Source organism: Leifsonia psychrotolerans (genome assembly GCF_013410665.1).
Taxonomy (GTDB): Bacteria; Actinomycetota; Actinomycetes; order Actinomycetales; family Microbacteriaceae; genus Cryobacterium; species Cryobacterium psychrotolerans_A.
In genome coordinates this window covers 2,357,090-2,414,760 of the sequence record NZ_JACCFM010000001.1, presented here as the reverse complement: position 1 = coordinate 2,414,760, position 57,671 = coordinate 2,357,090, and the positions used below count along the sequence as shown (strand labels likewise).

Genomic DNA, 57,671 nt, shown 5'->3' with positions numbered 1-57,671 from the left:
CTACTTCACTGCGACCTGGGCGATCTTCGCCCCCGGCGCCGGCGGCTACGGCGGGGAGCGCGGGCCGCGGGCCGCATCCGCCGAACGGGCCGGTGAACCGCGGCGACTCTCGCTGCAGACCGTGCCGACTCAGGCCGCGCTGTACCGGCTGACGGGTGACCGCCACCACATTCACATTGACCCCGAAGCTTCGGCGCTCATCGGCCAGCCCATCCCCATTCTTCAGGGACTCTGCACGATCTCGGCGACCACGCTACCGATCGCCGCAGCGCTCGGGGCGCACCCGGCGGATCTGACACACCTTGCCGGCCGTTTTGCCGGACCAGTCGTTCCCGGCGACACGCTTGACGTCGATCTCTGGGAGGGCGGCGCGTTCGAGGCGAAGCACGGGGACGACATTGTGATTTCTGCAGGAGAGGTGGTATTCGAATGAGTGAAAAGATTTTGGTCGTCGGCGGCACAGGGATGATCGGCAGCCACATTGCCGAGCGGCTCGCCGCCCGTGGTGACCAGGTGACGGTCATGAGTCGGGGGTCTGCATCCGATCGGGATCCGGCGATGATCGCGGGACTACCGCGGATTTCCGGCGACTACACCTCGGCCGAGTTCCCCACCGCGCAGCTCGACGGCTTTGACTCTGTCGTCTTCTCGGCGGGCAACGATATTCGCCACGTGGCCGAGGGCGACGACGACGCCGAATTCTGGCGGACTGTACAGACCGAGGGGGTGCCGGCCTTCGCCGCCCGGGTCAAGCAAGCCGGCGTCGGCCGTTTCGTGCAGATCGGCAGCTACTACCATCAGCTGCACCCCGAGTGGGCGGCGACGAATCCGTATGTCGCCGCGCGCAAGGGGGGCGATGACGGGGCTCGGGAACTTGCCGGCGACGGATTCGTTCCGATCACGATTAACCCGCCGTCGATCGTCGGGGTCATCCCGGAACGGGCGCCTCGACACTTGCGCAAGATGCTGGCTTGGGTGCGTGGTGAACTGGAAGCTCCCGAGCTGTTCGGGCCGAAAGGCGGAACGAACTACATGTCGGTTCGCTCGCTCGCCGAGGCTGTGGAGGGCGCGCTCGCACGCGGTGAGGCGGGCCGCGCCTACCTTGTCGGTGACGCAAACCTGCGCTACCACGAGTACTTCCAGCTGGTCGCGGATGCGGCGGGAAGTAATCGGGTGATTGACGAGCGCGACGAACCGCATCCCTTCCAGCCCGATCGGTTCATCGTGCAGGGGCGCGGGAACGCGATCGCCTACGAGCCTGACGCCGCCGAAACCGCGCTGCTCGGCTACCAGCGCGGCGACGTGCAGCGGGCGATTGAAGAGCTCGTCATGCTCGCGTCGAAGTGATTTGAGGTTGCAGTCACCGGCTCCGAACTCGAGCCGCACTGCGACCTCTGAACCCCTCGATGACGAAGACGACGCAACTTCTGTGTGAAAGTGGTTATGCACGCTAGTGGGCTAGACCTGGATACGTCGGGACCCAGCCGTTTGGCCGGGTCCCTCATCTGCCGGGCGCAAAGGAGCAATCATGGCGACGAAGGAAAATGAGCACGGCCTGCCGGGTGCGGCCGACGAACCCATCCTGCTTGAGATCAGCGACGGCCTCGCCCGAATCACGCTGAACCGGCCGGCAAAATTGAACGCCTTCGACGTGCCTATGGCCAACGCGTGGGCCGACGTCGTCACGGAGGCCGTTCGGCATCCCGACGTGCGGGCGATCCTCATTGCGGGCAACGGCCGCGCTTTTTGCGCCGGGGGTGACGTGCAATCGATTGCGAGTATGCCTGATGGCGGGGCCGGGGTCACCTTTCTCGCCGAGCGCATCAATGTGGGAGCCCGGGCGCTCCTCGAATCCGCGATCCCTGTTGTGCTTGCGGCCCAGGGGGCCACGGCCGGTGGCGGCCTCGGGATCCTGCTGAGCAGTGACTACGTGGTCCTCGGTGAGCGATCTCGGGTCGGCAGTCGCTACGCGAACATCGGCCTCACACCTGACCTCGCGGTCACAGCGCTGCTGGCCGCAGCGGTGGGCGAGCGCCGTGCGTTGCAACTCGTGCTCCAGGACCGTCTCCTCTCCGCGCAGGAGGCACAGGAATGGGGGCTCGCCGCCGAAGTGGTGCCCGACGAGAGTGTGGCAGAGCGCGCAGAGGCGATCGCGCGGTCGTGGATCGACGGTGCAGCCGGCGCCTACGGGCAGGCGAAGCGGCTGATCCGCTCGCGACCCGAGCGCTCGCTGGCCGAGCAACTTGCAGAGGAGGCACGCACAATCGGTGCCGCTTTCGAGGGGCCTGAGGCGGCCGAACGGATTGCCGCGTTCCTGGGGGGTGCCCGTGCGACTTGACTCCATGCCTCTGCTCGGAATCACCGTCCACAACTTTGACGCCGAGGTGGAACGCTACACCGCCCTCTTCGGGGTGACGTTCCACGTGTTCCGCGCGGGGATCGACTACGAGCTGCGTTACGCCGCCGACCCGGGGACGGACACGTCGCCCCCGCTTTCGGACGGCCTCCGTATCGCGGTGGACACCTCGGACCGCTTCGAACTTGTTGAGCTGCCCGGCGCCCCCGAAGGATTCCGCAATGTGCATTTCCGGGTCGATGACATCGACGCCGCAACCGCACACTTCCGCCAGTTGGGCCTCGTGCTCGCGCAGGAAATCTGGGCGGGTACCGCCCGGGAGGTCGTGTTCGACGCGAGCAGTCTCAACGGGATTCGACTGTGCCTGCTGCAGTTCGAGGGTGAATCATTTGCCGAGGCGCTTGCCGCCTCACCGCGGTCCTGACCGGGGGCGGCGACGGAGCGCCCGAGCTTCGTGCCGAGCATTCAGCGTGCCGTGGCCGCGGCGCTTGACTGAGTTCCGAAATACACCCTATGGTGTAACTACCAAGCAAAGATTTGGTTGGTCTTGTGGAAAAAAAACCAATGGAGGTTTGTCACATGAAGTCTTGGACACAGATCCTGACTCTCGTAACTTGTGCATCGTTACTCGCCGGCGTCGCCGGATGCAGCTCAAATCCGGCGGCAGGTGATGGGTCAAAGACCCAGGTCTTCGAAAAATCAGAGCCGATCATCATCGGCCTGGATGAGGACAGCACCGGCCCGGGTGCCGCATACATGACCATCACGGGTGCAACCATCCGGATGGCCGTTGATGAAATCAACGCCGACGGCGGCGTGCTCGGCCAGGAACTCAAGCTTGTTGTCGGAAACGACGAGTCTGACCCGACCAAGACGCCGACTGTTCTGCGCAAGCTCGTCGATGACGGTGCAAAGGCAGTCTTCATTGCGACCGGTGGTGGCTCTGCGCTGCAGGCAAAATCGGTCATGAAGCAGGCCGGCGTTTTGGCAATCGCGCCCATCACGATCACCTCGTCGGTGGGCCTGCCGCCGGACAACGAGTTCATGTACACCCTGGCGAACAGCCTCGACGACTTCGCCGCGGTCTACTGTGGCGCGTTCAAGGCCGAGGGCTACAAGACCCTCGGAATGATCTCCGACACCACGCCGGCTGTCGACGCAATCTCATCCGGGCTGGTACCGGGACTCGAGAAGTGCATCGACGTCGTTGCCGACGAAAAGGCTCCTTTGGATGCCGCAGACTTGAGCGCTCAGGTTGCGCGAATCAAGAAGGCTGACCCGGATGTCGTCCTGGTCATGAGCGTCGGTGGCAACTTCGAGGTACTCGCTCACAACACCCTCGCTCCTCAGCTGCCGGGTGTGAAGCGTTTCTCGCTGGCCTCAATCGGCAACCAGCCTGACACCTGGAAGCTCGCCCAGCCGGGCGTTCTCGCCGATGTCGTCTACATGGGCTCAATCGACCCCGCGAACCCCCGTACGGCTGCGCTCGATGCAAAGCTGAAGAAGGCACACGGCGATAGCTACCGTCTGACGGCGTATGACGCCCAGGCTTACGACGCCGTGCACCTGCTGAAGGCTGCGATTGAGGCGGCCGGAGGCGCAACGGACTCTGCGGCGATCAAGAAGGCCTATGAGAACCTCAGCGGTTATGAGACCACATTCGGTCAGGACGGTCTGACCGTTTCCTACTCGGCCGATAAGCACATCGGTGCTGACGCACTGTGCGGACTCGTTCTCTCAACCTTTGACGAGAAGAATGAGCCCATCGGCGCATGGCCGAACTTCCAGGTTAGCTGCGCGGAATAGAACATGGGAGACGTACAGCTGTGGCTGTCAGCCCTTGAGATCGGCGCATTCTTCGGCCTGATCGCACTGGGGTATCAGCTAGCCCTCATCGGTGCGGGGTTCTTCAACTTTGCAATTGGCCCCTACGCGATGACTGCGGCGCTTTCCACTACCTGGTTTGTGATCGAATTCGATTGGCCAATCTGGCTTGCGGCGATCGTTGGACTGGTCATCGCAATGCTGTTGAGTGGGCTCACTGAGCTGCTCGTGGTGCGACCGGTTCAGAAGCGTTCCGGCAAGGGGGAGCTCCCCGCTCTCGTGGCAGTCACAGCTGTGCTCTTCATCGTTCAGCAGGGCGCGGGAACGGTCTTCGACCGCCGCGCCCTGCCGGGCCAGCAACTCGTCGCGATGGGGCCTTGGCAATTCGGTGAGGTGCACGTTACCGGCACCTCGGTCATGCTCATCTCTGCCACCGCACTCATTTTCATCGCCGTTTCGCTCTGGATGCAGCTGACCAGCACAGGCCGGCTTCTGAGAGCAGTGGGAGACAACCGCGATGCCGCGACATTGCTCGGATTGCCCGTGCGCAGAATTCGGCTCATCGCCTTCCTGCTTGCCGGAGCGATCGCCGGCATCGCTGGCATCCTTTACGCACCCAAGAGCGGCATCGTGTTCACCTCGGGCCTCGGCTGGAGCCTCGTCGGCTTCATCGCGCTGGTGATCGGTGGCACGGGGCGCACCTGGGCTCCGCTCGTCGGCGGCCTGGTCTTGGGCATTATTCAGGTGTTTGCGCCCTACTACTTCGGAAACCTGGGCCCGACAACCATGGTGTTGCTCATTACCCTCGTCTTCTTCGCCTTCCGCCCGCAGGGCATTTTTGTTGCAAAGGTACGCACATGAGCCCGACACGTATCGACTACACGGCGCGACCCGCGGCCGGTCAGTTCAAGAGGTTTTTGGTTCCCGCGGGTGCGGTGCTCGTAGCCGGGTTGCTGCTCACCTGGGCAAGCGGCAGCGGCTACCGCCAGGATCTCATCGTCATGGTGGCTGTCTACGCACTCATCGCGCTCGGCATGTACGTGCCGTTCGTCCTCGCCGGATCAATGTCAATGGCATATGGGGCGTACGCGGCGGTCGGCGGATACTCGCTCGCCATCATCCTCACGAAAACAGATCTTCCCGCGATTGTGGGCTGGATCGTGGGACCGATCATTGCGGCGATCATCGCCGTTGTTCTCGGCTTGCTCACCCGCAGGCTCAGCGGCTTCTTCTTAGCCGCCGCCACCTTGCTGTTCAGCATGGCGTTCGAGCCGTGGCTGATTGAGGCACGGGATCTGACTGGTGGATCGGTCGGCATCGGCGGAATCCCACTGATCAACATTTTCGGCTGGTCGCCCCCGCGACTGATGCAGGTTGCCGGAGCGCTGCTGCTCTTGATCGTCGCAACGCTGCTGGTCGAACGCATCCGCAAGGGAAGCTGGGGTGTGACGGCTCGCGCAATGCGCGACGTTCCCGCGGCTGTGGAGGCCATGGGTGTTCGCACCGCGACGCTGACCACCGTTGCCCAGGCCGTGGGTGCCCTCGTTGCCGCGCTCGGCGGAGCAGTCTTCGTCACCTTCATGATGAGCATCACTCCCGAAACATTCACTCTCCACATTGTCTTCCTTGCGCTCTTCATGCCGATCATCGGCGGACAGGTCAGTGCCTGGGGGGCTGCAATTGGCGCGATGATCGTCGTGCAGTTGACTCTCAACATGCCCGGCTTTGGTGCATCCGGTCAGCTGATCCTCGCCATCGCCGTGCTGCTCATCCTGCTGATCGCCCCGGGTGGCGTCATCGGATACGTGCAGAAACTCGTTCAATTCGTGGGGAACAAACGGAAGGCGGTTCAGCACCATGCAGAATGACGCATTGCTTGAAGCCACCGGAATCTCCAAGTCGTACGGCGGAATCCAAGCCCTGCAAGACGTGAGTATTCGCGTCGGAGCGGGCGAAATCCTGGGCCTTGTGGGGCCAAATGGCGCCGGCAAGACCACCCTGGTCGACATGATCACGGGGCATCAGATCATGGATCGCGGCACCTTGAAGCTTCGCGGCGAGCCGCTCAGCGGACTCCCCGCGGTTCGAGCGCGACGCGGGCTGGGGCGTACGTTCCAGCATCCGCAGCTGGCGCTGGAGCTCACCGTCGAGGAAAACCTTCTCGTCGGAGCAGCGGCCTATCGGTTCAAGAGCGCCTGGCGGATGGCCCTCGGTGTGATCACCGATGGGATCATGCATCGCAAGCAGGAACTCGACGCGGTTCGAGAGGTCGCCCGAGAGCTGGGCGTGCCCGACCTGAACGAACTCACTGCGAATCTTTCCCTGGGGGAGCAGCGTCTGACCGAAGTTGCCCGTGCACTCGTGCAGAACCCCACGGTCATGCTTCTCGATGAACCGTTTGCCGGCGCTGACGCGCACTCGATCGAGGGCATCGTCGAGGCCATTCAGAAGGTGCGGGCGCGCGGACACGGAGTCGTGTTGGTTGACCACAACGTCGACCTCTTGACGTCGTTGGCCGATCGGGTGGTTCTTCTCGCCCAGGGCAAGGTGGTGTTCGAAGGCACTCCGGCGCAGTGTCTTGCGAGCGAAGAGATGCAACAGGTGTATTTCGGCGTGGGAGGCGAAGCATGAGCGATCTAAGAATTGAAAACCTCTCGGTGCGCTACGGAAAGGCAACAGCGGTTGAGAAGGTCTCTCTGACGGTTCCAGCCGGATCGGTGACGGCGGTCGTGGGGCCAAACGGAGCCGGGAAGTCAAGCATGGCCCTCGGGATCTACGGGTCGACGGACGCGCAAGGCACGATCAAGCTCGGTGAGACCGATCTCAGCCAGATGGCGCCGATTTCTCGTGCACGCGCGGGAATGGCGCTTGTCCCGCAGGGCAGGCAGCTGTTTCCTCGTCTGACCGTACGAGAGAACTTGCAGGTGCTCGCTGAAATCTTGAAGCTCTCGTCGGCAGACGTTGATCTGGCGCTTGACCGGTTTCCGATCCTGCGTGAGCGGGAATCACGGCTCGCCGGGGTGCTCTCCGGTGGGGAGCAGCAGATGCTCGTCGTGAGTCGGGCACTCATGGGCAAGCCGAAAGTACTCATTCTCGACGAAATGATGACGGGCCTCGCCCCCAAGATCGTGGCGGAACTACTCGACACGATCATCCAATGTGCCCGTGATGGCGCTGCCGTGCTCATTCTCGATCCCGCGCTCGGACCGCTCAAGCGCGGAGTAGATCGGGGCTATGTGCTCTTGCGTGCGCAACTGGGTGCAGTGCATCAGGGCCCGGTCGCGCTCGACGCGGCCTATCAGCAGGCAATGGGTGTTATCCACGAGGAAGTTGTAGCCGAATGAACACGATCTTGCAGGCAGAACCAGAGACCGCGGCGCGCTATCACGCGCTCGGCTTGTGGGGCACGCTCGGCGTCGCCGACTACGTCCGACGCAACGCAGAGAACTTTCCGGAGTGTGATGCGATCATCACAGAGCACGCACGGGTGAGCTGGGCCGACTACGACCGCGAAGTTGATCGGATCGCCGGAATTCTGGGAACCATCCTCGACCGCAACGAGCGGTTCGGGGTGTACCTGCCCGACTGCCCTGAGTTTCACTACGCACTGTGTGCGGCCGAGCGCAGCGGAACGATTGCGGTCGGCGCCGGTGCGCGCTCCGATAAGGCGGAGCTGCTGTACCTGCTGACGAAGTCTGACGCCCGGGTGCTCGTGATGCGCGCGGAGCACCGCGGCGAGTCAGCTCAATCGATCGCACAGTCGCTCAGTGACGGTGGTCACGCCCTCGAGACCTTGATCCTCTGCGGTGCCGGCGGCGAGGTGCGCGTTGTGCAGTGGCAGCACGGCGAGTTCAGCGAGGTCACTATCGAACCTGCCCCGGCCGAGGTGCTTGCGGCGCGGGCATTTTCACCCGACGAGGTTTCGATGTTGAACTCAACGTCGGGAACCACGGGGCGCCCCAAGCTGGTCACACAGACGGCCAACCGCTGGATCAATTTCACTCAGATCGCCATCGAAGACGGCGAATTCACCGACCGTGACGTGATCCTCGGCGCCGTTCCCGGACCCTTTGGATTCGGTCTGTGGACCGCGCACTACGCTCCGGCGATGCTCGGCGTTCCGGTTGTCTTGATGGAATCATTCAGCGTGCAGCGCATGATCGATTTCATCGAGGATGAGCGGGTCACGGTGCTGGCCTGCGTGAGCACTCAGTTCAAGATGATGCTCGACGCGCCGGAACTCGCGACGGCCGACGTGCAGTCGCTCCGTGTCATGTACACCGGTGGAGAGGCTGTGCCGTACGAGCGGGCACGCGAGTTTGAAGAGCGTGTCGATGCGCGGGTCCTACAGTTCTACGGCTCGAATGAGGGGGGCGCTGTGACGAACACCACCCTGCGTGATACTGCCGAGCAGAGACTGCGCACGGCGGGCAGAGTATCGCCCGGCGCGACGATTCGGCTGCTCGATTCGGCTGGGAACGACGTGACCGAGACCGGAGGACCCGGTCAGCCCGCCGTCACCGGTCCGTCGACGACCTACGGGTATTTCAACGACGACGCCGCAAACGCGGAACTCTTCAAAAACGGGCAGCTGCTGATGCCCGATATCGTCACGGTTGATGCCGACGGTTACTACAAGATTGTGGGTCGCACGAGCGACCTCATCATTCGGGGCGGCAAGAACATCTCTGCGGTGGAAGTCGAAGAGGCCGTGGAGGGCCATCCGGAAATCATCATGGCCGCCGCAGTACCGGTGCCCGACGAGCTGTTCGGCGAGCGAATCGGCGTCGCTGTCAAACTGGCCGCTGACTCTCCTCTGGCGCTTGAGCAACTCGTTGAATACTTGGTCAGCGTGGGCTGCTCGAAGTCGCTGCTTCCCGAGCGCATGCTCGTCGTCGACGATCTGCCGCTGGCACCCGGCGGCAAGATCGCAAAGGGGAAGGTGAAGGAACTCTTCACCGTTGGATCCCGCTGACCAGTCACCAGGACGAACAAAGGAACTGACGTGGAAGCAATCATCGAGGGTCTCGCTTTTCCCGAAGGCATCCGTTGGCGTGCGGGGGCACTGTACTTTTCGGACGTGCACTCCCATCAGGTCTTGAGATGGCAGGGCGGTCGGCTGGAGGTGCTCGCGCACATTCCCGAGAAGCCGTCGGGTTTGGGCTTTCTGAATGATGACACCCTGTTGGTCGCCTCGCAGCACGATCGCGCGATCTATCGAATCGATCTCACCAAGCCGGGCAGTGCTCCTGTGCTCCACGCTGATCTCTCGGCCGTTGCATCCTGGCATCTCAATGACATGATCACTGACTCGCGTGGGCGAGCATATGTGGGCAACTACGGGAGTGGCGCTTTACCGGGGGAGGCCCTCGCGCCGGCAACGCTCGCGCTCGTCAGCACCGACGGAGTCGTGACCCCTGTCGCGGATAATCTGTGGTTCCCCAACGGCATGGCGTTTACGTCGGATGAACGGACACTTATCGTGGCCGAGACCCGGAGCGAACCGGGAAGATTGACCGCGTTCGCGGTCGCCGAGGATGGGTCGCTGGGCGAGCGACGCGAGCTCTGTGTTTTCGACGGCGAGTGGCCGGACGGCATCGCGATTGATCGCAACAACGATATTTGGGTGGCATCACCATTCAGTGACGAGGTGCTCAGGGTGAATCTTGCGGGCCAGATCGTGGAGCGTGTCGCGGTACCCGCACCCTATGCCGTCGCAGTCGGCGGTGAGTCAGGCCGGGACCTCTTTGTTGCCTCCGCTGAAACCTGGGTTCCCGAAGATGCTGCACGATTGCGCTCCGGTCGGATCTTCCGCCTCGAGCACGCGGTACGGTAATCGCGACCAGCCCTGATTTGGGGGTGGCCTCCGTCCCGTAGGTCCCCCCTCGCCCGCTGGTCAACCCAGCTCGTCGCTCGACCCCTCGCGCCGGTCGAGCCTGTCGTGACCCTGTCAGCGCGTGCGGCGGCTCTCTCTCCCTCCCGTCGGTCGAGCCTGTCGAGACCCTGTCACCGCGTGCGGCGGCTCTCTCCCTTCCGTTGGTCGAGCGTGTCGAGACCCTGGTTTTGCGTGCGGCGGCTCTCTCCCTCCCGTCGGTCGAGCGTGTCGAGACCCTGGTTTTGCGTGCTCGGGTCGTGGTGGCGGGATCTCGACAGGCTCGATCGGCGGGGTGGTGTCGATCAGCGGTGTGTTGCTCGAGTTCAGGTCGGCGGGGTCGGTCTCCCTCCCGTCGGTCGAGCGTGTCGTGACCCTGGTTTTGCGTGCTCGGGTCGTGGTGGCGGGATCTCGACAGGCTCGATCGGCGGGGTGGTGTCGATCGGCGGGGTGTTGCTCGAGTTCAGGTCGGCGGGGTCGGTCTCGCTCCCGTTGGTCGAGCGTGTCGAGACCCTGGTTTTGCGTGCTCGGGTCGTGGTGGCGGGATCTCGACAGGCTCGATCAGCGGGGTTGTGTCGATTAGCGGGGTGGTGTCAACCAGCGGGGTGGTGCCCGACCAGCGGGGTGGTGTCGATCAACGGATGTGCTGGTCGGTCTGCGATCGGGGCCGAGTCCGAGCAGCCCATAACCGCACCCGTGCCCAGAAGATTTGGAGAATTGCCATATCGAATGTACTGTATGCAATATTCAATATGACGATGGAGCGATTGAATGATGGATCGACACAATCGACTTCTGACAACGTTCCCCACAGCTTTGTTGCTTGAACCGAAATCAGATTCATCCGCCGCCCTGCGTCGCTGAATCCTCCCGAGGCATTGCGAGTCGACTATGGGTTTCACCGTCTTCGAGAACGGCGTATTCCACACGCTGGTTGCGGGAGCGAGCGCTCCGCACGGTCCGACCTCGCTGGTCGTTTCGGGTGAATCTATCGCCTTCATGGGGTCAAGCGCGGAGTGCCGGGATCTGACCGGAGGACGGCACGAGACCATCGATCTGGGCGGCGCCCACGTGGTGCCCGGCTTCGCTGACAGTCATCTGCACACCGCCCAACTCGCCCTGCAGTCCACCGAACTCAACCTCTCGAGTGCGATATCGCTCGAGCAGGCGCTGGCTCTTGTCACGGAGCACATCGCACGGCGGAACACGCCGTCGAGCTCGGCGCTGAACGACTCTGCTGGCGATTGGGTGTTCGGCGGTCGCTGGAACAACCGGGTCTGGGCAGACACCGAAGTCCCGACGCGCTGGCAGCTCGACACCGTCACCGGCGGCATCCCGGTGGCCCTGCACCACGGTGATCTGCACACCTACTGGGTCAACTCGGCAGCGCTGTCCCGCATGGGCATCACCCGCGACACCCCCGACCCCGTCGGCGGCAGCATCGTACGAGACGCGGACGGTGAACCGACCGGCATCCTCGGCGAGGCCGCGGCGTTCGCCGCCGAACGCTTCTTCGCCCCACTCACCAGCACCGACCTCGACGCCACCATCGAGCACACCCTGCAGGGCCTGCTCGCGCACGGCATCACCACCATTCATGACATCGACGGCACGGATGCGCACCGCGCGTTTCGCACGCTGCACACCGCCGGTCGCCTCCCGCTGCGCGTGCAGAAGCTCATGCCGGTGGCCGAACTCGACGCCCTGCTGGATGCGGGCATCAGGTCGGGGGACGGCGACAGCATGCTGCGCTATGGCGCGGTCAAGATCTTCGGCGACGGGTCGCTCTCGTCGCACACCTGTCTGCTCCACGAGGCCTACCCGGCGCAACCCGACAACACGGGCATCGCGGTGACCCCGCCCGAACTGCTCGACAGCCTGGTCGAACGGTGCAACGCCGCCGGGCTGGCTGCGGCCGTGCACGCCATTGGCGACGGCGCCGTGAGCAATGCGCTCTCCGCCCTCGAGCGCGTCAGCGGCCCAGGAGCCTCGCGCAGCATTCTGCCGAACCGGATCGAACATGTGCAGCACATCGCGCCATCGGATGTCGCTCGTCTCGGCGCTCTACCCGTCGTCGCTTGCATGCAGCCCGCATCGTGCACCTCCGACATCGACATGGTCGACCAGATTCTGTGGGGACGCGACCTGGGCTCCTACGCCTGGCGCAGCATCCTCGACGCCGGCGGCACACTCGCCTTCAGCTCGGATGCGCCAGTCGAGAGCACGAACCCGTTCACCGGAATCTTCGCGGCCGTAACCCGCCAACGCCCCGGGGGCTACCCGACGGGTGGCTGGCAACCCGAGCAGCGAGCGAGTCGGGCCGAAGCCTTCGCCGCCTACACGAGCGGGCCGGCCGTCGCCTCGGCCGAGAGCCGCATCAAAGGCCGCCTGGCTCCTGGCTTCCTGGCCGACTTCGCCGTGCTGGACCGCGACCCATTCAGCGTCGACGACACGGCGCTGCTCGATACCACGATTGCGTTGACCGTCGTCGGCGGAATCGTGCGTTGGGCACGGTAGCCCCCCAAAAACTTTACCTCCGCAGTATCGCAATATTTCGTATCCGCACCACACGAAGTGTCCGCTCGTCACGTTCAATCAAAGGAGATTAACCATGAAGAACGCTCCATTCCGCCTCACGGCCCTCGCGGTCGTCGCACTCGGTTCACTGCTGCTCACCGGATGCGGCGGCCAATCGCTTGCGGGCGCGGCCGACGCCGGCGCCCCGGCCGCCGCCGTCAAAAACACGATCCCGTCGGGTGACTTGGCCGGATCGGTGTTGAAGGGCATCACCCAGAACGCCGACTTCGCCGCCCGCGTTCCGGCAAACATCAAGACCAACGGCCTCAAGGTCGCCACGGCCGATGGCTACCCGCCCATGGAGATGTTCGACACCGATGGTAAAACCATGGTCGGCGTCGACATGTCACTCGTGCGTGCCATCGCCGACTCGTGGGGCGTCAAGGTTGAGATCATCAACTCCGATGTGAACTCGATGATGCCCGGCGTCGCCTCTGGCCGTTTCGACGTTCTCGCCTCGGGTTTCAATGACACCGAGGTGCGCCGTGAGAAGGCATCCTTCGTCGACTACGCCCGGTCCTCGGGAGCAATCATCGTGGCTAAGGGCAACCCTGAGGGGATCACGGCGCCGACCGACCTCTGCGGTCACACCATGGCCGTGCTCGACAACGGCTACTATATGCAGCTCACCACCACCTTCAGCGAAGACTGCGTCGCTGCGGGCCAGGCTCCCATTGAGATTCTCGGATTCGCCAACGATCCCGAGGCGCTGCTGCAGCTGCAGAGCGGTCGCGCGCAGGCCGGCATGAACGACTACCCGGTCGGAGTCTTCCGTGCCAAGGAGGCCGGCGGCGCGATTGAAGCCATCGAAATCCCCGGCAACTCCCTCTTCGGCATCGCCGTCGACCCGAAGAACACCGAGCTCATCACGCTCATCCAGGACACGGTGAACCAGCTCATCGCCGACGGTGACTACGACAAGATCCTGGCTGCATGGGACCTCAGCGGCATGGCTGTCACCGAGGCCACGGTCAACCAGGGCAAATAACCGCCCCCTTCTGCGCTCTAAAACAGGGCACGGTCGGTCCAGAACCGACCGTGCCCGACAACCCAAGTGGGAGCAACACGCATGCTGGAACACGCAACAATGACCCGAGCGGCGACGGTGGTGCAGCCTGACCCGACGAACACCGTCAGGCTGAAGCATCCCGGCCGCATCATCGTCGGCATCCTCTGCGTCGTGGCGCTGGTCGGATTCCTCTTCGCCCTGGCCGCCAACCCGCACATCTCATGGTCGGATGTAGCGGCTTACCTGGTCTTTCCCAAGATTCTCGCGGGTGTGCTGGTCACGCTCGAACTTTCGATTATCTCCACCGTCGTCGGCCTCAGCATCGGCGTGATCCTCGCGATCATGAAGCTGTCGTCCAACCCGCTCGCCCAGATGCTCAGTAACCTTTACATCTGGTTCTTCCGCGGCACGCCGGTTTTGGTTCAGTTGATCTTCTGGTTCAACCTCGCCTTCCTCTTTCCCACACTCACCATCGCCATCCCGTTCACCACCATTGGCTACCAGTGGGACATGAATGTGCTGATGACCGGATTCAACGCGGCCATGCTCGGCTTGGCTTTGAACCTTGGTGCCTATGCAGCCGAAACTGTGCGCGCCGGCATCCAGGCAGTCGACATCGGTCAATCCGAAGCCGCCAGCTCGATCGGGATGACGCCGGCCCAACGCATGCGCATCGTGGTGCTCCCGCAGGCCGGGCGTATCATCCTGCCGCCGATCGGCAACGAGTTCATCAGCATGCTCAAGACCACATCGCTCGTTTATGTTGTCGCCGGCAATGACCTCATGACCAATGCCAGCCAGATCTACAAGCAGAACAGCAAGATCATGGAACTGCTGATCGTGGTGAGTATTTGGTACATGGTGATGACCGCCGTCGCAACCTATTTTCAGAACAAACTCGAAAAGAAGTTCGGCACGGCCAACTTGCCGCCGTCGCCGCGGGCCAGTTGGGGCCGCTCACTGCTTCTGGCGGCCCAGGCGAAGCGCAAACTAGCGGTCGACACCACGATGGGCTCGGGAGGGTCACTATGACGCAGATTCAGACAGGTCTGGTGCTTTCGGCGGATGCCGCGGCCACCTCTCCCATCATCATTGCCGAGCAGGTCTACAAGTCGTTCGGCTCGAACCAGGTGTTGGCCGGCATCAACTTCGAGGTGGCCGCGGGCGAGGTTGCCGTCGTGATCGGCCCGTCGGGTTCGGGTAAATCGACGTTTCTGCGTTGCCTGAACGCCCTCGAGACCATCGACAGTGGGCGCATCCGGGTGTCGGGATCCGACGTCGGCTACGACTACCGGGACGACAAGTTTTACGAGTGGAGCTCGAAGGACTATGCGAAGTTCCGGCTCGGCATCGGCATGGTGTTCCAACGCTTCAACCTGTTCAACAACATGAATGCCCTCGAAAACGTGGCCTGTGGTCCGATCAAGGTGAAGGGCATGCCGAAGAAGGAGGCCAAGGAGCGGGCGCAGGCATTGCTCGAAATGGTCGGACTCGGCACGCACGGCCATAAGTTCCCGAACCAGCTCTCGGGTGGCCAGCAGCAGCGGGTGGCGATCGCTCGTTCGCTGGCGATGGATCCGTCGGTGATGCTCTTCGACGAGCCGACGTCGGGCCTCGACCCCGAGCTCGTCGACGAGGTGCTCGAGGTTATGAAGACCCTCGCGCTCGGCGGCATGACCATGGTCGTCGTTACGCACGAGATCGGGTTCGCCCGGGAAGTCGGCGACTCGCTCACCTTTGTCGACGGTGGAGTTGTCGTCGAGAAGGGCGACCCGCGCACGGTCATCGCCAACCCGCAGAGTCCTCGAACGCAGCAGTTCCTCTCGAAGGTTCTCTAGGGACGTTCGGCGCGTACTCGTCACCCGATTGTCGCAATCAACTGGAGGTGCTCCATGACGGAGCAGATCGTCGTCATCACCGGAGCCTCGTCGGGCATTGGCCAAGCCACGGCCGACCGGTTCACTGCCGGGGGAGCGCGGGTTTACAACCTCGACCTGACCGCTCCGGCCGCGCCAACGGCCGGAGCGATCTGGCGGCACTGTGACGTTACCGACCACGAACAAGTCGCCGCTCGCATCGGCGAGATCGTGCGGGAGGACGGCCGGGTGGATGTCGCCATCGCGAACGCGGGCATCAGCATCCGTCGGCCGTTCCTCGAGATGAAGCCGGCCGAGATCGACACGCTGCTGGCGATCAATGTGCGTGGGGTCATCAATCTGTGGCAGGCCGCCGGCCGGCAGATGTATGAGGCGGGCTCGGGCGTTCTGCTGGCGACGGCGTCGACGAATGCCACCGCGGGATACCCCTGGTATGCCGACTACAACGCGTCGAAGGCCGCCGTTCTCGCACTCTGCCGCAGTGTTGCACTGGAATTGGCGCCTCGGGTACGCACGGCGTGCGTGAGTCCCGGATATGTGATGACACCCATGCAGCGACTGGAATATACCGACGAGATGATTGATGAGGTGAACGCGAAGATTCCCAGTGGGCGTCACGCAGAGCCCGCCGAGATTGCGTCGGCGTTCTACTTCCTCGCCTCTGCCGAGGCCGCCTTCATTACCGGCCAGCAGCTCGTGGTGGATGGCGGAGAACTTGCTGGTGGAACCGCTTCCTCGTATCGAACCTGGCAGGCAGACCGCCGCACCTGAGACGCGGCGGGAACCCCGCCGTGCGTCCGTCCGCGCCTCCTTGTCGGTTTTGTGCCCGCCCGTTGGTCGTGCCCGCCCGTTGGTCGAGCCCGCCCGTTGGTCGTGCCCGCCCGTTGGTCGAGCCTGTCGAGACCCTGGTTCACCCGTCTCGGGTCGTGGTCGCGGGATCTCGACAGGCTCGATCAGCGGTGGGGTGCTCGATCCTTCCCGTTGGTGGTGCCCTCCCGTTGGTCGAGCCTGTCGAGACCCTGTCACCGCGTGCGGCGGTTCACTCCTTCCCGTTGGTCGAGCCCGCCCGTTGGTCGAGCTTGTCGAGACCCTGGTTCACCCGTCTCGGGTCGTGGTCGCGGGATCTCGACGAGCTCGATCAGCGGTGGGGTGCTCGATCCTTCCCGTTGCTCGAGCCCGCCCGTTGGTCGAGCCTGTCGAGACCCTGTCACCGCGTGCGGCGGTTCTCTCCCTCGCGCCGGCCGAGCGTACGAAGTATGTTGACTGATCCTCACGGTCCGTGTACTGTATACAATATTCTGAGCACTCGACAAGGAAGTCATCATGAAATCCAGCAAGTATCTTGTCCCGGTCACCGCTCTCGCCGCGATGGCACTCCTGGCCGGTTGCGCCACGGGTGGCACCGGCGGCCAGTCCGCCCCGGCACTCGACCCGAGCACCAAAGTCTCCGGTGACATTACCGTCTGGTCCTGGGACTCGGCCGCGGTCGCGCTCAAGCGCAAGGCCAAGGAGTACGAAGCCAGCCACGCCGGGACATCCATCAAGGTCGTCGATGTCGGCTACGACAACGCCTACGACAAGCTTTCGGTCGGCCTGCAGGCCGGCAGCGGACTTCCGGATGTCGTCACCATCGAGACCGACCGGGCTCCGGGCTACATCTCACAGTTCCCGAACGGCCTGATCGACTTGAACCCGGTCCTCGGCGACAAGAAGGCCGACTTCGACCAGTCGAAGTGGACCGCTTCGTCGAATGACAAGGACCAGCTCATGGTCGCGCCGTGGGACTCGGGCACCGTCGGGCTCTACTACCGTTCCGACTACCTGGCCGAGGCCGGCGTCGACCCGGCATCGCTGACCACCTGGAACGCCCTCATCTCCGCCGGTGAGACCATCAAGGCCAAGACCGGCCACACGCTGATGTCGACCGACCTCTCCACGGGTGGTGGCTTCACGATGATGCTGCAGCAGCAGGGTCAGGGCCTCTTCGACGCCGACGGAAACGTCGCCGTCAACTCGCCGAAGGCAGTCGAAGCACTCACCGTGCTCAAGGATATGAACGACAAAGGCTTGATCAAGAACGTCAAGGGCTGGGATGGCCGCGTCACCTCCGCCAAGGACGGCGACTCGGCGGTGACCCCGGAGGCTGTCTGGTGGATCGGTACCCTCACCGGTGAAATGCCCGAACTTGCCGGGAAGTATGGCGTGACCGAGCTTCCGGCGTTCGCCGATGGCGGCGTTCGCACCTCGAACAGCGGCGGATCCGGCCTCGCGGTTCCCGCGCAGGCGAAGAACCCCAACCTCGCGGCATCCTTCGTCACCTGGCTGCTGGCCGACGCCACCAATCAGGCCGACATGATGAAGAACGAAGGACTCTTTCCCTCGTACCTACCTGCTCTCAAGGACGGCTACTTCCAGCAGCCGGACCCCTACTTCTCGGGGCAAAAGGTGTACGAGCTGTTCGCCGAGCAGACCCCGAACATCCCGTCGATCAACTACACGACCGACAATGCGAAGGCGCAGGACATCGTGGCCAACGCCGTCGTCGCCTCGGTGCTGAACGGCGCCGACCCGAAGAAGACCCTCGACGACGCTGCCAAGCAGATCGCCACCGCAACCGATCGCAAGATCGCGAAGTAACATGGCCATCTCGTCCACGCGGGCGCGTAACCGCGCCCACACCGGGCGAACCGCTCCGCGGACGCTGGGGCGCAAGCTCCAGCGTCCGGGGTTGTACTTCGCCGCCCCTGCTCTCGTTCTTTTTGCACTGTTCTTCGCCTACCCGCTCGTCTCTTCGTTGTGGCAGAGCATGACGAAGACCGTGGGCGGTCAGACCGAGTTCGTCGGTCTCGAACAGTACGCTCGCCTGTTCGCCGATCCACTGATCGCAAAGAGCCTGTTCAACGCTGGCATCCTGCTCGTCATCCAGGTTCCACTGATGATGGGCCTGGCCGTCGGCCTGGCCTACTTGCTCAACCAAAGCTGGCTGAAATTCAAGGGCGGCTTTCGCGTACTGCACTTCCTGCCTGCCGTGACGACGCTGGTCGCCTACTCGGTCGTCTTCCGCATCATGCTGGCCACCGATGGCGGCGCCGTCAACCAGATGATCGGCGTGCTCGGCATCGCACCGGTCGACTGGCTGAACAACGAGATCTGGGCGCGGGTCGCCCTGATCGCCTCGATCACCTGGCGTTGGACCGGATACAACATGGTCATCATTCTGGCCGGGCTCCAGGCGATCCCCGGCGAGCTCTACGAAGCGGCACGAATGGATGGGGCGGGCCGCTGGGCGATCTTCTCGAAGATTGTCATTCCGCAGTTGCGCCCGGTGCTGCTTTTTACCGGCATTACCTCGACGATCGGCGCCCTGCAGCTCTTCGACGAAAACTTCATTCTCACCGGGGGAGGACCGAGCGATGCCACACTCACGCCAGTGCTCTACCTCTATAAGGTTGGTTTCCGTCAGTTCGACTTCGGCTATGCCTCCGCTATCGGGTGGATGATTGTCGCCATCACCGCGGTGATCGCGCTCATTCAGTTCCGTCTCACGAGGGAGAAATCGTGACCCGCGCCACACCGGCGGCCTCCGCCCGACTCGGCTCGGCCATCCGCCAGGCTCCGATCTATTTCGTGCTGTTGGTCGGTTCGATCATCAGCCTCATCCCATTCCTCTGGATGGTCATTGCCTCGACGCATCAGACCTCCGACTTGTTCGGCACGCCACTACCGGTGCTTCCGGGCGGCGAACTGCTGAACAACCTGGCTCGGCTGCAGCATGATGTGAACTTCGGTCGCGTCATGGTGAACAGCCTGCTGCTCGCGGTCATCTACACCGTGTTCAGCTCGATGATCAGCATCATGGCCGGCTACGGGCTGGCGAAGTTCAAGTTTCGCGGCCGCGGTATCGCGCTCGGCGTCATCCTCGTCACGATGATGATTCCGATGCAGGTTCTGCTCGTTCCGCTGTTCCAGATGATGGCCAGCCTCGGTTGGATCGACACGTACCAGGCCGTGATCCTGCCGTTCCTAGCCAGTGCCTTCGGCATCTTCCTCATGCGTCAGTCCTTCCTCGACTTCCCTGATTCGCTCATCGAATCGTCGCGGATCGACGGGGCCAGCGAGTTCCGCACGTTCTACGGCATCGTGCTGCCGGTGGCCCGGCCGCAGATCGCCGCCCTGATCATCTACACGTTCATGACCCAGTGGAACGCGTTCATCTGGCCGCTGCTGATGCTGAATACCGAGGACAACTACACGATCCCCGTCGCGTTGAACACGATGATTGGCTTGTCGCGAGTTGACTACTCGGGCCTCATGCTGGGCTCGCTGTTGGCGACGTTGCCGCTGCTGATCCTCTTTCTGATCTTCCAGCGTCAGTTCATTTCCGGCCTGCTCGGCGGCGCCGTCAAGGGCTAGCAGCAACTCTGTGGTGGTGTCTCGACAGCTCGACAACCGATTCCCCGTTGGTCGAGCGTGTCGAGACCCTATGTCTCGACAGGCTCAGCAACCGATTCCCCGTTGGTCGAGCGTGTCGAGACCCTATGTCTCGACAGGCTCAGCAACCGATTCCCCGTTGGTCGAGCGTGTCGAGACCCTAGTTTGCTGCGGGTCGTATCTCGACAGGCTCGATCAGCGGTAGTTGTCCACGGATTTCCTGCATCCGGCCAACGCCGCGACGGCTTCCTGTCAGCCTGTCGCGCATGCCATTCATGTACGTGTTGCAGTGCTCCGACGACTCGTTCTACGTCGGAAGCACATGGGATATCGAACGACGGCTCTGGCAACACAATCACGGTGAGGGCGCCGCGTATACACGGCGACGGATGCCGGTGCGCCTGGTCTACGTCGAGGAGTGCGAGCGAATCGAGGATGCCTACGCTCGGGAGAAGCAGGTGCAGGGCTGGGGTCGCCAGAAACGCATCGCTTTGATCGAAGGGCGACTGGCTGATTTGCCTGGCCTGAGTCGCTCGGGGACGCCGCCTCCCGAGAGCTAGCACCGCACGTCGTGTCTCGAAACGCTCGATCGGCGTGCCGTGGGTCGAGCCTGTCGAGACCGTGGTTCCCGGTCTCGAGGGTGGCTGACGGGATCTCGACACGCTCGATCGGCGGGGTGGGCTCGATCAGTGTCCCGTGGGTCGAGCCTGTCGAGACCGTGGTTCCCGGTCTCGTGGGCGGGTGACGGGATCTCGACACGCTCGATCAGCGGGGTGGGCTCGATCGGCGGGGTGGGCTCGATCAGCGGGGTGGGCTCGATCAGCGGGGTGGGGTCGATCGGTGTCCCGTGGGTCGAGCCTGTCGAGACCGCGGTTCCCGGCCTCGTGTGTGGCTGACGGGATCTCGACACGCTCGATCAGCGGTGTGGGGTCGATCGGCGGGGTGGGCTCGATCAGCGTCCCGTGGGTCGAGCCTGTCGAGACCGTGGTTCCCGGTCTCGTGGGCGGGTGACGGGATCTCGACACGCTCGATCAGCGGGGTGGGCTCGATCGGCGGGGTGGGGTCGATCAGCGGGTGGGGTCGATCGGTGTCCCGTGGGTCGAGCCTGTCGAGACCGCGGTTCCCGGCCTCGTGTGTGGCTGACGGGATCTCGACACGCTCGATCAGCGGGGTGGGGTCGATCAGCGGGGTGGGCTCGATCAGCGGGTGGGGTCGATCGGTGTCCCGTGGGTCGAGCCTGTCGAGACCGCGGTTCCCGGCCTCGTGTGTGGCTGACGGGATCTCGACACGCTCGATCGGCGGGGTGGGCTCGATCAGCGGGTGGGCTCGATCAGCGGGGTGGGCTCGATCAGCGGGGTGGGGTCGATCGGTGTCCCGTGGGTCGAGCCTGTCGAGACCGCGGTTCCCTGTTCCGTGTGTGGCTGACGGGATCTCGACACGCTCGATCAGCGGGGTGGGGTCGATCAGCGGGGTGGGCAAGATCAGCGGGGTGAGCTCGATCGGCGGGGTGGGCTTGATCGGCGGGCGCGGCTCGACCTAGACCAGGGTCGCGGTCAGCTCTGCATTCGCCAGAATGCGCTGCACGCCGTTCAGCCAGTTCGATTTGAGTGCGGTCTGGGCGCCCGCGACATCGCCTTCGGCCAGACAGTGCGCGATCGTCGCGTGCTCGGCGGCAACGCGCCCAATCATTGCCTCATTCGAGACGAGAAGTGATTCGTAACGGTGGAAGAGACCGCGGACGCCGCCGATGAGTTCGAGCAGACGTGCATTGGGGCACGCGCTCAGCATGAGTTCGTGCCACTCGTCGTCGCGATGGGCGACCTCGGAGTGCGCGGCGATGTCCTCGTGGAACTCTGCCGACATCCGCACGAGCTGGCGACCAATCGTCTGCAGGTCGACGAGAGGAGTGAGCTCGATGGCGAGGCCCTCCAGGGTCGCGATGACCGGGCCGAGTTCCTCGAACTCGGTGGCGCTCAGCTTCACGAAGCGGAAGCCCTTGCCGTTCTCGCTCGTGATCTGCCCCTCACTTTCGAGGCCGATCAGCGCTTCACGAAGCGGGGTGCGACTCACTCCGAGTTCCGACGCGAGCTGCACCTCATTGATGCCCTCGCCCGGCTGAGCTTCACCCGATCGCATGCGCGCCAGCAATTCGTCCCGCACCTGTGAGCGGAGTGTTTTGCGTTCGATTGCCATGCGCCCTCCCAGGCTTCTACTGATCGGCCAATCCTACGGGTTGACCGGAACGAATATTCGTCATACGGTAGCTGTATACAGAATACAATCTTTACGACGTCGTGTACAGAGGATGCGGTCCGGCGTTGAAACAATCGAAAGGGAAGCGGGCATGACCTCGACTCCGGCACGGCCGATCAGGCTTGATGCACTCGCCTATGGCGGCGACTACAACCCTGACCAGTGGTCCGAAGAAACCTGGATCGAGGATGCCCGGCTGATGCAGAAGGCCAGCGTCAACCTGGTCTCACTGCCGGTCTTCTCCTGGCCGCAGATCGAGCGCACGCCAGGTGTCTACGACTTCGGCTGGCTCGATCGCGTGATTGACCTGCTCTGGGAGCACGGCATCAAGGTCGACCTCGCCACGGGCACGGCCACGCCGCCGGCCTGGCTGATCCGCGAGTTTCCTGAGGTATTGCCGTCTAACATCCACGGCCAGCGTCTCGAGTTCGGCTCGCGCCAGGCCTACTGCCCGAGCTCGCCGATCTTTCGCGAACATGCGCTCAAGCTCACCGAAGCCATGGCCACGCGCTATGGCAACCACCCGGCGCTCGCCCTCTGGCACATCTCAAACGAATACGGCGACCACGTGCCGCGCTGCTGGTGCGATGAGTCGGCTCGCCACTTCCGCCGCTGGCTTGAAGCTCGCTACGGCAGCATCGAGGGCCTGAACGAGGCCTGGGGCACCACCTGCTGGGGTCAGAACTACAACACCTTCGAGCACATTGAGCCGCCGCGCACCTCGATGGGTCCGATCAATCCCTCGCAGAACCTCGACTTCGAGCGCTTCTCGAGCGACGCGTTGCTCGAACTGTTCCAAAGCGAGATCGACGTGCTGCGCCGGGTCACCCCCGACATCGCCGTGACCACCAACTTCATGAGCCTGTTCAAGGAGCTCGACTACTGGGACTTCGCAGCCGTCGAAGATCTGGTGACGGATGACGCCTATCCCGACCCCGCCGATCCCCAGGCGCACGTGCCCGCAGCCCTCAACTACGGCCTGATGCGTTCGCTGAAAGACGGCCAGCCCTGGCTGCTGCTCGAGCAGGCCCCGAGCGCGGTCAGCTGGCGCGACATCAACGTGCCCAAGGCGCCGGGACGCATGCGCCTGAACAGTTTTCAGGCCATCGCGCACGGTTCCGACGGCGCGATGTTCTTTCAATGGCGCCAGGCCAAGTTCGGCCCGGAGAAGTATCACTCGGCCATGCTCGGCCACCGCGGTGAGAACAGCCGCACCTTTAAAGAGACGGCCGCCCTCGGCGCCGAGCTCAAGCAGATCGAGGTCGTGCGCGGAACCCGTGTGCGGGCATCCGTTGCCCTCGTCGCCGACTGGGATTCCTGGTGGGGGAGCGCGGCGCCCGACTCGTTGCCGTCGCAGCGGCTCAACTGGCTCGAGCAGGCCCGCGCCTGGCACGGAGCCCTGTTCGCCCTCGGCCACACCGTTGACGTCGTGCGGGCCACCGGCTCGTTCGACGGCTACGACGTCGTCGTCGTACCGAACCTCTACATCGCTACCGACGAGCAGGCTGCGGCCATGACCGCGTTCGTGCAGCGCGGCGGCCAGCTGGTCGTCGGCCCGTTCAGCGGTGTCGTCGACCCGACCGAGAAGGTGCACGAGGGTGGCGCTCCCGGCCCGCTGCGCGGCCTGCTCGGCGTCGAGGTCGACGAGTGGTGGCCGCTCTCCGACGGGGAGACCGGTCAGGTCAACCTCGACGGCGCGATTCTGCCCACCCAGATTTGGAGCGAGTGGATCCACGCTGCCTCGGATACCGACACCGTCGCCACGTACTCCGCCGGAGTTCTCGAGGGGCGCGCCGCCATCGTGCGCAACGCGCTCGGCGCCGGCTCCGCCTGGTACCTCAGCGCCACGCTCGCACCGGAGGGACTCGAGCAGGTTCTGGCTCTCGCCCTCACCGCCGCCGGGCTGCCGAACCGCGTCGCGGACCGCGACCTCGAGATTGTCACGCGCACTAACGAAGAGACCGACTTCATGTTTGTGCTGAACCACGGCCAGGCGGAGGCATCCGTCGCCGTGCCAGTTGGATCACACGACTTGATCACCGGTCTCGACGTGACCGGCAGCCTCACGCTGGCGCCCGCGGGGGTCGCTGTGCTGGCGCACCCCGCAATCTAGTCGGAGGCGACTCTCCAGGGGCGCATTCTGCAATGAATCACTCCGTGAGATACGGGGCGCTCGTGTGTGCAAGCATACGAGTCGCCCCGTTCGTCCAATTGGCATGCAGTGCCCTTCGAGCGCCGGGGAGGTCGCCGGCAATCAGGCAGGAAGCAATAGCGGCATGCTCGGCGGCGTTGCGGGCGATCATCGCTTCACTTGGAATGAGGAGGGATTCATACCGGCGCAGACCGCTTCGTGCTTGATCGAGTAGCTCGAGCAACCGTGAATTCGGGCACGCGCTGGTCAGCAGGCCATGCCACTCCTCGTCGCGGGTCGTGACCTGAAAGTGTGTCGCACGAGGTGTACAGAACTCGATCGCCTCTTTGTGCAGCCGCTGGCCGATTTCCAGTCGTCGGGCAGCGGGGGTGAGTTCAAGCGCGAGACTTTCGAGCTCAGCGATAATGGGTCCGAGCTCTTCAATTTCACTCACGCTCAGCCGGGCGAATTGGAAGCCCCTGCCCGTTTCGCTGGTGATCTGCCCCTCGGTTTCCAAACCGATCAGTGCCTCGCGCAACGGGGTACGGCTGACGCCGAGTTCGGCCGCGAGCTGCACCTCATTGATACTTTGGCCTGGCACGACGGCGCCGGTCCGGATCCGATTCAGCAGTTCGGTGCGGACCTGCTCGCGGAGCGTTTTCCGTTCAATGAGCATCTGCGTGCAACTCGGTCAATACACGGAGAAAACGGTCGATGTCTGCGACCGTGTTGTAGTGCACCACGCCGGCACGGAGCAGACCTTCATCGAGGTCGATCCCCAGGTGTTCGAGAACTCCCTGGGCATAGAAACTGCCGTTCCACGTGTAGATTCCGCGTTCACCGAGTGCCCGTGCAAGCCGGGCGCTGCCGCCGCCCTCCACGACGAGACCGAAGGTGCCAACCCGGCCGGCAGATTCTGCGGTTCGAGGGCCGACGAGTCGCACACCGGGTACCCGGGCGATTCCCGCCAGAAAGCGCTCGGCCAGAAAATGCTCCTGCTGTTCGATGACCTGATAGGCCGAGTCCAGCTGGCTGTCGAGCGTGTCACCGGCACCCAGAGCGGCGAGGTAGTCGATCGCGGCAACAAAACCGGCCAGGGCCTCGTGCGCGAGGGTGCCCGTCTCGAAACGGTGGCCAGGAGGCGTGATCCCCGCCGGGCGCACTCGGTTCGCCGGCCAGGTCTCGGCAAGGTCACGACGGACCCAGGCCATTCCAAGGTGCGGTCCGAAAAATTTGTACGGTGAGCAGAGCAGAACATCGCAGCCGATGTTCACAACATCGATGCGCCGGTGGGCGGCGAATGCGACGGCGTCGACCCACGCTAGGGCTCCCACCTCGTGGGCCATGCGTGCGATCTCGCGGGCCGGGGTCAGTGTGCCGACCGCGTTTGACGCCAGGGTGAACGCGACAACCTTGGTTCGGCTGCTCAGCTTGGAGGCGAGATCGTCCAGGTCGAGGGTCAGGTCTTCTTTCAGCCCGACCGTGTGTACGACGAGACCAAGATCCTGGGCGAGGAGCAACCACGGTGCCACGTTTGAGTCGTGGTCGAGGGCAGTCGTCACGATCTCGTCTCCGCGCTTCAGGGTGCGACCGAAGGCGGCGATCAAACTGAAGTTCAACGTCGTCATGTTCTGGCCGAAGGCAATGCAACCGGCATCGCCGCCGACGAAACTGCCGCCGTACGCCCGCGAAAGCGCGAGAAGCTCATCGGTGGCGATGGTCAGGTCGAATTCCCCCTCGATATTCGAGTTCGAATTGCGTAGATAGTCACTGATTGCCTCGATAACCGACTCCGGCACCTGGGTGCCGCCCGGGCCGTCCAGGTAAGCGGCTAGCTCCCCGCTGGGTGCGGTGCGATTGAGCGCGGGGAACAGACCGCGCAGCTGAGTCAGCGCGGCGGCGTCTAGTGCAGGCATGTCAAGCTCCTTCGTCAGAATACGGTTCGGCGCGAGCGAGGTCACTCACGTGGCGGGTCGAGAAAGAGATCGCGCGGGAGGAATGCCGAGATGACGTAGGTTCCCTCGTTCACGATTTCACTGATCTTAAGGTCGGCCGCGACGGAGCACAGCATGTAGGCCTCGATCTCCTCGATGCGGTATAGCGCAACGACACGGTGCACCATGGCCCTCACCGCCGCCTGCGCAGCTTGGTATAGATCGGGCCCGACGCCGGTCGTCGCGTAATAGCCGGCTCGAGCTGCGGACGCGCGCTCAAGCGGTCGATTGATCTCATATTCGGGGAACCGCAGAACGCGATCACGCACAACACTGAGCCGCACGGTGATGTCCGCGGGAGTCTCGATGCCTGCACCGCCGACCTCCCCGTCTCCTTGTGCAGCGTGAGAGTCGCCGAGGCCGAAAAGAGCGCCTTCGACTTCGACGGGCAGGAACATCACGGTGCCCTCACGGGCATGCTTCATGTCCATGTTGCCGCCCGCCCGGTGCGGGGGAACACTCGGATGCGGGCCGTCCGCGGCGGGCGTACAACCAATGATTCCGAGCATTGGCTCGATCGGTACGCGGATGCCAGGCACAAGCTCGGTCGAGTCGCCCTGCGTCAGATCCCACAACCGAAACCATGCGTCGGGGAACTCTTCCTGCAGAAGCCCCGTGCCCGGGTAAACCGCAGACCAGCCGAAATGAAGCGGGGCCACCCGCAGGATCTCGACCTTCAGAACGTCGCCTGGATGCGCACCCTCGACAAAAACGGGGCCGCTGATCGGATCGAGTTGTGTGAGATCCATCGCCGTGAACGTCTCGAGGGTCGATGTGGCCGAGATTTGTCCGTTGGAGCAGTCGGGAGCTTCTACGAAGAGCTCGGTGCCCGACGCAACCACAGCGGCCGGATCATGGTTTCGATCCCAGCCAAACGATACTGTCGAGCGATCAAGGTGTGCGGATGGCGCCATCAAGGTGGGCTTCTTTCGTATCGGAGGGACGAGAGCCTGGCAGTGATTCCGATCGTCGGGTACGCCAGACTTTTCGCACGAGATCGTCGGCTTCGTCGAAAGCAAAGAGCCCGTCTCGTCGCCAGAACATCACCGCGAGTATCAGAAGTCCCAGAGTGATCTCTTGCAGCCCAAAGACGTTCTGGATGGTGAAATCCCCGATCGTGAAGCCGTTGAGCCCGATCTCGACGCGTCGTGCGACTTCCAGAAGTGTCGCGACGATCACCGTTCCGACGACAGCACCGGTCACCGTCGACTGCCCGCCAACGACCAACATGGCTACAAGCATGAACTGCAAAGAGATGTAGAACTGTTTCGGCGAGAACGCCGTAAGTTCGTGAGCCATCAAAACACCGGCCGCAGCGACGATCAGGGCGCTGAGAATCCAGGCGACCAGACGCAAACCGGCAATGTTGATCCCCATCGACCGGGCGGCAAGCTCGTCTTCTCGACTGGCCTGCAAGCGGATGCCGACGACCGATTCGCGAAAGAGTCGAGCGACGAAAATCGCGACCAAAACAACGCCGAGGGCAATGTAGATGTCGACCGCCGGCGGGACTCCATAAAATGTTTCACTTCCACGGGTAACGCCCTTGGCTCCGACGAGCACGATGTACGTGATCAAGAGCATCGTGAACGTGGCGATCGGGGTGGCGGCCGCCGAGAGCCTCGCGAACGGCAGCCCGAACAGCACGGCCATCACCAACACGACGACCATTGCGACGAGCATCGCCGGGAAGAGCGGAAGCTGAATGCGCATCAGCCAATCAGGCAAACCCGGCAGGATCTGGGCTTTGACCGCCGGAGAGGCCGTGAGCAGGCCACTCGCATAGGCGGCAACGCCCATAAACGCCGCGTGGCCGAACGTCATGATTCCGGAGTTTCCGCTGTAGAGGCTGAAACCGACGACCGCCACCATCGAGATGAGCATGTTGATCGCGAGCTGCTGACCCACAGCGCCCATGGTCGCCATGACGATGACGACGATGATGACGACGGGGAGGCCGAGAGCACCGGTTCCGATTGCCGAGCGAGTGAGGGGGGAATGTGCTGTCAATCGCATTATGCGCGCTCCGTCACTTTGCCGAGAAGCCCTTGGGGGCGCACCATCAGAATCACCAAGACCATCGTGAGAGTAAACGCGTCAGCGAACGGGAGCATGGATTCGGGGAGCTGGGACCGGAAGAGAACCTCGGCGGCGCCGAGGATGAACCCTCCGAGCACAGCCCCGGGTAGGCTGCCCAAGCCGCCGAGGACCGCCGCGATGAAAGCCTTGATGACGGGGAAAAGTCCCATCGTTGGGTCGACCGAGCCCCGCTGTGCGATCCAGAGAAAGGCCGCGAGCCCCGCGAGCAAACCCGAGATGGCGAAGGCGGTTGAGACGATTCGGTTCGCATTGATTCCCATCAACCGGGCGACAGGAAAGTCCTGAGCCGCTGCCCGCATACCGATACCCAGTGTGGTTCGACGAAGAAAATAGATGATCGAGACGAGTGCGACGGCGACGACAACGATTGCGGTCAGCTGGATAACTCCCAATCGCACGCCGAAAAGATTCAGAGTCTCACTCAGCTGAGCGGGAAGTTGGATACCCATAGGTCGTGCGGAAATGAAGATCTGAAAAAGAACTTGCAGCACGATCGACACGGCGAAACTTGTCAAAAGCATCGTCGTACCGCTCGCTCCCCGAACCGGCCGGAATGCAATTCGCTCCATGAGCACCGACCCGAGAACGACAGCAAAGATGCCGAGCAGGGCAACCACGATGAGAGGTGCGCCGAGCACCATTGCACCGAACCAGATCGCGTACCCGCCGATCGTCATGAGATCGCCATGCGCGAAGTTGACCAGCCCCATGATCGAGAACACCATGGCGAGGCCGAGCGCAAGAAGAGCGTAGATTCCTCCGAGACTCAATGCATTGACGAGTTGTTGCGCGAAGATATCCATTAGACCGCTCCCAATCCCAGATATGCGCGTTCAATTCCGCTGGACGCACGCAAATCTGTTGCCTTTCCTTCGAGTTGGAGTTCACCACTAGCCAGCACATATCCGCGGTCTGCGATTGCCAGAGCTTGATCGACATTCTGCTCAACCAGAAGAATCGTGACGCCTTCTTCACTCAGCTGTTTCAGCAGGTCGAAGATGAATTCCACGACCTGGGGGGCGAGACCGAGGCTCGGCTCGTCCAAGAGGAGCAGCCGCGGGGCCGACATCAGCGAGCGTGCAATTGCGAGCTGCTGCTGCTCTCCTCCAGAGAGTGTTCCCGCGAACTGCGTGCGTCGCTGGGCCAGAATCGGAAAGCGAGTGAAGGCGCTCTCCTTCAACTCGGCCGCTGAGCCTCGCCGGCCGAGCGAGATCGCCCCCATCCGAAGATTCTCCTCAACGGTGAGTTGGGGAAAAACTCGGCGTCCTTCGGGAGTGAGAGTCATTCCGAGCTTGGAGATCTTCTCGGTGGGCAGCTTTTCGACGGCCGTCCCATTGAAACGGATCGACGACGACGGGTCAGAGGGGGCAAGGCCCATCACGGCGTTCATCGTGCTGGATTTACCGGCACCATTGGCGCCGAGAATGGTGACGACTTCACCCTCGTTCACGTGGAAGGACAGGTTGCGTACGGCGCGGATTCCGCCGTACACCACCGAGAGGTTTTCGACCTCGAGCATTGGCATTCTGGAGCGCCTAGGGCTTCGGGATGTCGGCAGAATCAGGCGTCTTGGTGCCAAGAAGCGCGAACTTCCCGTTGTCGACCTTCACCAGGGAGACCGATTTGAGGGGAATGCGGCCCTGGTCGAGATACGTGATCGAGCCGGTTGCGCCCTGCACGTCGACGAGTGTGTCGATCGCATTGCGCACGGCCTGTGGATCAATTGACTGGGCCGAGGTGACGGCGGCTTCAACGACCTTGATGAGGTCGTAGCCCGTGGCCGCGAAGACGCTCTCCGGCGCCTTGCCGTATGTCTCGGTGTAGCGCTTCCAGAAATCACCGGTCGGCGTTCCGTCGGCCGGGAAACCGTGGGTGGTGAAGACGAGTCCCTCGACAGACGCGCCGCCAGCGTCGATCGTGGTCTGTGAGTCCACCCCGTCCATCGAGATGACCGGAGCTGTGATGCCCGCAGCGCGGAGTTGCTTGATGAAGGTCGGGGCGTCCGGCGGGTAGGCCGGGGTGAAGATGACCTCGGGAGACGGCTTCAACGCGAGGATTTTCGTGATTTCGCTGTTGAAATCTGGGGCCCCGAGAGTATAGGAACCCTTGCGAAGGATCGTGCCACCCTTTTTCTCATACACCTGGGTGAAGTAGTCGCAGGATTTGGAAGTGTAGGAGGAGTCGGGGGAGCAGAGAAGGTAGGCATTCTTAAGGCCCTGTTCAATGGCGTAGTCGGCCAGGACCGTCGTCTGAGTGTTGTCGCCGAAGACGCTCATGAACATGAAGTCGCCGACGGCACCCGGAAGTGTCGGTGAGGTGGCCGCAGTCGAGATCGTGGGGATGCTTGCGGCCTGGGCGATCTGGCCGGCGGCAATGCACGGGTCGGCATCCGACGTGCAGATCTGGAGCTGCGCGCCATTGGCCAGAAGGTCACGGGCTACCACGGAGCTTTGACCCGGATCGCTGCGGTTGTCCTGGATCGAGAGCTCGATCTTCCATTTTCCGTCAATACCGCCGGCAGCGTTGATTTCGTCGACGGCCATCTTCACGCCGGTCGACGCCGCGACGTCTGAATACGCCAGTCCGCCGGTTTGAGAGGAGTTGTACCCAATTTTGAGCACGTCGCCCGTTTCTCCGCTCTGGGCTGTCGCGGTGCAGCCCGTCAGAACGAGCGCGGCGGATAGGGCCGTTGCCAGTGTAATTCTGCGTTTCATTTCGTCTCCTCCAGCATGGATTCGGTGGTTAGTGATGGTTCGGCAAAGGATTCCGCTGCCCACTTCTTTCCGAAGTAGGCCTCACGAACCGCCTGGTTCTGGCTGATCCCCTCGGCATCACCTTCGGCGATGACCCGTCCGCCAGTCAGCGCGACGATTCGGCTCGCCACACGCATCATCAGTCGGAGATCGTGTTCGATCACGAGCACTCCGAGCGAGTAGTGGCTTGCGATCATCTCGATGAGTTCTGAGAGCTCCTCAGACTCGGCACCGTTGGCGCCGGCGGCGGGTTCGTCGAGGAGAAGGAACTTCGGCTTGGTGGCCAGTGCGCGAGCGATCTCGATACGACGCCGGATGCCATACGGAAGCGTTCCGGCGCGTCGTTCCTGAAATTCATTGAGTCCGAGCTCGTCGAGTGTCTTCAACGCGGCATCTCTGAGCTCCGCTCCGCGCGGACGAGCGTCGCTCAATGCACTTCCGACTTGCACATTTTGAAGCACAGTCATGTTGCCAAAGAGTCGAATATTCTGAAACGTTCGCGCGACCCCGAGTCGTGCGATGCGGTGGGCACGAAGAGAGGTGGTTTCGATCTCGTTGACGAATGTGCGACCTGATGAAGGTCGGTATACGCCGGAGAGCACGTTGAGAAGCGTTGTCTTGCCAGATCCATTCGGCCCGATCAGCCCAACAACTTCGCCGGTCGTGATGCGAAAGTCGACCTCGGTGAGCGCTTTGATGCCGGAGAAGCTGACAGACACTCCTTCGGCCCGGAGCCCGCTGCCGCTGATACCTGCGGCGGGGGTGGTTGCGGAAAAGTGCTGTCCCTGCATTGTGCCCTCCATTGGACATCTCTCGTGCTGTGTGCTGTGTGCTGTGTTCTGTATACAGGATTTTCACAGAGCATTGCCATCGATGTCAAGCAATGTGTTCGGCGCAAGCGGTCACAATGCTCCCGCAAGCGGCAATTTGAGCTCGAGGCTCGAAAGTTTGGCGATCCGAGGTTGACAGTCACTTAAAGTGTATACAGAATACAATCAGGCCTGACTCGTTCCGACGCGTCACTTTCTTCCGTACCGCTCCAGCAGAGGGACACAAATATGACACAACCATTCGTCCACCCCTACTTGCCGAACTCGGCACCTGACGTCAAAGCAGCGATGCTTGCCGCCGTCGGTGCAGAGTCGATCGAAGAGTTCTACGTTGACGTGCCCGCCGGGCTGCGCCTCGACCGCCCGCTCGACCTGCCGGCCCCGCTCGTTGCCGAGCAGGACCTCGTGCGCCACGTCGAAGGCGTTCTCGCGAAGAACCGCTCGACCAAGGAAAAGCTGAGCTTCCTCGGCGCCGGTACCTACAACCACTTCGTTCCCGCCGTCGTCGACGAGGTCATCAATCGCAGCGAGTTCCTCACCGCCTACGCCGGCGAGCCCTACGAGGACCACGGTCGTTTTCAGGCGCTGTTCACCTACCAGTCGCTCATGGCCGAGCTGCTGAACATGGACGTCGTCAACGTTCCGACCTACGACGGGTACCAGGCCACTGCGACCTCGCTGTCGATGGCCGGTCGCATGAGCGGTCGCCGCGGCGTGATCGTCGTCAGCGACGTGCTGCCCGACAAGTTGTCCCGCGTGAGCGACTTCGTGCGCCCGAACCTCGACCTCAGCTTTGTGCCCACGGTCAACGGCACCGCGGATGTTGCGGCAGCTGTCGCACTCATCGAGTCGCGTGGCGACGAGATCGCCGCCATCTGGGTCGAAACCCCCAGCTACAGCGGTGCAGTTGAAACCGCCATCCGTCAGCTCGCCGATGCCGCCCACGCTGTGGGCGCCGTGCTCGTCGTCGGAACCGACCCGGTCGGTTACGGCGTTCTCACCCCACCGGCCGACCAGGGCGCCGACATCGTCTGTGGCGACATCCAGGCTTTCGGCATTCACCAGTGGTTCGGCGGCGCGCACGGTGGCTTCATCGCCGTGCACGACGACCCCACATTCATCATGGAAATGCCGTCCCGTCTGTTCGGCCTGGCCTCGACGGATGTTGCCGGTGAGTACGGCTTCGGCGACGTCGCCTACGACCGCACCTCCTTCGCCCTGCGCGAAGACGGCAAAGAGTGGGTCGGCACCGCCGCCGCGCTCTGGGGGATCGCCGCCGGCGTTTACCTCGCTCTGATGGGACCGCAGGGAATGGCCGACCTCGGCGAAACCTTGCTCGCTCGCACCCGCTACGCCCAGCAGCAGCTCTCCGGCCTGGCCGGCGTGAGGCTGACCGATGACGCCCTGCACCTGCGCGAGTTCGTCGTCGACTTCAGCGGCGCATCCGTCACTGCACACCGGGTCGTCAGCACGCTGCGCACCGAGGGCATCGAGCCCGGTGTCGTCGTCGGCGAGTACGAGCTGCTCGTCTGCGTGACCGAGGTCACCACCCAGGCCGACATCGACCGGTTGGTCGCCTCCGTCGCCGCCGTTTTGAACGCCGCATCCAACAACACTGCCGCTGCCCACACGTCCGCTGTCCACACCGAGGAGAAGAGCGCATGAGCCTCCCCATTGCACCCAAGCCAGCCCTGCGTCGCTTCCACCAGGCGAGCTGGGACGAAAAGGTCATCTTCGAGCTGACGACGCCCGGCGAGCGCGGCGTTCTCGTCTCGCGCCCGGAGGCCGCCGTCACCGCGGCTGTTGGTGACGTCGTCGCCGACCTGCCCGAGGGCCTTCGCCGCAAGAAGCAGGCCGCACTGCCCGAAATGGGTCAGATGCGCGTGCTGCGCCACTACCTGCGCCTGAGCCAGGAGAACCTGAGCGCCGACCTCAACGTCGACGTGGGACAGGGCACCTGCACCATGAAGTACTCGCCCAAGGTCAACGATGCGCTGATCCGCACCACCAAGCTCGTCGACATGCACCCGCTGCAGGACGAAGCCGACGCGCAGGGTGTGCTCCAGCTGATCTTCGACCTCGAGCGGATGATCGCCGAGATCTCCGGCATGCACAGCGTGTCGCTGCACACCAGTGGTGGCTCGACCGCGATCTGGACCAACATCGCGATGATCCGTGCATTCCACGAGTCCAACGGTGAAGGCGACCAGCGCGACGAGGTCATCACCACGATCTTCAGCCACCCGTCGAACGCCGCCACGGCCAAGGCCGCCGGCTATAAGGTCATCACCTTGTACCCGGACGCCGAGGGCTACCCGGATGCTGACGCCCTGCGCGCCGTGATCGGCCCGCAGACCGCCGCGATCATGATCACGAACCCGGAAGACACCGGAATCTTCAACCCGCGCGTCAAGGAATGGGTCGACCTGGCTCACTCCGTCGGTGCCCTCGCGTCATACGACCAGGCCAACGCCAACGGCATCCTCGGCATCACCCGAGCCCGCGACGCCGGCTTCGACGTCTGCCACTTCAATCTGCACAAGACGTTCTCCACCCCGCACGCCTGTGGTGGACCGGGTGCCGGCGCCAACGCCGTCTCCGAGGCGCTCGCGCCGTTCCTGCCGGGCCCGATCGTTGAAAAGGTGGGCGACCGCTACACCCTCAACGCCGACCGTCCGCAGTCCATCGGCAAGGTGGCGCCGTTCTACGGTGTCGTTCCGAACCTGGTGCGCGCCTACTCGTGGATCATGGCCCTCGGCGCAGAAGGCCTCCGCGCCGTCGCCGAGATCGCCGTGCTGAACAACAACTATCTGATGAAGCGCATCCTCGAGATCCCCGGCGCATCCGCCCCGTACGCCACGGGTCGTCGCCGCATCGAGCAGGTGCGCTACTCCTGGCAGGAACTGTTCGAAGAGACCGGCATCAGCTCGGAAGAGATCGGTGTGCGCGCCAGCGACTTCGGCATGCACTACTGGACCAGCCACCACCCCTACGTGGTGCCGCAGCCCTTCACCCTCGAGCCCACCGAGTCATACACGATGGCCGAGCTTGACGAGTATGCCGGCGTGCTGGCCGAGGTGGCTCGTGAGGCGCGGGAGACGCCGGATGTCGTGCGCACCGCGCCGCACAACCAGACGGTGCACCACACCCACCACGATGACCTCGACGACCCCGAGCGTTGGGCCATCACCTGGCGCATGTACCAGCGCAAGTACTTCAGCTAGCGAGAACCGCTGATCGAGGTGCACCGCTGATCGAGGTGCACCGTTGATCGAGCGTGTCGAGATCTGACTAGGGTCTCGACAGGCTCGACCAACGAAACCGCTGATCGAGGTGCACCGTTGATCGAGGTGCACCGTTGATCGAGGTGCACCGTTGATCGAGCGTGTCGAGATCTGACTAGGGTCTCGACAGGCTCGACCAACGAAACCGCCGATCGAGTGTGTCGAGATCTGACTGGGGTCTCGGCAAGCTCGACCAACGAAACCGCTGATCGAGCGTGTCGAGATCTGACTGGGGTCTCGGCAAGCTCGACCAACGGGGTCTCGACCAACGGGGGCTCGACCAACGGGGTCTCGACCACCGACCATCAGGAGCACCACGTATGAATCGCACACTCGGCCTGCTGATCAACCCCGTCGCCGGGGTTGGCGGACCGGCCGGCCTCAAGGGCAGCGACGGCGAGGCCGTGCAGGCGCTCGCTCGCACCCGCGGCTCGGCCGCGCATGCCAGTGAGCGCGGTATCCGTGCGCTGCAGGTGATCGCCGAGTCCTACCCGGACGCCACAATTTTCACCGCCGCCGGCTCGATGGGGGCGGATGCCGTCACTGCAGCCGGTCTCAGAGCCCACATCGCGTACACGGCCGGTCATGGCCAGGCCGTGTCCGCCACCACCGCACGCGACACCGTTGCCGCCGCTGCGGCGATCGAGAAAGCCGGAGCCGACCTGATCCTCTTCGTCGGCGGTGACGGAACGGCGCGCGACGTCGCATCCGCGCTCAGTCCCGAGCGGCCGATACTCGGCGTGCCGGCCGGGGTCAAGATGTATTCGGGATGCTTCGCAGTCAGCCCGACGGCGGCCGGCGTTCTGGCCACCCGATGGCTTGGTGACGAGCAGATTCCGCTCACCGAGCGCGAGGTGCTCGACGTCGACGAGGAGCAGATCCGGCACGGCCGGGTCGACCCAAAACTCTTCGCTCTCGTACAGGTTCCGTTCGTGATCGGGCGTACCCAGTCGCGAAAAAGTGCGACCCCGGTCACCGAGGCGGCGGCCGTTCACGCCGCAGCACGCGGGGCCGTCGCCGCGATGAATGACACCACCCACTACCTGCTCGGCCCCGGTGGAACGACGCGCGAAATCGCCCGCCAACTCGGGGTCGAGAAGACGCCGCTCGGCGTCGACGTGGTCTGCGGCGGCTCGCTCATCCTCGCCGACGCCTCCGAGCGGCAGCTGCTCGAGCTCGTGTCCACCACTCCGGCGAAGGCCATCGTCACGGTGATCGGCGGGCAGGGATTCTTGCTCGGACGTGGCAACCAGCAAATCTCGGCCTCGGTCGTCGCCGCACTCGGCCGCGATCCGTTGCTCGTAGTCGCCACCGAACAGAAACTTGCCCTGCTGCTGGGGCAACCTCTCCTGGTCGACACGGGCAACGCCGAGGTCGACCGCACTCTTGCCGGCTACATCCGTGTGATCACGGGCGTGGGCAGTTCCGGCGTTTACCCTGTCACCGCACCAGAAGTGTCAACCGAAGAAAAAGGAGCGCAGCCATGCGTCTAGAAAACAAGAACGCAATTGTCACCGGCGGTGCCGGCGGAATCGGCCGCGCCACCGCGCTGGCTTTCGCGGCTGAAGGCGCGAAGGTGGCGGTCGTCGATTTGCGGGCGGATGCCGCGGAGGCAGTCGTCGCTGAGATCCGCGCAGCCGGGGGCACCGCAGTTGCCATCGCTGCTGATGTTGCCAACGAGCAAGACATCCAGCGCGTGATTGCCACGACCGTTGAGGAATTCGGCGGGGTCAACGTCGTGTTCAACAATGCCGGCATCATTCGCCGCACTACCGCCGTCGAGACCACGGCCGAGGAATGGGACATGGTCTTCGGCGTCAACGTGAAGTCGATCTTCCTGATGTGCAAGCACATCGTGCCGGTCATGGCCGCGAACGGCGGCGGCTCGATCGTCAACACCGGTTCCGGCTGGGGCCTCAAGGGTGGCGGTCAGGCCATCTCCTACTGTGCCTCGAAGGGTGCCGTCGTGAACATGACCCGTGCGCTCGCGATCGACCATGGACCGCAGGGCATCCGCGTCAACTCGGTCAACCCGGGTGATGTGAACACCGGAATGCTGCGCGAAGAAGCCCGCCAGCTTGCGCAAGACACCGACGCGTTTCTCGCCGAATCTGCTGACCGTCCGCTCGGTCGAATGGGTGAGCCCGCGGAGGTCGCCGCGGCCGTCGTCTGGCTCGCCAGCGACGACTCCTCCTATGTCACAGGCTCCGCTCTCGTCGTCGATGGTGGTGGTATCGCCTAAGCACGCACCATTCGCGTCACCACAACGCCCCTCCGCCCGGCTCCGCGCCAGGCCGAGGGGCGTCGTGTTGATGCTGTGGGCCGCGTGAGCGTCGAGGCAACCGGATCGCGGAAGGTGCACAATGACGGTGAATCCGCCGTACACGAAGGAGCAGCCCGATGAATGGAATGAGCGACATCACCCACGGCGCGGGCACGGTGCAGGCCTACCGGAGCGAACCCGGCGCCGACGTGCCTGTCCGTGGCGCGCTGCTGGTGGTACATGAAGTGTGGGGCCTCGTCGACCAGATCAAGAGGGTGGCCGATCGATTCGCCGCCGAGGGGTACCTGGTGCTCGCGCCCGACCTTTTCGCTCACCGAGACCTTGATTCCGACGAGATTGCCGCGCTGCAGGCCGCAGCATTCGGGTCAGACCCCGAGGCCAGAAACCGGGTACAGCCGCGCTTGCGTGAGCTGATGGCACCGCTGAACTCGCCCGATTTCTCGGCCGCAGCCGACGTCGACCTGCGCGCCTGCTTCGACGAGTTGACTGCGCAACCCGGGATCAACGGGCGCGTCGGTGTCGTTGGATTTTGCTTCGGTGGCAGTCAGGCCTACAGCCTCGCCGTGCACGAACCGCGGCTGCGCGCGGCGGTGCCGTTCTACGGTCAGGCCAACTATTCGGTGGCGGAACTCGGCGGCATCCGGTGCCGAATTCAAGCCTTCTACGGCGCGAATGATGTGCGGCTGATGGCCGCGCTTCCCGAATTCCGGCAACAGCTGAGCGCGGCAGGCGTCGACTTTCGCGCCGAGGTGTTTCCCGACTGCGGGCACGCGTTCTTCAACGAGACGAACCTCGGGGCCTTCAACGCGAATGCCGCGACGCGCGCCTGGCGCATCACACTGGACTTCCTCAGCGAATCATTGGCAGGTTGAGGCGCCTCGTCGACGCGAGAGGCGGTGTCGTACCGGGGAGGGTGCGCGTCTGAGCTACTGTGACTGCGTGAAGGAAATTCGGGGTCGTTCGGGGGCGTCACGCATCATCTTCGCCGTTCTGGCGCTGATCGTCGTCGTGTTGGTCGTGAATGCCGTCGCGGCGTTATGGGTCGGGGACGCGGCGAAGTGGCCGGTTGCCGCGGCCGCCGTGTTCTGTGCGGGAACGTGGGAACGCTGCCTGCTTAGGCTGGGGCGTTCGGCGCATCTGGGCATCGTGATCAGTCTTCCGGTTCTTGTCGTCCCAGCATCGAGCTCGTCATTCTCACCCCTGGTTGCAGCCGGACTCGTCGTGCTCGGGGTGCTGATGGTGGGAATCATCCGTCGAGTCCGTCCTCTCATTGCCCTCTACAGCGCCGCCTTGGCCGGCATTGGAGCCGCAGGCATTGCCGTCGTGTCACTGGCCCTGTCGCTGGGCGGGGTTCCGTCGCACCCCGCACTGGCCGTGGGCTGTGCGGCCTACGTCTTTTTTGTCATCGGAGCAGAGTCACTGCGTGAGCGCATCACCATGGGCACACGCAGTGAGCAGCGGCAGGCCGTCTCGGTGGTGCGCACGGTCGGGCTTGCCGTGCTCGTCGGCGCGCTGGCGTTGCTGTCTGATCACTGGAGCGCACACGGTCTCCCGTTGATGAGTGGGGGCTCGGCCGGTGTGAACACCCTGATCGTGCTGTTGCTGCTGGCGGGCGTCGCGCTGGCCCTCACCGCGCACACCCGTAAAGTGGCAATGCGACGCCGCCTCCTCGGTCTGATCGAGGGCACGCTGGCGTTGGGCGCCACCGATATGCGCGCCCCGTCCACTGTCGGGGTGCGTGGTGTCGAGGCAGCATCCGCGCGTGATGCCGCGATGGAAACCAGCCTGCTGCTTCGACGCTCGATCTCTGACACGATCGGTGTGCAGTCCGTGCGGGTCGCGGCGACGCCACCCCGACCCGGTGAAATCGGGGTCGCCGTCGAGTTCGAGCCGGGCCGCACCGAGTACGTCATCGCACGGCGAGATTCGATGGATGTCGCGTTCACGGAGGCGGACCGAAGCGCCCTGGCTGCACTGGCGCAGACGGCAAGCGCCGTCCTGATGGCCCGGCGCAACATCGGCGGGCTGACGACTCGCGCCAATAGCGATCCGCTCACCAGCCTGCCCAACTACGGGGCCTTTCACGAGACCCTCACGAACATCAATGAGCACCGCGAGTACTCAGAGGCATTGGCCGTTCTTTTCATCGACGTGGACGACTTCAAGAGTGTGAACGACCGTCATGGGCATGCTGTGGGCGATGAGATGCTCCGGGAGATCAGCCGACGTTTGCTGGGGTCCGTGCGCTCCGAAGACCTGGTCGCCCGGGTCGGCGGCGACGAGTTCGCCGTCATCCTCACCCATCTCACGTCGGTGGAGGAGGCCACGGCCCGTGCGGAGCGGCTCAAAGTTGCCACGGAACCTCCTCTTGTCATCGAGGGAATCAGCTTCGAACCGGTGCTTAGCATCGGGCTCGCCTACTCCGCACATCGTGAGGCCGACATTAGTTCGCTGGTGCACGACGCCGATCGCAGCATGCTCGGTACCAAAACGGCCCGCCGCCATCTGGGGGCGAAGAAGAAGAGCAGCATTGCGGTCTCACCGCACCACTCGTCGTACCTCAATGACGTTGTCGTTCGGGCCATCGACGACGATCGGTTAGACGTCGCCTTCCAACCGATCGTGAGTCTGGTCAACAATCAGATCTGGGCGTTCGAAGCGCTTGTGCGCTATTCAGACAGCGACGTGGGCACCGTGTCGCCCGCGACCTTGGTCGAGAAGGCGAAGTCGCTCGGCCGCTTGGACGCGCTCACGCGTCAAGTGGCCACCCGGGCGATGGCCGCTGCCGACGCGTTTCGACGGGTTGCGCCGACCGTGGTCTGCATTGCCATCAACATCGAGGCGGTGCAAATGCTGCCCGAGCGCGTCGGCACATTCCTCGAAGAGCTGGCTGCGCGCTATCCCGACCTCTCACTCTGCCTGGAATTGAATGAGCGCTCGGTGGAGCGCGTACCGATGGAGGTGCGCATCCAAGCGGAACGGATGCGGGAGCGCGGCATCCTGATTGCCCTCGACGACTACGGTTCCCAGGATTCCTCCGTCGACGCGTTGGTGCGGGTGCCGATGGATATTCTGAAAATCGATCGAGGGCTCGTTGACGACCTTGATGATGTGCGGCAACGCGAGGTGCTCACCGCGCTGCAGAGTTTCGGCGACAGCCTCGAGTATTCGATGATCGTCGAGGGTGTGGAAAACCAACGGATGGCCGATCATCTGCACGCGATCGGCGTGCGCAGCGCGCAGGGTTTTCACTACGGTGTGCCGCACAACCAGCAGCGAACCCTCGCACGTCTGGAGAAGCACGGTGCGGCGGCAATTGTGCGCCGTGTGACGACGTCACTCGTGGCGCAGGACTCCGTGTCGGCGGGGGGCGGCACCGCCAGCTAGGCTCAAGGAATGGGGGACCTTCAGCGCAACCGGCTCTTCGAGGTCGCCGGCACCGCCGTCGGGCGTTCCGCGCTCGTTTCCCAGCTGCTGCTCACGGCGTCGACTCTGCTGCTCGCGGTGATCGCCGCGGTGGTGATGCCGGAGATGCTGAGCAACACGCTCTTCTTCAGCGCGATGATCTTGATCTTCGTCACAACAGGGCTGGCTGCAGCCGTTCCCTGGGCACGGCTTCCCCTGGTCTGGATCACCGTCCTGCCGGTGCTCGCCATCGCCTCCATCGTGCTCATGCGCGAGGCCGAGCCGCTGCTCGGCGCCACCTTTCTGCTCATCTTTCCGGTGATCTGGCTCTCGAGCAACTTCGGGGTATCGGGGGCTATCGGTGGCGTGGTGCTGGCCGCGGGGTTGGTCTGGGGCAGCGCGTTGAACCGGGAGATCGCCCTGCAGGAAGTGGAGATCCCTCGGCTGGCGATCGTGCCCATTGTGCTGACCTTCGTTGCTGCCACAACCTATGGAACAACCCGGCGTGCAGCCGCGCAGCGGGCACTTCTCACCCAGCAGACCGGACTATTCGAGCTTGCACTGCATCGTTCCCGCCGACAAGAACAAACGCTCGACGAGATTCTGAACGCCGTCGACTTTGGCGTGATCAGCTTTAACCGCGCCGGAGACTCCCACCTGGTGAACCGGGCCCAGCGGGAGATCCTGGCTCGGTTCGGACCTCGCAACGACGTGCCGATGCCAGCCGTACTCTACCGCGAAGATGCGGTGACTCAGTTTGAGGACGACGACCGTCCGTTCCGCCGAGCACTCCGCGGTGAGACGATCGACAGGGTGACCGTCTGGATGGGGGCTCCCGGGGGCGACCGTGCCGCCTTCCTGGTGTCGGCCCGGCCGTTGACCGACCACGAGGGCGTATTCGACGGCAGCGTCATCGTGTTGCGTGACGTCACCGTGGAAATGCGCGCGATTCAAGCCCGGGATGATCTCGTCTCGTCCGTCTCGCATGAATTGCGCACGCCGCTCACATCGGTTCTCGGCTATCTGGAACTCGCCCTCGACGATGAACGGCTCGATCCGTCGACCCGGCACATGCTGACCGTGGCGGAGAAGAACGCCGACCGGCTGCTTGCGCTCGTGTCCGGACTTCTGACCGCCACCAACGACACGTCGAACGTGTTCACCCTCACTGTCGAGACCTGCGACCTGGGTGCCATCGTCGAAGACGCCGTGGAATCCATTCGCCCCCTGGCGCAGGAACGCAACATCACATTCGAGCAGAGCGAGAGTGAGCCGATTTCGATGAAGGTCGACCCCTTTCGCATTCGCCAGGTTGTTGACAACCTGCTCTCGAACGCCGTGAAATACAATGTGCACTCCGGTCGCATCGGTGTTGCGGTGCAGCTGACGGCGGGGGTGGTCGAGGTGCGGGTGAGCGACACGGGAAACGGCATGACCGCAGCCGAGCAGACACGACTTTTCGAACGTTTCTACCGGGCCGACTCGGTGCGCGGTTCGAGCGTGCACGGCACCGGTCTCGGGTTGAGTCTCAGCCGCGACATCATGCGCCAGCACGGCGGTGACCTTCGTCTGACCTCGGAGCCGGGCCGAGGCACAACGGCAATTGCCACGCTTCCCGTGACCGGAGTCCAGCCGCTGGCCGAGATGGGGGAGCCCCGTGCAACTTGACTCATTGACACTTCTGGCCGTGAGCGGAATCATCTCCGTGCTCTGCGGCACATTCTTCATCGTGAACACGACTTTTCGACGCAACGATGGCGTCGGACAGCTGTGGAGTGTGGGCTTCATGGCCGCGATGGTGGGAGCGTTCGGTTTGACCGTGGCCGCGATGAACCCCGAAACCTGGATTGCATTGATTATCGGGAACATGGCTCTTCCCGTGGCGCTCGGGTCGATGTGGTCAGGGGCGCGCGTGTTCAATGGCCGCACATCGCGATTGTGGGCGGTCGGTGTCGTCGCCGCTGTCGCTGCACTGGGCGTCATCGTTCGCGGGCCGGATGCCGGGGGCTGGGCCGGCGCTGCCGAATCCAATCTCGGGGTGGCCGTGATGGCAGCATGCGCGGCGGTCGAATTCTTCACCCGCAGGCTCAAACGCGATGTCAACGGGCGCATCGCCCTGGTGGTATTCGTGACCGTCGCGATCTTCTACGGCACGCGGGCTGCGGCTCTTGTCACGATGGGTCCCAAGAACCCGTTCTTCGAGATGGTCTTCGGCACGGCCACCATCACCTTCGTGAACATGATTCTGATGGTGTCGTTGGCCATCGCCTTGTCGATCCTGCGCGCGGAACGGGCGTCGGGTGGTGCAGTGGGGGACTTCGCCGATGGAATTCATTCCCGGGCCGGCGTGCTCTCGGCGAGCGCTTTCACCCAGGCTGCTACCGATCACCTGCAGCGAGCCGAGCAGGCGCCGGGCGGCCCAGTTCCCTTCGCGCTGATCAGCGCTGACATCGATTTGCTTCCCGATTTCAACCTCGCGTTCGGCAGAACCGCCGGCGACGAAGCCATCGCCTCGTTCGCCGAGACGCTGCGCCGGACTGTTCCACCGACGGCACTGATCGGCCACCCGGCCGCCGGCCGGTTTCTGATTCTTGCGGGTGTTGCCTCTCCGGCCGAGTCGATCGCGATCGCCGAAGACATTCAGGCGAGGCTGACCGATACTCCGCTGCCGTCGGCTGACGTCATCCGTCTCACCGCAAGCTTCAGCGTTGCAGACACCCTCGCGCACGGCTTCGATCTGACGACCCTCATGACGGCTGTCACCCAGGCCGTCAACGTCGTGAAGACATCCGGCGGCAACGACATCGCCGTTGCCCTGACACGACCGTAGGCCTGCCCGAGCCGCACCTGCGCAAAAACTGCGGAAACCCTGGGCTACGGGTGTGCCTTCATGCTCGCAACCCTGCATTCGGCCCGTCATTCTGTAATCACGAGACGGGGCAACGGATGCTCCAGTCTCGATCACTCTCAGACATCGCAGACAAAGGGCACATCGTGAAGAAGATCGTTAGCACATCATTTGGGCTGAAAGCCCGCGCCATCCTCGCCGGAAGCCTCGTGCTCGGCGTCGGAGCGGCCGTCACTTTGGCCTCGTGGAACGATTCCGAGTTCGCCGCCAGCGGCTTCACCGGCGGATCGTTCAACCTGCAGAGCAGCATCACCGGCGGCAGCGGAGCGGCCGACTGGAAGGACGCGCCCAGCACCGCAGCCGCGTCGCTGGCTTTCGTAGCCGGGCCGAACACCCTTTCGCCGAACACGACGGTGTATGCGCCGTTCGCGGTGAAGCTGGCCACCGGCACGACCAACGCCGCAGATGTGAGCATCAAGTCCGCCGCCGCCGCCGGCATCGGTGACCACCTCACCTACCGCATCGTGAAGACCAACGCCTGGGGCTGTGACTCCGTCAAGTACGCCGCCGGCACCGAGGTTGCGCCGACGGCCAACGTCAAGGCGAGTTCTGTCGCCCCGGCATTCGTCCTGGCCGCAGCGAACACCCCGGCCTTCCTGTGCGTCGCGGTGACGGCCGACAGCACTCTGGCTCAGGGCTCAACGGGCACTGTGACCTGGGAGTTCAACGCAGTGTCCACCGCCACGGTCCTTCCGTAACCCCACCTGGCCGTCATGCCTCGTCATTCATATCCCCGGAACCGCAGAGTCAGCCGGTTCACCCGGCTCCGTGCGATCCTGGCCGGTGCGTTGGTGTTCGGTGTCGGAGCCACCGCCACCCTTGCATCATGGAATGACAGCGAGACGGCCACGGCCGGCTTCACCGCAGGCCGCTTTGACATCGTCGGAAGTGTCAACGGTGGCGCGTTCGGCCAGCACGGCCCATCCGCTCCCGCAGCACTGAACTTCCCGGTGCCGGTTGCGGGCATGGCGCCGGGCACTACCAGCTATGCGCTCTTCTCCGTGAAGGGCAGCGCGACCACGGTGGCCGGTGCCGTGAGCCTGGCGGCCGCTGCGACCAACGCCACGAGCGGCACCGGGCTCGGTGCCTTCCTCACCTACGGTGTGACGAGCATTCCCAGCGGCTCGGCCGGCGCCTGCACGGCGACATCGTTCGCCGCCGGTGCGACGGTCGTCGCTCCGGGCTCGCCCGTCACGGCCAGCCAGCCGGCCGGAGTGTCGCTCCCGCTCCGCGCCAAGGGTGCCACCCAGATCAACTACTGCTTCGCGGTCACCCTTCCCACCACCGCCACGAACGATGCCCAGGGCAAGAGTGCTGCTCCGGTCTGGACGTTCAACGCCGTGTCGAGCTAGCTCGCAGTACTGCCACTCCGACCATCGACTGAATAAGAAAGGAGAGTGACCGACGATGACTTCCAGTCACACTCTGCCCACATCCCGCCGCATTGGCCGCGGACTGAGCGAAACCGCTTTGAACCTTGCGGCGTTGGGCGGACTGATCGCCCTGACCCTGGTCGCGCTCGCCTTCTTCTTCAATATCTCGCTGATCATGTTCAAGACCGGTTCGATGAGTCCCACGATTCCGACCGGATCGGTGTCGATCGTGCACGAGATCCCGGCAGCCGAGATCAGCGTCGGCGACGTTGTCACCGTGGACCGCTCCGGCGAACTGCCGGTGACCCACCGGGTGACGAGCGCGTCTGCTGTTGCGGCCGACGGCAGTCGCTCAATCACCCTCAAGGGCGACGCGAACGAGTTGGAAGACCCGGCGCCCTACACCGTGTCCCAGGTGCGCATCGTGCTCTGGTCGGCACCGGGGCTGGCCGCTGTAATCGTCTGGTTCAGCAATCCGCTCGTGCTCGGTTCGATCACGTGTGGTGCGACGGCGCTTGTCATGGGGGCCTTCTGGCCGCGACGCAGCGCTCAGCGTGAGGCTGCGGCGCCCCGCGCGCAGCGTGTGCACGGCCGCCATGCAGCGCTGGCCAGCTGATGCGTCTCGTCGTCCCGCACCGTCACCGTGACGAGACGTCCGACGGGGGAGGGTCGCGCAGAAGGGCTGCACGCGCCTTCGCTTGGTCGACGTCGGAGTACATCGACGAGGCTGCTTTTGCAGCATTGCTCGTGGACATGTCGGGCGACGACGAGAGCACCCGTCGTTTTGTCGAAGACTTCGTCAGCCTCTGGGAGACCCGTGCCCAGAGGCTGACGAATGCGTTCGCGGAGGAGGAGACGGAGGCCGCCTACGTCGTGCTGCTGAGCATCCGCGCCTCGGCCCGGATGTTGGGTGCAATCCCGCTGGAGGCTGCCGCGCTCAGAATGCTTGCTGCTCTGCAGACCACTGAGCTGCTCGCCTGCTCGGTGCAGATCGCAGACGTGCTCGAACTGGGCGAGAACTCTTGCCTCGCGCTCACTGCACGCCTGGCGCATCCGCCCGCGTGCGCGTAGCTACGCGCGGCTGGCGCTCAGCCGGTAGCCGACGCCGCGAACCGTTTCAACGAAACGCGGTGATTGCGCGTTATCACCGAGCTTCCGACGCAGATTCGTGAGATGCACCTCGACCGCACGCTTGTCGGTCTCACTCACATACCCGCTGGTCAGATACGGGTCGCCGCGCACCAGCAATGCCAGGTCCTGCTTGCTCCGCACCCGGCGCCCGGATTCAAGCAGCGCTGCCAAGAGCTCAAACTCGCTTCGCGTCAGGTCGATCTCGTCGTCGTGGAGGGTCACGATGCGCGTGGCGGCATTCAACCGCAGCCCATTGTGACGCAGCCAGTTGTCCTCGGCCGGGATCGCGACCGACATATCGGCACCAGCTGGCGCATCGCTGACCGGGGCCGGCTCGGGGACCTGAGTCGCGGTGGCGACCAACGCGGATTCCGTGCCGCCGGGCGTGCCATGTGCACGCGGGCGTCGCAGCATCGCCTCGATGCGTGCGCGCAACTCGCGCGGGCGAAACGGTTTTGTCACATAATCATCGGCACCCGAGTCGAGGCCCTGAAGCATGTCGATCTCTTCATCCCGAGCGGTGAGCATCACGAGGTAGGTCGAGCTGAACGTTCGAATTCGCTTGGCGACTTCGAACCCATCGATCCCCGGCATGCTCACGTCCAGAGTCGTGACGATCGGGTCGTGTTCGCGTACGGCCTCGATGCCGTCCAGGCCGTTCGCCGTCGACACCGTTTCGAACCCGGCCTGACCAAGCACCGTTTCGAGAAGGTGACGGATGTCGATGTCGTCTTCGATGATGACGGCGATACGCCGTTCCCCCTGAGTGTGCATTGCGCTTATGCTACCAACTTTGCGCCCCTGACGAGGGTAGAGTTTCTTCGCTCTCGCCTCCCGGCGGTGTCGGATTCCCCCGGGCGCGGGTATCCAGCGAATTCCCACGAACAGTGCAGCCTGCTGTGAGGTGTCGGCGGTGAAACGGCGACACCGACGCTTCCCGGCAGTCACGACAGCGCATCGAACCAGGCCACGCGGCTCGAAGATGGCCCTGAGCCGGTCAGCTCAGGCGCCACAATCCAGCCAAGCGCAGAGTATCGCCCCTGAGAGCGGGGTGCGGCAAGAGAAGGCGGCGCGCCGCGATAGGCTGGACAGTGTGAATTCTCAGGCTCCCGTCGACGTCGTACTCATTGGTGGGGGCATCATGAGTGCCACCCTTGGCACCCTGATCAAGCAGTTGCAACCGGACTGGAGTATCCAGGTCTACGAGCGATTGGGCGAAGTCGCCCAAGAAAGCTCGAACCCGTGGAACAACGCGGGCACCGGTCATGCCGCTCTCTGTGAGCTGAACTACATGCCGGAAGCGCCCGACGGGTCCGTCACAGCCGAGAAGGCCGTGAGTATCAACGAGCAGTTTCAGATCAGCCGTCAGCTCTGGTCGCACCTCGTGGAGACGGGTGTGCTGCCCGAACCCGAGAAGTTCATCAACTCCACTCCGCACATGACCTTTGTGCACGGCGCGGCGAATATCGAATACCTCAAGCGTCGCGTCGCGGTGCTGAAAGACGAGCCGTTGTTCCAGGGCATGGAATTCAGCGACGACCCGGCCACGATCAGCAAATGGACCCCGCTTCTGACGAAGAAGCGCAACCCCAAGCAGAAGATCGCCGCCACCCGGATCGAATCGGGCACCGATGTCGACTTCGGCGCCCTCACCCGGTTCCTCTTCCGCGACCTCGTCGCTCACGGTGCCGGCGTGCACGTGAACCAGGAGGTCACCGGTCTCACGAAGAAGCAAGACGGTACCTGGCGGGTGAAACTGCTGCGACTGGTCGGTCAGACCCGCAGCGAGGTCAACGCCCGCTTCGTCTTCGTCGGTGCGGGTGGTGGTGCCTTGGCGCTGCTGCAGAACAGCGGCATCCCCGAGATCAGAGGATTCGGCGGCTTCCCGATCAGCGGGCAGTTCCTGAAAACCACCAACCCGAAAATCGTGGCCCAGCACCAGGCCAAGGTGTATGGCAAGGCTTCGGTGGGTGCCCCGCCCATGTCGGTGCCTCACCTCGACACCCGTATCGTCGACGGCGAACCCTCGCTGATGTTCGGACCGTACGCCGGGTTCACCCCGAAGTTCTTGAAGCGCAGCACCTGGTTCGACTTGCCGTTCTCGATTCGTGCCCACAACCTGGGCCCGATGATGCAGGTCGGCCTGAGCAACTTCGCCTTGGTGAAATACCTGGTCGGCGAGGTGCTTGCGTCGAAGAGCACCAAACTCAAGGCTCTGCAGCAGTTCATGCCTACCGCCAAAATGGCGGACTGGGAACTGATCACAGCCGGCCAGCGCGTGCAGGTCATGAAGAAAGACCCGAACAAGGGCGGCGTCTTGCAGTTCGGCACCGAGGTCATCACCGGGGCCGACGGCAGTATCGCCGGCCTGCTCGGAGCGTCGCCGGGCGCCTCGACAGCGGCGCCGATCATGGTTGACCTGATCAAGCGCTGCTTCCCTGAGCAGTATCCCGGCTGGGAACCCAAACTGCGCGAGATGATCCCGAGCCTCGGCACGAAGCTGTCCGACGATCCGGCAGTCGCCAAGGCCTCGCTCGCGGCAACGGCGGCAACGCTGCACCTCACGGCCTAGGGCGCACAGATGGCCAAGTTGTACTTTCGATACGGGGCCATGAACAGTGGCAAGAGCACCTCGATGTTGCAGGCTGCCTACAACTATGAGGAGCGCGGGCACCAGGTGCTGTTGGCCAAGCCGGCCATCGACACCAAAGGCGACATCGGCATCCTCTCGCGCCTCGGCGTCACGCGACGCGTCGACTTTCTCCTGACACCGGATGCGGATGCCTACGCGCTGTTTCAGGAACTGCGCACGAGGGTCCGGGCTGAAACCGGCCGCGACGTGAGCGCGCTTCTTCTTGATGAGGCGCAGTTCCTCACCGAGACCCAGGTCGACGACCTTCTGCGCATCGCGATTCTGGAGAATGTTCCTGTACTCGCCTACGGCATCCGCACCGACTTTCAAACCGTCGCCTTTCCGGGCAGTCGGCGCCTGCTCGAGATCTCGCACAGCCTCGAAGAGCTCAAAACCATCTGCCGGTGCGGGAAGAAGGCGGTGTTCAACGGCCGAAAGGTTGACGGCCAGTTTGTCTTCGACGGTGATCAGGTCGCCATCGATGGCGTCGAAGTTGCCTATGAGTCGCTGTGCGGCTCGTGTTATCTGCAAGAAAGCGGCGGTGTGCTGAATCAGCGAAGCCGTCTTATTAGTTAGGAATCCATGAAGATCTCAGTTATCGGATGCGGTTATTTGGGTGCGGTGCACGCCTCGGCGATGGCCGAACTCGGGCATGACGTCGTCGGCATCGATGTTGACGCGGCGAAAATTGCCTCGCTGGCGGCCGGAAACCCGCCATTCTTCGAGCCGGGTCTCCCCGAAATTCTGATCTCGGCCACGGCGAGCGGGCGGCTGCGATTCAGCACTGACATCGCGGATGCCGCGGGCTCACAGGTGCATTTCATCGCGGTCGGCACGCCGCAGAAGGCCGGCAGCCACGCCGCGGACCTGACCTACGTCGACGCTGCAGTCAGCGCGCTGATCCCACACCTCGCACCCGGGGATCTCGTTGTCGGTAAGAGCACGGTGCCGGTGGGCACCGCGGCTCGCCTCGCCGAGCAGGTCGAGTCATCGGGCTCGGGTGCGTCGCTGGCCTGGAACCCCGAGTTCTTGCGGGAGGGCTTCGCCGTGCGCGACACCCTGACCCCTGACCGGTTGGTGTACGGCGTGCCGGCTGGCGTGGCCGGGGAACAGCCCGCGGCGCTTCTGAACGAGATCTACGCCTCGGCCCTCGCAGCGGGCACCCCGCTCGTTGTGACCGATTACGCGACAGCCGAGCTCGTGAAGGTCTCAGCCAATGCCTTTCTGGCCACCAAAATCAGCTTCATCAACGCCATGGCCGAAATCGCCGAGGTGACCGGTGCCGACGTCACCCAGCTCGCCGAGGCGATCGGTTTCGACGATCGCATCGGCCGCAAGTTCCTGGGGGCCGGTGTCGGCTTCGGCGGTGGCTGCCTGCCCAAAGACATTCGGGCGTTCACGGCGCGCGCCGAGGAGCTGGGCCGGGGCGAGTCCGTCGCCTTCCTGAAGGAGGTCGACAAGATCAACCTGCGCCGCCGTCAGCGCGTCGTCGACCTCACGGTTGAGGCGCTCGGCGAGAAGCTTCACGGCTCGAAGGTCGCCGTTCTCGGGTTGAGCTTCAAGCCGCACTCCGATGATGTGCGTGACTCGCCGGCGCTCGACGTGGCCGTGCAGTTGCACGGACTGGGGGTGGATGTCGTGGCCACCGACCCGGAGGCCATTCACAACGCGCGCGTGCGGCATCCGCAGCTCGGATATGAAGCGTTGATCGACGATGCGCTGCGCGACGCGGATGTCGTCGTGCTCGTGACCGAATGGCCCGAGTTCCGTGCCCTCGACCCCATCTGGGCAGCCTCGCTGGTGCGCAACCGCGTCGTTGTGGATGCCCGCAACTCCTACGATCCCCAAGTCTGGCGTGCCGCCGGCTGGGCTTACTACGGATTGGGTCGCCCCTAGTGACCGCCGCACCCCGCCTGATCGCTTTCGACCTGGACGACACACTGGCTCCGTCCAAGTCGCCGCTCGACCCGCGCATGGCCGAGCTTCTCGTGCAACTGCTCGCCGTCTCACCGGTCTGCGTGATCTCGGGCGGCCAGATCGCTCAGTTTCGGATGCAGCTGATCGACAACCTGACCGATGTCAGCGCCGAGGCCTTGACTCAACTGCACCTCATGCCCACCTGCGGCACCCAGTATTACCGTCACCAGAACGGCGACTGGATTCAGATCTACTCAGAGAGACTGAGCGACGATGAGAAGGCTGCGGCGCTCGCCGCGGTCGAAGTCGCAGCCCGCGCGTTGGGCTATTGGGAGAGTGATACCTGGGGGCCGATCCTGGAGGATCGTGACTCGCAGATCACTTTCTCGGCCCTCGGCCAGGCCGCACCGGTTGCGGCAAAGCGGGAATGGGATCCGACCGGGGTCAAGAAGAACACCCTGCGCGAGGCCGTTCAGGTGCTGTTGCCAGGACTGGAGGTGCGTTCCGGCGGGTCAACCTCGGTTGACATTACTCGTCGGGGCATCGATAAGGCCTACGGCATGACCAAGCTGGCCGCCCTCACCGGGATTCCGCTCGATGACATGCTCTTCGTCGGCGATCGACTCGACGAAGACGGCAACGACTACCCGGTGAAGGCGCTCGGACTCACCTGTGTCGCGGTTACGGGCTGGGAGGACACCGCTGCGTACCTGGAGACGCTCATTCCGCAGCTGCGTGCTGCGTCCGAGGCATCCTCCCGTTGATCGAGCGACCCTCTCGTTGATCGAGCCTGTCGAGATCTATTGACCGTGCCTCGGGATGGCGGGCAGGGTCTCGACAGGCTCGACCAGCGGGTTTGCCTCGACCAGCGGGTTTGCCTCGACCGACGTCGTCTCGTTGGTCGAGCGACCCTCCCGTTGGTCGAGCGACCCTCCCGTTGATCGAGCGACCCTCCCGTTGATCGAGCCTGTCGAGATCTAGTGACCGTGCCCCTGGACGGCATGCAGGTTACGCACAAGGGCCGGCACACCATGTGTGCCGGCCCTCATTATGTGGTCGGGGTAACAGGATTTGAACCTGCGACCTCGTCGTCCCGAACGACGCGCGCTACCAAGCTGCGCCATACCCCGATGGTCCGTAAGACCTCTACTAGTATACCTACTCCGAGGGGGACCGATGACCGCGTCAGGCCGCTGTGAGGGTGAGGAGCGTCGCCTCGGGGCGGCAGGCGAAGCGCACCGGCGCATAGATCGAGGTGCCGAGACCTGCCGACACGTTCAGGAACGCCGTGCGCAGCCCGAGGTTCCACAGGCTGAGTCCTTTGGCCTGACGTCGAGGGATGTCGCAGTTGGTGACCAGGGCACCGAAGCCGGGCACGCAGACCTGTCCGCCGTGGGTGTGCCCGGCGAGAATGAGCTGGGCACCGTGGTTCACAAACGAGTTGAGCACTCGCTGATACGGCGCATGGGTGACGCCAACGGTGAGAGTGGGCCGCTCCGCCGCCGGTTGTGCCGGATCCGGCCAGGTCTCGTCCAAGAGGGGATCATTCGACCGCAACTCGTCGACAGCTCCCGTAATCAGATCGAGACGATCCTTGCCGATGTGTGGGTCGTCGACACCAAAGAATTCGAGGCGGGTGCCGTTCACCTCAAGGGCATCCGCGGTGTTGTTGAGGTCTTTCCACCCCAACGCGCTGAAGACACTGTGCAGCTTGTCGATATCGAGACTCACAGGTCGGGAATGAACCATCGACGGCCCCCCGAAATACTTCAACGGGTTCTTCATTTGCGGCCCGAAGTAGTCGTTGGACCCGTTGACGAACACCCCAGGAACTCCGGCGAATGGCTCCAGCGCATACTCGATACCGGCGATACCGTCGACGTGACCCAGATTGTCGCCCGTGTTCACAATGAAGTCCGGTTGCAGTGCCGCGAGGTCGCGCACCCAATCCTGCTTGTCGCGCTGCCACGGGGCCATGTGCAAATCGGAGAGGTGCAGAATCCGGATTGGAGCGGAGCCGTGGGCGAGCACCGGCACGCTCACCTCCCGCAGCGTGTAGCGCTTGCGCTCGACCAAGGATCCCCACGCGAACGCGGCAAGGCCGGCTCCGGCAGCCAATCCTGCTGTCGTCGCGAGGGCTTTGCCCGCAGTGCCGAGCGAGCTCATCAGCCGTTTCCGTCGCCAGAGCCGTTGCCGTTGCCGTTATCCGCTCCTCCGCCGTTGCCGCCGGTTGCGCTGCCGACAACGATCGTGACGGTGTCTCCTGGTCTGGCAGGCGTACCTGCGCCGGGCTCCATCGAGATCACGCGGCCAATCTGGCGTGGATCGCTCTTCTCGACGATCTTGACGTTGAATTCCCGCAGGTCGTTCTTGGCGTCGTTGAGAGCCTTGCCGACGACGTTGGGCAGGGCCTTCATCGCGCCGTTGCTCGTGAAGACGGTGATGGTTGAGCCGCGGTCGGTGTTGCCGCCGCCCGCAGGGTCGGTTCCTGCGACGAGACCAGCAGCCACATCGGAGTCGATGACGCCGCCGTCCGAGAAGGTGAATCCGGCCGCTTCAATGGCGGACTGTGCCTCAGCCATTGATTTTCCGCGCACATCGGGAACCGGAACCTGCACGGTCTGAATCACCGAGCTGGACGCCTCGGGGAAGTCGTCTCCGCCATACTTGGCATTCGCAACGCTCATGACGGCCGGCCACATGTGGTGACGGGCGTACGAAGCGGTCGTGCCGTTCATGGTGACGGCGCGCTGGTTGATATCGCCGTTCACGCTGACGACACCGACAACAGTCGATACCTTGGTGCTCGCACCGCTCATCCACGTGTCTTTGTTGCCGTCGGTCGTTCCGGTCTTACCGATCATCGGAACGCGAGGGCGTGTGGCGCCGTACGACTGCGTCGCGGTTCCACCCGTCATAACTCTCTGCATGGCATAGGTCATACCGGCCGCAACGCTGGGCTCGACCGACTGGGTGCAGGTCGACTTCGGAATGGGAATCTCTTTGTCGTTCGGGCCGACGATCTTGTCGATCGCGACCGGCGAGCAGGTGGAACCGCTGTTGGCGATGCCTGCGAAAGCCACAGCCATGGTCAACGGAGCGACCTCATTGGTACCCAGCACCGAGCTGGCGCCCTGCTCCAGCGGCTTCCCGTTCGCACGGTGCACACCGAAGGCCTCGGCCGTCTGACGGATGCCGCAGAGGTCAAGCTTCTTAGCCATTCCGATGAAGCCCGTGTTGATGGATTCCTGCGTCGACTGCAGGGCGCTGTAGTTGCTGCCGCTTTCACCCGAGTCGTTCTTCGGGTTGAAGCTGGCGCCGTAGTTCTGCGGGCCGTCGCAACTGTCTTTGAATGTTCCCCAGTCGCTCTTCCGGCGGGAATCGACGCGCTCGTTGAGCGAGTGCCCCTCCTTCAACCACTCGCCGAGAGTGAACACCTTGTAGGTCGAGCCGGGCTGGAAGCCGAGCGATCCGCCCTGAGTTTCGTCGGTGTTGTAGTTGATGCTCGTGTAGTCGGGGTTTTCAAGCACAGCTGGGTCCTGACTGTACTTGCGGTTCTGCGCCATGGCGAGAACGCGGCCAGTGCCCACCTGCACGCTGGAGATCACTCCACCGACGTCCCAGCCGTCCATGGTTGCCGGCACGTATTCGGCCATGGTCGACTCTGCAGCCGCCTGCAGGTCGAGGTCGAGCGTGGTGTACACGTCGTAGCCGCCACGCTTGAAGTTCAGCAACCGAGTCTCGGCATCTGCGCCGAACGTCGGGTCGGTCTTGAGAATCGTCGTGACATAGTCACAGAAGTAACCGCTGCCACCGGCGGTTTGGCAGCCCGTGCTCGGCTCCTGGATGGCCGGCTCAATCGGCGACGCAATGGCCGCGGTGTAGTCGTCCTTCGAGATCTTCTTGTACTTCAACATCTCGTTCAGGATGTAATCGCGACGCTGTTTGTTGGCTGCGTATCCGTTGGCCGCGCCGTTCGTTTCACTGTCGGGATTATCAAGCTGGAATTTGACGGGGTTGTTCACGATCGCGACCAGGCTCGCTGACTGCGCGAGAGTGAGGTTCGCGGCGCTCGTCGAGTAGTAGTAGTTCGCTGCGGCCTCAATGCCGTAGACACTGCCGCCGAAGCCGGTGATGTTGAGGTACTGGCGCAGGATGTCGTCCTTCGAGTACTTCTTCTCGAGGCCGATGGCCAGGCGCATTTCCTTCAGTTTGCGGTCGATGCTTGTCTCGGTGGCATCGATGTAGCAGGCCTTCACTTCCTTCTCGTTGGTGAGTACCTCACACTTCTGCACGAGAACGTTCTTGACGTACTGCTGCGTGATCGACGAGCCACCGCGGGTGTCTCCGCCGCCGAGCGTCTTCACTGCACCCTTGACGGTTCCTTCGAGGTCGACTCCACCATGCTCGAAGTAGCGGGGATCTTCACCGGCCACCGCGGCATCCTTCACAAACTGACTGATCTGATCGGAACCCACCTCAACGCGGTTCTGGTCGTAGAACGAGGCCAGGAGTACGGGAGCACCTTCGTTATTCGTCGCGTAAATGTTGCTCTTCTGTGAGAGTTGGTCGATGGTGAGGAACTCGGGGAGGTTCTCGAAGACGCTGATGGTGTTCGTCGCGGCGATACCGGAGAGGGCGAGCGCTGGGGTGACGGCGACGGTCACGAGAACACCGGCGACGGCACTCATTCCGATAAAGCCAAGCACTCCACCCAGCACGCCGCTGGCCGTTCGATTTTTGACAGACATAAGATTGACCCTATAGGGACAAAGCTGAACAACAGCTTGAATAGGAGCCGCATGCCTGCTTGGGAATACCTCACAACGCCGCTGATGATTCACAACACAGCCGCCATCTTGAATAACTGGGGATCGGAGGGCTGGGAGCTCGTGCAAGTCGTCACCGGACCAGAAGGTGGGCTCGTCGCCTACCTCAAACGTCCACTCGCCGCCGACTCGACTGTCGAAGGAGCATAGTTATGTCGCAGATTGACGCACGCCTGGCCGAACTCGGAATCGAACTACCCGCCGTCGTGCCGCCGGTTGCTGTGTATGTTCCGGCAGTTGTGTCTGGTTCGCTTGTCTTCACCTCGGGCCAGCTGCCGATGGTGGCCGGTGCGCTGCCGGCCCTCGGCAAGGTCGGCGAAGGCGAGGGGCTCGTCCCTCCCGCGGATGCGAAGGCGTACGCCCGGATCTCGGCGCTGAACGCGCTGGCCGCGATCAAGGCGAAGATCGGCTCGCTCGACCGCATCACTCAGATCGTCAAGGTTGTCGGTTTTGTCGCATCCGACCCGTCGTTCACCGGTCAGCCCCGCGTCATCAATGGTGCGTCCGAGGTGCTCGGCGAGATCTTCGGTGAGGTGGGCGTGCACGCACGCTCCGCAGTCGGGGTGTCGGTGCTGCCGCTCGACTCGCCCGTCGAGCTTGAACTGATCGTGTCGTTCGCCTAAAAACGTCACCCAGACACGCGAGATCGGAGTCGTGGTCGTTATAAAGCGATCATTACGACCACGACTCCGATCTCGGGGACGCGGGCCCCTGCCACTCCCGTTGATCGACCTCAACCGCTGATCGAGCCTGTCGAGATCCCGCGAGCCAATCGCAAGACACGGCCACATCCAGCCCGTTGATAGAGCCAGAGATCTCGCGAGAGGGTTGTAGCTATTTCACCTGGCCGGAGATGATCTGCATGACCGAGGTGTCGGCCAGCGTCGTGGTGTCGCCGATCTCGCGGCCCTCGGCAACGTCCCGCAGCAGACGCCGCATGATCTTGCCGGAGCGGGTCTTCGGCAGTTCGTTGACGATGAAGATCTGACGCGGACGTGCGATCGCACCAATCTGCGAAGCGACATGCGCCCGCAGAACAGCCGAGACGTCTTCGTGCGATGCGGTGTCCTCCTGGCTGGCCTTGATGATCACGAACGCGACGACGGCCTGGCCGGTCGTCTCGTCGGCCGCGCCGACCACGGCAGCTTCAGCGGTGAGCGGATGCGCGACCAACGACGACTCGATCTCGGCGGTTGACAGGCGGTGACCCGACACGTTCATCACGTCGTCGACGCGTCCGAGCAACCAGATGTCGCCGTCCTCGTCCAGCCGGGCGCCGTCGCCGGCGAAATACTTGTCACCGAACTTGTCCCAGTAGGTTTCCTTGAAGCGCTCGGGGTCGCCCCAGATGCCGCGCAGCATGGCCGGCCACGGCTCGCTGACGACGAGCAGCCCGCCCTCGCCACCACCGACAGCGTTGCCGTCGTCGTCGAGCACCTCGATGCTGATGCCGGGGATCGCGACTTGCGCGCTTCCCGGCTTGGTCACGGTGATGCCGGGCAAGGCCGAAACCATGATCGCGCCGGTCTCGGTCTGCCACCAGGTGTCGACCACCGGGGTGAGGTTGTTACCGATGACTTCGCGGTACCACATCCACGCCTCGGGATTGATGGGCTCGCCCACCGAACCGAGCAGGCGCAGGCTCGACAGGTCGAACTCCTGCGGAATCTGTCGACCGAGCTTCATGAACGTACGGATGGCCGTGGGCGCGGTGTACAGGGTCGTCACCTTGTACTTCTCGATTACCTCCCACCAGCGGCCGGGGTGTGGTGAATCGGGGGTGCCTTCGAACAGCACCTGGGTGGCACCGTTGGCGAGCGGGCCGTAGACCACGTAGCTGTGGCCGGTGATCCAGCCGACGTCGGCGGTGCACCAGTAGACATCCGTCTCAGGCTTGAGGT

Annotated in this window: 53 protein-coding genes and 1 tRNA gene (2 of these 54 running past the window's edge); 40 read left to right on the top strand and 14 right to left on the bottom strand. The window is 63.7% G+C overall.

Going from position 1 to position 57,671, the window contains the following annotated elements:
- The 21 genes from HNR05_RS11050 to HNR05_RS17795 form a co-directional block, all read left to right on the top strand.
- Nucleotides 1–433 carry the 3' portion of a MaoC/PaaZ C-terminal domain-containing protein gene (locus tag HNR05_RS11050; protein ID WP_179579058.1) on the top strand. Its footprint begins 350 nt before the window's first position, so only the last 433 of its 783 coding nucleotides appear in the window; its start codon lies beyond the left edge, outside the window; it ends in the stop codon at nt 431–433.
- Nucleotides 430–1,347 (top strand): NAD-dependent epimerase/dehydratase family protein, encoded by a 918-nt coding sequence (locus HNR05_RS11045; protein WP_179579057.1) that lies wholly within the window; start codon nt 430–432, stop codon nt 1,345–1,347. The genes HNR05_RS11050 and HNR05_RS11045 overlap by 4 nt, the downstream gene beginning before the upstream one ends.
- A gap of 181 nt (nt 1,348–1,528) precedes the next feature.
- Nucleotides 1,529–2,338 carry an enoyl-CoA hydratase/isomerase family protein gene (locus HNR05_RS11040; protein ID WP_179579056.1) on the top strand — a complete coding sequence of 270 codons (810 nt, stop codon included), beginning with the start codon at nt 1,529–1,531 and terminating at the stop codon, nt 2,336–2,338.
- Nucleotides 2,339–2,342: 4 nt separating this feature from the next.
- Complete coding sequence (locus HNR05_RS11035; protein ID WP_179579055.1) at nt 2,343–2,780, top strand: VOC family protein; 438 nt, start codon at nt 2,343–2,345, stop codon at nt 2,778–2,780.
- 155 nt (nt 2,781–2,935) lie between these two features.
- Nucleotides 2,936–4,162 carry an ABC transporter substrate-binding protein gene (locus HNR05_RS11030; protein ID WP_179579054.1) on the top strand — a complete coding sequence of 409 codons (1,227 nt, stop codon included), beginning with the start codon at nt 2,936–2,938 and terminating at the stop codon, nt 4,160–4,162.
- A gap of 3 nt (nt 4,163–4,165) precedes the next feature.
- Nucleotides 4,166–5,041: a branched-chain amino acid ABC transporter permease gene (locus HNR05_RS11025; RefSeq protein ID WP_179579053.1), complete on the top strand. Its 876-nt coding sequence runs from the start codon at nt 4,166–4,168 to the stop codon at nt 5,039–5,041.
- On the top strand, nt 5,038–6,048 hold the full coding sequence (locus HNR05_RS11020; protein WP_179579052.1) for a branched-chain amino acid ABC transporter permease: 1,011 nt from the start codon (nt 5,038–5,040) through the stop codon (nt 6,046–6,048). The genes HNR05_RS11025 and HNR05_RS11020 overlap by 4 nt, the downstream gene beginning before the upstream one ends.
- Entirely contained in the window at nt 6,038–6,811 is a 774-nt protein-coding gene (locus tag HNR05_RS11015) for an ABC transporter ATP-binding protein (protein WP_179579051.1), read from the top strand. The genes HNR05_RS11020 and HNR05_RS11015 overlap by 11 nt, the downstream gene beginning before the upstream one ends.
- Nucleotides 6,808–7,524 carry an ATP-binding cassette domain-containing protein gene (locus HNR05_RS11010; protein ID WP_179579050.1) on the top strand — a complete coding sequence of 239 codons (717 nt, stop codon included), beginning with the start codon at nt 6,808–6,810 and terminating at the stop codon, nt 7,522–7,524. Before HNR05_RS11015 ends, HNR05_RS11010 begins: the two co-directional genes overlap by 4 nt.
- Entirely contained in the window at nt 7,521–9,155 is a 1,635-nt protein-coding gene (locus tag HNR05_RS11005) for a class I adenylate-forming enzyme family protein (RefSeq protein WP_218868872.1), read from the top strand. Before HNR05_RS11010 ends, HNR05_RS11005 begins: the two co-directional genes overlap by 4 nt.
- A 30-nt stretch (nt 9,156–9,185) precedes the next feature.
- Nucleotides 9,186–10,016 (top strand): SMP-30/gluconolactonase/LRE family protein, encoded by an 831-nt coding sequence (locus HNR05_RS11000; RefSeq protein WP_179579049.1) that lies wholly within the window; start codon nt 9,186–9,188, stop codon nt 10,014–10,016.
- 927 nt (nt 10,017–10,943) lie between these two features.
- Nucleotides 10,944–12,569: an amidohydrolase gene (locus tag HNR05_RS10995; protein ID WP_179579048.1), complete on the top strand. Its 1,626-nt coding sequence runs from the start codon at nt 10,944–10,946 to the stop codon at nt 12,567–12,569.
- A gap of 94 nt (nt 12,570–12,663) precedes the next feature.
- A complete protein-coding gene (locus HNR05_RS10990; protein WP_179579047.1) occupies nt 12,664–13,617 on the top strand; it encodes an ABC transporter substrate-binding protein in 954 nt (317 codons plus the stop codon).
- 81 nt (nt 13,618–13,698) lie between these two features.
- Nucleotides 13,699–14,670, top strand: a complete 972-nt coding sequence (locus HNR05_RS10985; protein ID WP_246318389.1) for an amino acid ABC transporter permease — start codon at nt 13,699–13,701, stop codon at nt 14,668–14,670.
- The gene (locus HNR05_RS10980) at nt 14,667–15,476 is read left to right on the top strand and encodes an amino acid ABC transporter ATP-binding protein (protein ID WP_218868871.1); all 810 of its coding nucleotides are present in this window, start codon (nt 14,667–14,669) and stop codon (nt 15,474–15,476) included. Before HNR05_RS10985 ends, HNR05_RS10980 begins: the two co-directional genes overlap by 4 nt.
- Before the next feature lie 54 nt (nt 15,477–15,530).
- Entirely contained in the window at nt 15,531–16,286 is a 756-nt protein-coding gene (locus HNR05_RS10975; protein ID WP_179579046.1) for an SDR family NAD(P)-dependent oxidoreductase, read from the top strand.
- 552 nt (nt 16,287–16,838) lie between these two features.
- Nucleotides 16,839–18,152, top strand: a complete 1,314-nt coding sequence (locus HNR05_RS10970) for an ABC transporter substrate-binding protein (RefSeq protein WP_179579045.1) — start codon at nt 16,839–16,841, stop codon at nt 18,150–18,152.
- A 1-nt stretch (nt 18,153) separates the two neighbouring features.
- On the top strand, nt 18,154–19,077 hold the full coding sequence (locus tag HNR05_RS10965; protein WP_179579044.1) for a carbohydrate ABC transporter permease: 924 nt from the start codon (nt 18,154–18,156) through the stop codon (nt 19,075–19,077).
- Complete coding sequence (locus HNR05_RS10960) at nt 19,074–19,928, top strand: carbohydrate ABC transporter permease (protein ID WP_343062556.1); 855 nt, start codon at nt 19,074–19,076, stop codon at nt 19,926–19,928. The genes HNR05_RS10965 and HNR05_RS10960 overlap by 4 nt, the downstream gene beginning before the upstream one ends.
- A gap of 284 nt (nt 19,929–20,212) precedes the next feature.
- Nucleotides 20,213–20,506, top strand: a complete 294-nt coding sequence (locus HNR05_RS10955; protein WP_218868870.1) for a GIY-YIG nuclease family protein — start codon at nt 20,213–20,215, stop codon at nt 20,504–20,506.
- Between the two features lie 857 nt (nt 20,507–21,363).
- The gene (locus tag HNR05_RS17795) at nt 21,364–21,486 is read left to right on the top strand and encodes a hypothetical protein (RefSeq protein ID WP_281369815.1); all 123 of its coding nucleotides are present in this window, start codon (nt 21,364–21,366) and stop codon (nt 21,484–21,486) included.
- Here the strand turns inward: HNR05_RS17795 and HNR05_RS10950 are convergent.
- A complete protein-coding gene (locus tag HNR05_RS10950) occupies nt 21,483–22,139 on the bottom strand; it encodes a GntR family transcriptional regulator (RefSeq protein ID WP_179579043.1) in 657 nt (218 codons plus the stop codon). The genes HNR05_RS17795 and HNR05_RS10950 overlap by 4 nt on opposite strands.
- Nucleotides 22,140–22,290: 151 nt before the next feature.
- On the opposite strand from HNR05_RS10950, the gene HNR05_RS10945 reads away from it, so the two are divergent.
- Entirely contained in the window at nt 22,291–24,312 is a 2,022-nt protein-coding gene (locus HNR05_RS10945; protein ID WP_179579042.1) for a beta-galactosidase, read from the top strand.
- 37 nt (nt 24,313–24,349) lie between these two features.
- Here the strand turns inward: HNR05_RS10945 and HNR05_RS10940 are convergent, their stop codons facing one another.
- From HNR05_RS10940 to HNR05_RS10905, 8 genes are read right to left on the bottom strand one after another with little or no spacing between them, the layout of a single operon-like run.
- Nucleotides 24,350–25,006, bottom strand: a complete 657-nt coding sequence (locus HNR05_RS10940; RefSeq protein WP_179579041.1) for a GntR family transcriptional regulator — start codon at nt 25,004–25,006, stop codon at nt 24,350–24,352.
- Entirely contained in the window at nt 24,996–26,246 is a 1,251-nt protein-coding gene (locus HNR05_RS10935; RefSeq protein WP_179579040.1) for a cysteine desulfurase-like protein, read from the bottom strand. Before HNR05_RS10935 ends, HNR05_RS10940 begins: the two co-directional genes overlap by 11 nt.
- 41 nt (nt 26,247–26,287) lie before the next feature.
- Nucleotides 26,288–27,238, bottom strand: coding sequence for an acetamidase/formamidase family protein (locus tag HNR05_RS10930; RefSeq protein WP_246318616.1), 951 nt, complete (start codon nt 27,236–27,238; stop codon nt 26,288–26,290).
- Entirely contained in the window at nt 27,216–28,340 is a 1,125-nt protein-coding gene (locus tag HNR05_RS10925; protein WP_179579038.1) for a branched-chain amino acid ABC transporter permease, read from the bottom strand. Before HNR05_RS10925 ends, HNR05_RS10930 begins: the two co-directional genes overlap by 23 nt.
- Entirely contained in the window at nt 28,340–29,227 is an 888-nt protein-coding gene (locus HNR05_RS10920; RefSeq protein ID WP_179579037.1) for a branched-chain amino acid ABC transporter permease, read from the bottom strand. Before HNR05_RS10920 ends, HNR05_RS10925 begins: the two co-directional genes overlap by 1 nt.
- Complete coding sequence (locus tag HNR05_RS10915) at nt 29,227–29,949, bottom strand: ABC transporter ATP-binding protein (RefSeq protein WP_179579036.1); 723 nt, start codon at nt 29,947–29,949, stop codon at nt 29,227–29,229. Before HNR05_RS10915 ends, HNR05_RS10920 begins: the two co-directional genes overlap by 1 nt.
- 10 nt (nt 29,950–29,959) lie before the next feature.
- Nucleotides 29,960–31,138, bottom strand: coding sequence for an ABC transporter substrate-binding protein (locus HNR05_RS10910; protein ID WP_179579035.1), 1,179 nt, complete (start codon nt 31,136–31,138; stop codon nt 29,960–29,962).
- On the bottom strand, nt 31,135–31,968 hold the full coding sequence (locus HNR05_RS10905) for an ABC transporter ATP-binding protein (RefSeq protein ID WP_179579034.1): 834 nt from the start codon (nt 31,966–31,968) through the stop codon (nt 31,135–31,137). Before HNR05_RS10905 ends, HNR05_RS10910 begins: the two co-directional genes overlap by 4 nt.
- Before the next feature lie 267 nt (nt 31,969–32,235).
- Between HNR05_RS10905 and gcvPA the strand changes: the two genes are divergently transcribed.
- The 12 genes from gcvPA to HNR05_RS10845 all read left to right on the top strand — a co-directional run bounded on the left by gcvPA (nt 32,236) and on the right by HNR05_RS10845 (nt 46,332).
- Nucleotides 32,236–33,672 carry an aminomethyl-transferring glycine dehydrogenase subunit GcvPA gene (gcvPA, locus tag HNR05_RS10900; protein ID WP_179579033.1) on the top strand — a complete coding sequence of 479 codons (1,437 nt, stop codon included), beginning with the start codon at nt 32,236–32,238 and terminating at the stop codon, nt 33,670–33,672.
- Nucleotides 33,669–35,231 carry an aminomethyl-transferring glycine dehydrogenase subunit GcvPB gene (gcvPB, locus tag HNR05_RS10895; RefSeq protein WP_179579032.1) on the top strand — a complete coding sequence of 521 codons (1,563 nt, stop codon included), beginning with the start codon at nt 33,669–33,671 and terminating at the stop codon, nt 35,229–35,231. The genes gcvPA and gcvPB overlap by 4 nt, the downstream gene beginning before the upstream one ends.
- 380 nt (nt 35,232–35,611) lie before the next feature.
- Entirely contained in the window at nt 35,612–36,784 is a 1,173-nt protein-coding gene (locus HNR05_RS10890) for an ATP-NAD kinase family protein (RefSeq protein WP_179579031.1), read from the top strand.
- Nucleotides 36,775–37,533, top strand: a complete 759-nt coding sequence (locus HNR05_RS10885) for an SDR family NAD(P)-dependent oxidoreductase (RefSeq protein ID WP_179579030.1) — start codon at nt 36,775–36,777, stop codon at nt 37,531–37,533. Before HNR05_RS10890 ends, HNR05_RS10885 begins: the two co-directional genes overlap by 10 nt.
- Nucleotides 37,534–37,691: 158 nt before the next feature.
- Nucleotides 37,692–38,447, top strand: coding sequence for a dienelactone hydrolase family protein (locus HNR05_RS10880; RefSeq protein WP_246318388.1), 756 nt, complete (start codon nt 37,692–37,694; stop codon nt 38,445–38,447).
- Between the two features lie 67 nt (nt 38,448–38,514).
- Nucleotides 38,515–40,962 (top strand): EAL domain-containing protein, encoded by a 2,448-nt coding sequence (locus tag HNR05_RS17975; RefSeq protein WP_179579029.1) that lies wholly within the window; start codon nt 38,515–38,517, stop codon nt 40,960–40,962.
- 9 nt (nt 40,963–40,971) lie between these two features.
- Nucleotides 40,972–42,648 carry a sensor histidine kinase gene (locus tag HNR05_RS10870; RefSeq protein ID WP_179579028.1) on the top strand — a complete coding sequence of 559 codons (1,677 nt, stop codon included), beginning with the start codon at nt 40,972–40,974 and terminating at the stop codon, nt 42,646–42,648.
- The gene (locus tag HNR05_RS17970; RefSeq protein WP_179579027.1) at nt 42,638–43,810 is read left to right on the top strand and encodes a diguanylate cyclase domain-containing protein; all 1,173 of its coding nucleotides are present in this window, start codon (nt 42,638–42,640) and stop codon (nt 43,808–43,810) included. Before HNR05_RS10870 ends, HNR05_RS17970 begins: the two co-directional genes overlap by 11 nt.
- A gap of 164 nt (nt 43,811–43,974) precedes the next feature.
- Entirely contained in the window at nt 43,975–44,586 is a 612-nt protein-coding gene (locus HNR05_RS10860) for a SipW-dependent-type signal peptide-containing protein (RefSeq protein WP_179579026.1), read from the top strand.
- Between the two features lie 15 nt (nt 44,587–44,601).
- Nucleotides 44,602–45,240 (top strand): SipW-dependent-type signal peptide-containing protein, encoded by a 639-nt coding sequence (locus HNR05_RS10855; RefSeq protein WP_179579025.1) that lies wholly within the window; start codon nt 44,602–44,604, stop codon nt 45,238–45,240.
- A 55-nt stretch (nt 45,241–45,295) separates the two neighbouring features.
- The gene (locus HNR05_RS10850) at nt 45,296–45,877 is read left to right on the top strand and encodes a signal peptidase I (RefSeq protein ID WP_179579024.1); all 582 of its coding nucleotides are present in this window, start codon (nt 45,296–45,298) and stop codon (nt 45,875–45,877) included.
- A complete protein-coding gene (locus HNR05_RS10845) occupies nt 45,877–46,332 on the top strand; it encodes a hypothetical protein (protein ID WP_179579023.1) in 456 nt (151 codons plus the stop codon). Before HNR05_RS10850 ends, HNR05_RS10845 begins: the two co-directional genes overlap by 1 nt.
- On the opposite strand, the gene HNR05_RS10840 is transcribed toward HNR05_RS10845, so the two are convergent.
- Nucleotides 46,333–47,166 carry a response regulator transcription factor gene (locus tag HNR05_RS10840; protein WP_179579022.1) on the bottom strand — a complete coding sequence of 278 codons (834 nt, stop codon included), beginning with the start codon at nt 47,164–47,166 and terminating at the stop codon, nt 46,333–46,335.
- A gap of 319 nt (nt 47,167–47,485) precedes the next feature.
- Here HNR05_RS10840 and HNR05_RS10835 point away from each other — a divergent pair, with 319 nt between their 5' ends.
- From HNR05_RS10835 to HNR05_RS10820, 4 genes are read left to right on the top strand one after another with little or no spacing between them, the layout of a single operon-like run.
- Nucleotides 47,486–48,964 carry a malate:quinone oxidoreductase gene (locus HNR05_RS10835; RefSeq protein ID WP_343062555.1) on the top strand — a complete coding sequence of 493 codons (1,479 nt, stop codon included), beginning with the start codon at nt 47,486–47,488 and terminating at the stop codon, nt 48,962–48,964.
- Nucleotides 48,965–48,973: 9 nt separating this feature from the next.
- Nucleotides 48,974–49,600 carry a thymidine kinase gene (locus HNR05_RS10830; RefSeq protein WP_179579020.1) on the top strand — a complete coding sequence of 209 codons (627 nt, stop codon included), beginning with the start codon at nt 48,974–48,976 and terminating at the stop codon, nt 49,598–49,600.
- Between the two features lie 6 nt (nt 49,601–49,606).
- Nucleotides 49,607–50,920, top strand: coding sequence for a UDP-glucose dehydrogenase family protein (locus HNR05_RS10825; protein ID WP_179579019.1), 1,314 nt, complete (start codon nt 49,607–49,609; stop codon nt 50,918–50,920).
- Nucleotides 50,920–51,705 (top strand): HAD-IIB family hydrolase, encoded by a 786-nt coding sequence (locus HNR05_RS10820; protein ID WP_179579018.1) that lies wholly within the window; start codon nt 50,920–50,922, stop codon nt 51,703–51,705. Before HNR05_RS10825 ends, HNR05_RS10820 begins: the two co-directional genes overlap by 1 nt.
- Nucleotides 51,706–51,994: 289 nt before the next feature.
- Here HNR05_RS10820 and HNR05_RS10815 read toward each other — a convergent pair.
- The 3 genes from HNR05_RS10815 to HNR05_RS10805 all read right to left on the bottom strand — a co-directional run bounded on the left by HNR05_RS10815 (nt 51,995) and on the right by HNR05_RS10805 (nt 55,692).
- A tRNA-Pro gene (locus HNR05_RS10815) sits at nt 51,995–52,071 on the bottom strand.
- A gap of 55 nt (nt 52,072–52,126) precedes the next feature.
- Entirely contained in the window at nt 52,127–53,107 is a 981-nt protein-coding gene (locus HNR05_RS10810; RefSeq protein WP_179579017.1) for a metallophosphoesterase, read from the bottom strand.
- Nucleotides 53,107–55,692: a transglycosylase domain-containing protein gene (locus HNR05_RS10805; RefSeq protein WP_179579016.1), complete on the bottom strand. Its 2,586-nt coding sequence runs from the start codon at nt 55,690–55,692 to the stop codon at nt 53,107–53,109. The genes HNR05_RS10810 and HNR05_RS10805 overlap by 1 nt, the downstream gene beginning before the upstream one ends.
- Nucleotides 55,693–55,743: 51 nt before the next feature.
- Here HNR05_RS10805 and sp36 point away from each other — a divergent pair, with 51 nt between their 5' ends.
- On the top strand, nt 55,744–55,920 hold the full coding sequence (sp36, locus tag HNR05_RS10800; protein WP_179579015.1) for a Sp36 family protein: 177 nt from the start codon (nt 55,744–55,746) through the stop codon (nt 55,918–55,920).
- A gap of 2 nt (nt 55,921–55,922) precedes the next feature.
- The gene (locus tag HNR05_RS10795; protein WP_179579014.1) at nt 55,923–56,393 is read left to right on the top strand and encodes a RidA family protein; all 471 of its coding nucleotides are present in this window, start codon (nt 55,923–55,925) and stop codon (nt 56,391–56,393) included.
- Nucleotides 56,394–56,604: 211 nt separating this feature from the next.
- Here the strand turns inward: HNR05_RS10795 and acs are convergent, their stop codons facing one another.
- A protein-coding gene (acs, locus tag HNR05_RS10790) for an acetate--CoA ligase (protein ID WP_179579013.1) crosses the window boundary here: on the bottom strand, nt 56,605–57,671 show its 3' portion. 880 nt of this gene lie beyond the right edge of the window; the window shows 1,067 of its 1,947 coding nt (coding positions 881–1,947); the start codon falls outside the window, past its right edge; the stop codon is at nt 56,605–56,607.

Coding starts and splice junctions, on each gene's coding strand:
- HNR05_RS10940 (WP_179579041.1), bottom strand. CDS start 25,006: ATGCTCATTGAACGGAAAACGCTCCGCGAGCAGGTCCGCACCGAACTG.
- HNR05_RS10970 (WP_179579045.1), top strand. CDS start 16,839: ATGAAATCCAGCAAGTATCTTGTCCCGGTCACCGCTCTCGCCGCGATG.
- HNR05_RS10975 (WP_179579046.1), top strand. CDS start 15,531: ATGACGGAGCAGATCGTCGTCATCACCGGAGCCTCGTCGGGCATTGGC.
- HNR05_RS10830 (WP_179579020.1), top strand. CDS start 48,974: ATGGCCAAGTTGTACTTTCGATACGGGGCCATGAACAGTGGCAAGAGC.
- HNR05_RS11045 (WP_179579057.1), top strand. CDS start 430: ATGAGTGAAAAGATTTTGGTCGTCGGCGGCACAGGGATGATCGGCAGC.
- HNR05_RS11005 (WP_218868872.1), top strand. CDS start 7,521: ATGAACACGATCTTGCAGGCAGAACCAGAGACCGCGGCGCGCTATCAC.
- HNR05_RS10870 (WP_179579028.1), top strand. CDS start 40,972: ATGGGGGACCTTCAGCGCAACCGGCTCTTCGAGGTCGCCGGCACCGCC.
- HNR05_RS10910 (WP_179579035.1), bottom strand. CDS start 31,138: ATGAAACGCAGAATTACACTGGCAACGGCCCTATCCGCCGCGCTCGTT.
- HNR05_RS11015 (WP_179579051.1), top strand. CDS start 6,038: ATGCAGAATGACGCATTGCTTGAAGCCACCGGAATCTCCAAGTCGTAC.
- HNR05_RS10805 (WP_179579016.1), bottom strand. CDS start 55,692: ATGTCTGTCAAAAATCGAACGGCCAGCGGCGTGCTGGGTGGAGTGCTT.
- HNR05_RS10885 (WP_179579030.1), top strand. CDS start 36,775: ATGCGTCTAGAAAACAAGAACGCAATTGTCACCGGCGGTGCCGGCGGA.
- gcvPA (WP_179579033.1), top strand. CDS start 32,236: ATGACACAACCATTCGTCCACCCCTACTTGCCGAACTCGGCACCTGAC.
- HNR05_RS10930 (WP_246318616.1), bottom strand. CDS start 27,238: ATGGCGCCATCCGCACACCTTGATCGCTCGACAGTATCGTTTGGCTGG.
- HNR05_RS10845 (WP_179579023.1), top strand. CDS start 45,877: ATGCGTCTCGTCGTCCCGCACCGTCACCGTGACGAGACGTCCGACGGG.
- HNR05_RS10925 (WP_179579038.1), bottom strand. CDS start 28,340: ATGCGATTGACAGCACATTCCCCCCTCACTCGCTCGGCAATCGGAACC.
- HNR05_RS10935 (WP_179579040.1), bottom strand. CDS start 26,246: ATGCCTGCACTAGACGCCGCCGCGCTGACTCAGCTGCGCGGTCTGTTC.
- HNR05_RS11020 (WP_179579052.1), top strand. CDS start 5,038: ATGAGCCCGACACGTATCGACTACACGGCGCGACCCGCGGCCGGTCAG.
- HNR05_RS10965 (WP_179579044.1), top strand. CDS start 18,154: ATGGCCATCTCGTCCACGCGGGCGCGTAACCGCGCCCACACCGGGCGA.
- HNR05_RS10795 (WP_179579014.1), top strand. CDS start 55,923: ATGTCGCAGATTGACGCACGCCTGGCCGAACTCGGAATCGAACTACCC.
- HNR05_RS10920 (WP_179579037.1), bottom strand. CDS start 29,227: ATGGATATCTTCGCGCAACAACTCGTCAATGCATTGAGTCTCGGAGGA.
- HNR05_RS10855 (WP_179579025.1), top strand. CDS start 44,602: ATGCCTCGTCATTCATATCCCCGGAACCGCAGAGTCAGCCGGTTCACC.
- gcvPB (WP_179579032.1), top strand. CDS start 33,669: ATGAGCCTCCCCATTGCACCCAAGCCAGCCCTGCGTCGCTTCCACCAG.
- HNR05_RS10985 (WP_246318389.1), top strand. CDS start 13,699: ATGCTGGAACACGCAACAATGACCCGAGCGGCGACGGTGGTGCAGCCT.
- HNR05_RS10955 (WP_218868870.1), top strand. CDS start 20,213: ATGCCATTCATGTACGTGTTGCAGTGCTCCGACGACTCGTTCTACGTC.
- HNR05_RS11030 (WP_179579054.1), top strand. CDS start 2,936: ATGAAGTCTTGGACACAGATCCTGACTCTCGTAACTTGTGCATCGTTA.
- HNR05_RS10840 (WP_179579022.1), bottom strand. CDS start 47,166: ATGCACACTCAGGGGGAACGGCGTATCGCCGTCATCATCGAAGACGAC.
- HNR05_RS10945 (WP_179579042.1), top strand. CDS start 22,291: ATGACCTCGACTCCGGCACGGCCGATCAGGCTTGATGCACTCGCCTAT.
- HNR05_RS10915 (WP_179579036.1), bottom strand. CDS start 29,949: ATGCCAATGCTCGAGGTCGAAAACCTCTCGGTGGTGTACGGCGGAATC.
- HNR05_RS11025 (WP_179579053.1), top strand. CDS start 4,166: ATGGGAGACGTACAGCTGTGGCTGTCAGCCCTTGAGATCGGCGCATTC.
- HNR05_RS10995 (WP_179579048.1), top strand. CDS start 10,944: ATGGGTTTCACCGTCTTCGAGAACGGCGTATTCCACACGCTGGTTGCG.
- HNR05_RS11040 (WP_179579056.1), top strand. CDS start 1,529: ATGGCGACGAAGGAAAATGAGCACGGCCTGCCGGGTGCGGCCGACGAA.
- HNR05_RS10990 (WP_179579047.1), top strand. CDS start 12,664: ATGAAGAACGCTCCATTCCGCCTCACGGCCCTCGCGGTCGTCGCACTC.
- HNR05_RS10880 (WP_246318388.1), top strand. CDS start 37,692: ATGAATGGAATGAGCGACATCACCCACGGCGCGGGCACGGTGCAGGCC.
- HNR05_RS10810 (WP_179579017.1), bottom strand. CDS start 53,107: ATGAGCTCGCTCGGCACTGCGGGCAAAGCCCTCGCGACGACAGCAGGA.
- sp36 (WP_179579015.1), top strand. CDS start 55,744: ATGCCTGCTTGGGAATACCTCACAACGCCGCTGATGATTCACAACACA.
- HNR05_RS10850 (WP_179579024.1), top strand. CDS start 45,296: ATGACTTCCAGTCACACTCTGCCCACATCCCGCCGCATTGGCCGCGGA.
- HNR05_RS10825 (WP_179579019.1), top strand. CDS start 49,607: ATGAAGATCTCAGTTATCGGATGCGGTTATTTGGGTGCGGTGCACGCC.
- HNR05_RS11010 (WP_179579050.1), top strand. CDS start 6,808: ATGAGCGATCTAAGAATTGAAAACCTCTCGGTGCGCTACGGAAAGGCA.
- HNR05_RS10905 (WP_179579034.1), bottom strand. CDS start 31,968: ATGCAGGGACAGCACTTTTCCGCAACCACCCCCGCCGCAGGTATCAGC.
- HNR05_RS10950 (WP_179579043.1), bottom strand. CDS start 22,139: ATGGCAATCGAACGCAAAACACTCCGCTCACAGGTGCGGGACGAATTG.
- HNR05_RS10980 (WP_218868871.1), top strand. CDS start 14,667: ATGACGCAGATTCAGACAGGTCTGGTGCTTTCGGCGGATGCCGCGGCC.
- HNR05_RS10890 (WP_179579031.1), top strand. CDS start 35,612: ATGAATCGCACACTCGGCCTGCTGATCAACCCCGTCGCCGGGGTTGGC.
- HNR05_RS11035 (WP_179579055.1), top strand. CDS start 2,343: ATGCCTCTGCTCGGAATCACCGTCCACAACTTTGACGCCGAGGTGGAA.